At 39.4% G+C, this 57,671-nt stretch carries 50 protein-coding genes, 1 tRNA gene and 3 pseudogenes (1 of these 54 running past the window's edge); 24 read left to right on the plus strand and 30 right to left on the minus strand.

Annotated elements, in window-relative coordinates:
• The 5 genes from L656_RS0121125 to L656_RS0121145 form a co-directional block, all read right to left on the minus strand.
• Positions 1–1,290 (minus strand): efflux RND transporter permease subunit (locus L656_RS0121125; protein WP_024600691.1); only part of this gene is annotated, 1,290 nt, incomplete at its 3' end.
• An 8-nt stretch (positions 1,291–1,298) separates the two neighbouring features.
• Positions 1,299–2,546: an efflux RND transporter periplasmic adaptor subunit gene (locus tag L656_RS0121130; RefSeq protein WP_024600692.1), complete on the minus strand. Its 1,248-nt coding sequence runs from the start codon at positions 2,544–2,546 to the stop codon at positions 1,299–1,301.
• On the minus strand, positions 2,543–3,805 hold the full coding sequence (locus L656_RS0121135; RefSeq protein WP_024600693.1) for a TolC family protein: 1,263 nt from the start codon (positions 3,803–3,805) through the stop codon (positions 2,543–2,545). Before L656_RS0121135 ends, L656_RS0121130 begins: the two co-directional genes overlap by 4 nt.
• 132 nt (positions 3,806–3,937) lie before the next feature.
• Positions 3,938–4,246, minus strand: a complete 309-nt coding sequence (locus tag L656_RS0121140) for a hypothetical protein (RefSeq protein WP_024600694.1) — start codon at positions 4,244–4,246, stop codon at positions 3,938–3,940.
• Positions 4,247–4,319: 73 nt separating this feature from the next.
• Positions 4,320–5,138 (minus strand): AraC family transcriptional regulator, encoded by an 819-nt coding sequence (locus tag L656_RS0121145; protein ID WP_024600695.1) that lies wholly within the window; start codon positions 5,136–5,138, stop codon positions 4,320–4,322.
• A gap of 112 nt (positions 5,139–5,250) precedes the next feature.
• Here L656_RS0121145 and L656_RS0121150 point away from each other — a divergent pair, with 112 nt between their 5' ends.
• On the plus strand, positions 5,251–8,340 hold the full coding sequence (locus L656_RS0121150; protein ID WP_024600696.1) for a beta-galactosidase: 3,090 nt from the start codon (positions 5,251–5,253) through the stop codon (positions 8,338–8,340).
• An 85-nt stretch (positions 8,341–8,425) separates the two neighbouring features.
• Here L656_RS0121150 and L656_RS0121155 read toward each other — a convergent pair whose 3' ends face one another.
• Positions 8,426–9,571 carry an iron-containing alcohol dehydrogenase gene (locus L656_RS0121155; protein ID WP_024600697.1) on the minus strand — a complete coding sequence of 382 codons (1,146 nt, stop codon included), beginning with the start codon at positions 9,569–9,571 and terminating at the stop codon, positions 8,426–8,428.
• Positions 9,572–9,755: 184 nt separating this feature from the next.
• Between L656_RS0121155 and L656_RS0121160 the strand changes: the two genes are divergently transcribed.
• Positions 9,756–10,640 (plus strand): AraC family transcriptional regulator, encoded by an 885-nt coding sequence (locus tag L656_RS0121160; RefSeq protein ID WP_024600698.1) that lies wholly within the window; start codon positions 9,756–9,758, stop codon positions 10,638–10,640.
• Between the two features lie 24 nt (positions 10,641–10,664).
• Here L656_RS0121160 and L656_RS1000000123555 read toward each other — a convergent pair whose 3' ends face one another.
• The 3 genes from L656_RS1000000123555 to L656_RS0121170 form a co-directional block, all read right to left on the minus strand.
• On the minus strand, positions 10,665–10,826 hold the full coding sequence (locus L656_RS1000000123555; RefSeq protein ID WP_241763456.1) for a hypothetical protein: 162 nt from the start codon (positions 10,824–10,826) through the stop codon (positions 10,665–10,667).
• A 437-nt stretch (positions 10,827–11,263) separates the two neighbouring features.
• A complete protein-coding gene (locus L656_RS1000000123560; RefSeq protein ID WP_241763457.1) occupies positions 11,264–11,488 on the minus strand; it encodes a hypothetical protein in 225 nt (74 codons plus the stop codon).
• Between the two features lie 193 nt (positions 11,489–11,681).
• Complete coding sequence (locus L656_RS0121170) at positions 11,682–12,101, minus strand: VOC family protein (RefSeq protein WP_010554617.1); 420 nt, start codon at positions 12,099–12,101, stop codon at positions 11,682–11,684.
• A gap of 272 nt (positions 12,102–12,373) precedes the next feature.
• Between L656_RS0121170 and L656_RS0121175 the strand changes: the two genes are divergently transcribed.
• From L656_RS0121175 to L656_RS0121190, 4 genes are all read left to right on the plus strand, one after another.
• On the plus strand, positions 12,374–12,679 hold the full coding sequence (locus L656_RS0121175) for a hypothetical protein (RefSeq protein WP_002962854.1): 306 nt from the start codon (positions 12,374–12,376) through the stop codon (positions 12,677–12,679).
• Entirely contained in the window at positions 12,676–13,065 is a 390-nt protein-coding gene (locus tag L656_RS0121180) for a hypothetical protein (protein ID WP_024600699.1), read from the plus strand. The genes L656_RS0121175 and L656_RS0121180 overlap by 4 nt, the downstream gene beginning before the upstream one ends.
• A gap of 170 nt (positions 13,066–13,235) precedes the next feature.
• Entirely contained in the window at positions 13,236–13,718 is a 483-nt protein-coding gene (locus L656_RS0121185) for a DUF3015 domain-containing protein (RefSeq protein WP_024589733.1), read from the plus strand.
• Between the two features lie 79 nt (positions 13,719–13,797).
• Positions 13,798–15,636, plus strand: coding sequence for an Lnb N-terminal periplasmic domain-containing protein (locus L656_RS0121190; RefSeq protein ID WP_024600700.1), 1,839 nt, complete (start codon positions 13,798–13,800; stop codon positions 15,634–15,636).
• A gap of 11 nt (positions 15,637–15,647) precedes the next feature.
• Here the strand turns inward: L656_RS0121190 and L656_RS0121195 are convergent, their stop codons facing one another.
• Together L656_RS0121195 and L656_RS0121200 are read right to left on the minus strand one after the other, a co-directional pair.
• A complete protein-coding gene (locus L656_RS0121195) occupies positions 15,648–16,469 on the minus strand; it encodes a sterol desaturase family protein (protein ID WP_024600701.1) in 822 nt (273 codons plus the stop codon).
• The gene (locus L656_RS0121200) at positions 16,466–16,912 is read right to left on the minus strand and encodes an SRPBCC family protein (protein ID WP_024600702.1); all 447 of its coding nucleotides are present in this window, start codon (positions 16,910–16,912) and stop codon (positions 16,466–16,468) included. Before L656_RS0121200 ends, L656_RS0121195 begins: the two co-directional genes overlap by 4 nt.
• A 97-nt stretch (positions 16,913–17,009) precedes the next feature.
• Here L656_RS0121200 and L656_RS0121205 point away from each other — a divergent pair, with 97 nt between their 5' ends.
• The 3 genes from L656_RS0121205 (at position 17,010) to L656_RS0121215 (ending at position 20,333) form a co-directional block, all read left to right on the plus strand.
• Positions 17,010–18,014: an AraC family transcriptional regulator gene (locus L656_RS0121205; RefSeq protein WP_024600703.1), complete on the plus strand. Its 1,005-nt coding sequence runs from the start codon at positions 17,010–17,012 to the stop codon at positions 18,012–18,014.
• A 100-nt stretch (positions 18,015–18,114) separates the two neighbouring features.
• Complete coding sequence (locus L656_RS0121210) at positions 18,115–18,888, plus strand: substrate-binding periplasmic protein (RefSeq protein ID WP_024600704.1); 774 nt, start codon at positions 18,115–18,117, stop codon at positions 18,886–18,888.
• A gap of 347 nt (positions 18,889–19,235) precedes the next feature.
• On the plus strand, positions 19,236–20,333 hold the full coding sequence (locus tag L656_RS0121215) for a polysaccharide lyase family 7 protein (protein ID WP_024600705.1): 1,098 nt from the start codon (positions 19,236–19,238) through the stop codon (positions 20,331–20,333).
• Here the strand turns inward: L656_RS0121215 and L656_RS0121220 are convergent, their stop codons facing one another.
• Entirely contained in the window at positions 20,334–20,735 is a 402-nt protein-coding gene (locus tag L656_RS0121220; RefSeq protein WP_024600706.1) for a nucleotide triphosphate diphosphatase NUDT15, read from the minus strand.
• Between the two features lie 180 nt (positions 20,736–20,915).
• Here L656_RS0121220 and L656_RS01000000122525 point away from each other — a divergent pair.
• From L656_RS01000000122525 to L656_RS0121240, 4 genes and pseudogenes are all read left to right on the plus strand, one after another.
• A pseudogene (locus L656_RS01000000122525) lies at positions 20,916–22,785 on the plus strand (propionyl-CoA synthetase).
• Positions 22,786–22,919: 134 nt separating this feature from the next.
• Positions 22,920–24,002: a methyl-accepting chemotaxis protein gene (locus L656_RS0121230; RefSeq protein ID WP_029750970.1), complete on the plus strand. Its 1,083-nt coding sequence runs from the start codon at positions 22,920–22,922 to the stop codon at positions 24,000–24,002.
• 120 nt (positions 24,003–24,122) lie between these two features.
• Positions 24,123–24,980 (plus strand): MBL fold metallo-hydrolase, encoded by an 858-nt coding sequence (locus tag L656_RS0121235; RefSeq protein ID WP_024600707.1) that lies wholly within the window; start codon positions 24,123–24,125, stop codon positions 24,978–24,980.
• A gap of 215 nt (positions 24,981–25,195) precedes the next feature.
• Positions 25,196–25,429 (plus strand): hypothetical protein, encoded by a 234-nt coding sequence (locus L656_RS0121240; protein ID WP_024600708.1) that lies wholly within the window; start codon positions 25,196–25,198, stop codon positions 25,427–25,429.
• A 193-nt stretch (positions 25,430–25,622) separates the two neighbouring features.
• Here the strand turns inward: L656_RS0121240 and L656_RS01000000122530 are convergent, their stop codons facing one another.
• From L656_RS01000000122530 to L656_RS01000000122535, 7 genes and pseudogenes are all read right to left on the minus strand, one after another.
• A complete protein-coding gene (locus tag L656_RS01000000122530) occupies positions 25,623–26,516 on the minus strand; it encodes a PIN domain-containing protein (protein ID WP_241763458.1) in 894 nt (297 codons plus the stop codon).
• Between the two features lie 385 nt (positions 26,517–26,901).
• The gene (locus L656_RS0121250; protein ID WP_024600709.1) at positions 26,902–28,194 is read right to left on the minus strand and encodes a sensor histidine kinase; all 1,293 of its coding nucleotides are present in this window, start codon (positions 28,192–28,194) and stop codon (positions 26,902–26,904) included.
• Positions 28,191–28,874, minus strand: a complete 684-nt coding sequence (locus L656_RS0121255; RefSeq protein WP_024600710.1) for a response regulator transcription factor — start codon at positions 28,872–28,874, stop codon at positions 28,191–28,193. The genes L656_RS0121250 and L656_RS0121255 overlap by 4 nt, the downstream gene beginning before the upstream one ends.
• Positions 28,874–32,062, minus strand: coding sequence for an efflux RND transporter permease subunit (locus L656_RS0121260; protein ID WP_029750971.1), 3,189 nt, complete (start codon positions 32,060–32,062; stop codon positions 28,874–28,876). Before L656_RS0121260 ends, L656_RS0121255 begins: the two co-directional genes overlap by 1 nt.
• Entirely contained in the window at positions 32,062–33,207 is a 1,146-nt protein-coding gene (locus L656_RS0121265; RefSeq protein ID WP_024600712.1) for an efflux RND transporter periplasmic adaptor subunit, read from the minus strand. Before L656_RS0121265 ends, L656_RS0121260 begins: the two co-directional genes overlap by 1 nt.
• A complete protein-coding gene (locus L656_RS0121270; protein WP_024600713.1) occupies positions 33,204–34,565 on the minus strand; it encodes a TolC family protein in 1,362 nt (453 codons plus the stop codon). Before L656_RS0121270 ends, L656_RS0121265 begins: the two co-directional genes overlap by 4 nt.
• Before the next feature lie 133 nt (positions 34,566–34,698).
• Positions 34,699–35,548, minus strand: a pseudogene (locus L656_RS01000000122535) (LysR family transcriptional regulator).
• 80 nt (positions 35,549–35,628) lie between these two features.
• Here L656_RS01000000122535 and L656_RS0121280 point away from each other — a divergent pair.
• The 4 genes from L656_RS0121280 to L656_RS0121295 all read left to right on the plus strand — a co-directional run bounded on the left by L656_RS0121280 (position 35,629) and on the right by L656_RS0121295 (position 39,221).
• Entirely contained in the window at positions 35,629–36,768 is a 1,140-nt protein-coding gene (locus L656_RS0121280) for an alkene reductase (protein ID WP_024600714.1), read from the plus strand.
• A 382-nt stretch (positions 36,769–37,150) separates the two neighbouring features.
• Positions 37,151–37,408: a hypothetical protein gene (locus L656_RS0121285; protein ID WP_024600715.1), complete on the plus strand. Its 258-nt coding sequence runs from the start codon at positions 37,151–37,153 to the stop codon at positions 37,406–37,408.
• 376 nt (positions 37,409–37,784) lie between these two features.
• Positions 37,785–38,549 (plus strand): DUF6515 family protein, encoded by a 765-nt coding sequence (locus L656_RS0121290; protein ID WP_024600716.1) that lies wholly within the window; start codon positions 37,785–37,787, stop codon positions 38,547–38,549.
• A gap of 171 nt (positions 38,550–38,720) precedes the next feature.
• Entirely contained in the window at positions 38,721–39,221 is a 501-nt protein-coding gene (locus L656_RS0121295) for an RDD family protein (protein ID WP_024600717.1), read from the plus strand.
• A gap of 80 nt (positions 39,222–39,301) precedes the next feature.
• Here L656_RS0121295 and lptG read toward each other — a convergent pair whose 3' ends face one another.
• Together lptG and lptF are read right to left on the minus strand one after the other, a co-directional pair.
• Positions 39,302–40,372, minus strand: coding sequence for an LPS export ABC transporter permease LptG (gene lptG, locus L656_RS0121300; RefSeq protein WP_024600718.1), 1,071 nt, complete (start codon positions 40,370–40,372; stop codon positions 39,302–39,304).
• Positions 40,369–41,481 (minus strand): LPS export ABC transporter permease LptF, encoded by a 1,113-nt coding sequence (gene lptF / locus L656_RS0121305; RefSeq protein WP_007587281.1) that lies wholly within the window; start codon positions 41,479–41,481, stop codon positions 40,369–40,371. Before lptF ends, lptG begins: the two co-directional genes overlap by 4 nt.
• A gap of 575 nt (positions 41,482–42,056) precedes the next feature.
• Between lptF and pepA the strand changes: the two are divergent.
• The 3 genes and pseudogenes from pepA (at position 42,057) to L656_RS0121320 (ending at position 47,083) form a co-directional block, all read left to right on the plus strand.
• A pseudogene (gene pepA, locus L656_RS01000000122540) lies at positions 42,057–43,569 on the plus strand (leucyl aminopeptidase).
• A 158-nt stretch (positions 43,570–43,727) separates the two neighbouring features.
• The gene (locus L656_RS0121315) at positions 43,728–44,174 is read left to right on the plus strand and encodes a DNA polymerase III subunit chi (protein WP_024600719.1); all 447 of its coding nucleotides are present in this window, start codon (positions 43,728–43,730) and stop codon (positions 44,172–44,174) included.
• Positions 44,175–44,227: 53 nt separating this feature from the next.
• Positions 44,228–47,083, plus strand: coding sequence for a valine--tRNA ligase (locus L656_RS0121320; protein WP_024600720.1), 2,856 nt, complete (start codon positions 44,228–44,230; stop codon positions 47,081–47,083).
• Positions 47,084–47,194: 111 nt separating this feature from the next.
• Here L656_RS0121320 and L656_RS0121325 read toward each other — a convergent pair whose 3' ends face one another.
• Positions 47,195–48,445: an outer membrane protein transport protein gene (locus tag L656_RS0121325; protein ID WP_024600721.1), complete on the minus strand. Its 1,251-nt coding sequence runs from the start codon at positions 48,443–48,445 to the stop codon at positions 47,195–47,197.
• Positions 48,446–48,739: 294 nt separating this feature from the next.
• Here L656_RS0121325 and L656_RS1000000123565 point away from each other — a divergent pair, with 294 nt between their 5' ends.
• Entirely contained in the window at positions 48,740–49,063 is a 324-nt protein-coding gene (locus L656_RS1000000123565; RefSeq protein WP_024600722.1) for a hypothetical protein, read from the plus strand.
• On the opposite strand, the gene L656_RS0121335 is transcribed toward L656_RS1000000123565, so the two are convergent.
• Complete coding sequence (locus L656_RS0121335; RefSeq protein WP_024600723.1) at positions 49,023–50,237, minus strand: HD-GYP domain-containing protein; 1,215 nt, start codon at positions 50,235–50,237, stop codon at positions 49,023–49,025. The genes L656_RS1000000123565 and L656_RS0121335 overlap by 41 nt on opposite strands.
• Before the next feature lie 351 nt (positions 50,238–50,588).
• Here L656_RS0121335 and L656_RS0121340 point away from each other — a divergent pair, with 351 nt between their 5' ends.
• Positions 50,589–52,352 carry a lysophospholipid acyltransferase family protein gene (locus L656_RS0121340; protein WP_024600724.1) on the plus strand — a complete coding sequence of 588 codons (1,764 nt, stop codon included), beginning with the start codon at positions 50,589–50,591 and terminating at the stop codon, positions 52,350–52,352.
• A 107-nt stretch (positions 52,353–52,459) separates the two neighbouring features.
• Here the strand turns inward: L656_RS0121340 and L656_RS0121345 are convergent, their stop codons facing one another.
• From L656_RS0121345 to L656_RS0121355, 3 genes are all read right to left on the minus strand, one after another.
• Complete coding sequence (locus tag L656_RS0121345; RefSeq protein ID WP_024600725.1) at positions 52,460–53,164, minus strand: NRDE family protein; 705 nt, start codon at positions 53,162–53,164, stop codon at positions 52,460–52,462.
• A 1-nt stretch (position 53,165) separates the two neighbouring features.
• Positions 53,166–53,690: a hypothetical protein gene (locus L656_RS0121350; protein WP_024600726.1), complete on the minus strand. Its 525-nt coding sequence runs from the start codon at positions 53,688–53,690 to the stop codon at positions 53,166–53,168.
• Positions 53,691–53,904: 214 nt separating this feature from the next.
• A tRNA-Arg gene (locus tag L656_RS0121355) sits at positions 53,905–53,979 on the minus strand.
• Positions 53,980–54,225: 246 nt separating this feature from the next.
• Here L656_RS0121355 and L656_RS0121360 point away from each other — a divergent pair.
• The gene (locus L656_RS0121360; RefSeq protein WP_007587299.1) at positions 54,226–54,408 is read left to right on the plus strand and encodes a hypothetical protein; all 183 of its coding nucleotides are present in this window, start codon (positions 54,226–54,228) and stop codon (positions 54,406–54,408) included.
• Here L656_RS0121360 and L656_RS0121365 read toward each other — a convergent pair.
• From L656_RS0121365 to L656_RS0121375, 3 genes are all read right to left on the minus strand, one after another.
• Positions 54,405–55,217 (minus strand): phosphotransferase, encoded by an 813-nt coding sequence (locus L656_RS0121365; RefSeq protein ID WP_024600727.1) that lies wholly within the window; start codon positions 55,215–55,217, stop codon positions 54,405–54,407. The two genes, L656_RS0121360 and L656_RS0121365, sit on opposite strands and share 4 nt — an antisense overlap.
• Before the next feature lie 3 nt (positions 55,218–55,220).
• Positions 55,221–55,838, minus strand: a complete 618-nt coding sequence (gene pnuC, locus L656_RS0121370; RefSeq protein ID WP_024600728.1) for a nicotinamide riboside transporter PnuC — start codon at positions 55,836–55,838, stop codon at positions 55,221–55,223.
• Between the two features lie 200 nt (positions 55,839–56,038).
• A complete protein-coding gene (locus L656_RS0121375) occupies positions 56,039–56,290 on the minus strand; it encodes a hypothetical protein (RefSeq protein WP_024600729.1) in 252 nt (83 codons plus the stop codon).
• Positions 56,291–56,397: 107 nt separating this feature from the next.
• On the opposite strand from L656_RS0121375, the gene L656_RS0121380 reads away from it, so the two are divergent.
• Positions 56,398–56,637 (plus strand): DUF2960 domain-containing protein, encoded by a 240-nt coding sequence (locus L656_RS0121380; RefSeq protein ID WP_024600730.1) that lies wholly within the window; start codon positions 56,398–56,400, stop codon positions 56,635–56,637.
• A 19-nt stretch (positions 56,638–56,656) separates the two neighbouring features.
• Here L656_RS0121380 and alr read toward each other — a convergent pair whose 3' ends face one another.
• Positions 56,657–57,671, minus strand: the 3' portion of a protein-coding gene (gene alr / locus L656_RS0121385; RefSeq protein WP_024600731.1) for an alanine racemase. 65 nt of this gene lie beyond the right edge of the window; 1,015 of the gene's 1,080 nt are visible here — the last part of the coding sequence; the start codon falls outside the window, past its right edge — the gene reads right to left on this strand; the stop codon is at positions 56,657–56,659.

Below are 57,671 nucleotides of genomic sequence, written 5' to 3' on the forward strand. Positions count from 1 at the left end.
CCTGCCATGTTTATGCTGAGCCATACCAAGTTGACGCAGGCAGTTTTCAACCACAATAACAGCGCCATCAACAATTAAACCAAAGTCGATTGCGCCTAGACTCATTAAATTACCCGATACCCGATTACCCACCATGCCTGTAATGGCAAATAACATACTGAGTGGAATAACCATTGCCGTAATCAATGCGCCAGTTACGTTACCCAGTAGTAGCAGTAAAATAACAACCACCAGCACCGCGCCTTCAAACAGATTAGTTTTTACAGTTTCTATGGTTTTATCAACAAGAGTTGTACGGTCATAAACAGCCTCAACCACAACACCTTCAGGCAAGCTTAGCTGTACGTCTTTGAGTTTATCTGCCATGGCTTTTGCAACTATGCGGCTGTTTTCGCCAATTAACATCATGGCAGTACCGAGTACGGTTTCTTCACCGTTATAAGTGGCTGCGCCTGTTCTGAGCTCTTTTCCTAAACGCACGTTGGCCACATCTTTTATGCGAACGGGTGCATCATCTCGCTTAGCAACAACCGTGTTGGCTATATCATCAATGCTTTTTAATTGCCCTGGTGAGCGCACTAAATATTGCCCATCAAAGCGCTCTATAAATCCGGCGCCTTGATTGCTGTTATTTAATTTAAGAGCAGTAATAACATCGCTTAGCGTGAGCTTGTAAGCGAGTAGTTTTTCGGGCATTGGCGCTACTTGGTACTGGCGCTCAAAGCCACCTTGGCTGTTTATTTCGGTAACGCCTTTCACTTTTAAAAGCTGCGGGCGAATAATCCAATCTTGCAAAGTACGTAAGTCTTCTGCACTAAATGGGGTTCCATCGTCTTTTAATGCGTCTTTATCTGCATGCACCGAGTAAGTAAAAATCTCCCCTAGGCCACTGGCAATTGGCCCTAAGTTTGGCTCAATATTGGCAGGTAAGTCTGAGCGAATACTTTGAATGCGCTCACTAATTTGCTGGCGCGCCCAATAAATATCGGTGCCTTCGTTAAAAATAACGGTTACTTGCGAGAGCCCATAACGCGAAATCGAACGAGTATAATCAAGCTTTGGTATGCCCGCCATCGCAGTTTCGATTAAATAGGTAATGCGCTGCTCGCTCTCAAGCGGAGTAAAACCAGGCGCTTTGGTATTTATTTGCACTTGCACGTTAGTAATATCGGGTACGGCATCAACCGCTAAGTTTTGCGTGTTGTATACGCCAAATCCTGCAAATAAAAGCGTTAGTGCAAGCACCATCATGCGGCGTTTAACCGCAAAAGAAACTATCCAGTTAATCATGCTGTCTCCTAGTGTGAGTGGCTAGCGCCGCTTTTTAAAATATCTGCTTTTATTACATAACTGTTCTCAGTTACGTACTCACTATTAACAGAAAGTCCTTCTAACACTTCAACCCATTCACTATTTTTAGCACCGAGCTTTACAGGGCGTACTTCAAAAACATTACCGCTTTTAATAAACACGCTAGATTTACCGTTAAATTCCTGAATAGCAGTCGCTTTAACGCGTACAGCCGCATTTATATTTGCAGTGCTAATATCGCTATTAACGTGCATGCCTGGTCGCCAATGCCCGTCTGGATTTTTAAGCTCAACCCGAGCGCGCGCAATATGCCCGCCGCTCATCATTGGCGCGATAAAAAACACCTCGCCTTGCGCGTTTAAATGATGGTGTAAGTCGTACACTTTAGCGTTTTGCCCTATGGCTAACTTTTCAATATTTTCAGGAAATGCCGATAGCTCTACCCATACGGTTTCTAAATTTACTATTTGCATTAGCGCACTATTTGCAAGCTCACCGCGCTTTAAATATTGCTCAGTAATAACACCCGTTATAGGACTTTTTATGATGTAATTTTGCAGTGTTTCGCGGTTAGTTACGCTTGCAAGCTTGTCACCTTTTTTAACGTTTTGACCAATGCTGACAAATATATCGTTAACTAAACCGGTGTAAGGCGCCATTACTTCAACAGTGCCGTGCGCGGTTGGTGCTATTACACCAAATAAAGTATCCATCAGCTCAACACTGCCTGACTGAGCAAGTTGGGTTTTAATACCTGCGCGCTCAATTGCTTGGGTGCTTAGTGTGGTGCGCCCTTCTTCTTGCTCATAATGATAATTTATTTTAGCCCCTTTATAGCGTGCCATAACGTCAAGTTTAAATGAGTGCGGCTCGTTTACACTTACGGTACTTACTAAATAGTCATCTTCTGCTTTAAAGCGAATAAGCTGTGGTTTTTCACTTAAACGCTGCACATTAATAGTTACGCTTAACTGGTTTATATCAACGGCTTTATTATTATCAAAACCATATATTCGCAGTTCCGTATTACCTGCAAATTGCGTTAATTTAAGCTCTAAATCAAGTTTGTTATTGGTTAGTAAAAATCCGCCGTGAGGACCTTTTTCTGCGTGTTCATCTTTATGACCTTCTTCGTGACTTTCTTCATGATTGTCGTCAGATGCCATAACCGTGCTACTAAATAGCGGGAATGCAAACAGCTGGGTAATTAATAATGCGATAAGAGTTTTATTCATGATTGATGAGTCTCAATTAAAGGTTGGCCAGTTAAACGCTCAAGGGTAAGTAGCACTTGGTACAGCTCGCTATGAGTGGTGATAAGTGCGCGTTTAGAATCAAATAAAGCTTGTTGAGCGTCGAGTAATTGCAGTACCGAAATTTGCCCTTGCTGATAACTTTTTAAGCTTTGCTTTATAAGCGTTTGCGCCTGTGGAATTACCTGCTGTGTTAACAGCTGTGCTTGCGCAATTTTGCCTTTGTAATAAGCATAGAGCGTACGTACTTGTTGGCGAAGTTGAATACGTAACTGCCCTTGTTGTTCACTAAGCAATGTAAGCTGATGCTGCGCCGCCTCAATATTCCCGCTGTTAGAATTACTCAGTTGTAGCGGCATAGAAAACGAAAATACAAACGAGCTAGCATCTGTTTGTTGGTTATAACGTACGCCGCCGCTAAGTGTTAAATCACTTTCCCCGTTTGATTTTTGTAGCGATAAGTTAGCCGTTTGCTGCATATATTGCTGCTGTAACAAAGCAAAGTCTGGTGCTGTATTTACCGCATCAAGTAATGCTTGCTCACTTTTAAGCTCTGTAACTGTAGATAAATCCCCAGCATAATAATCACTGAGTAATTGCTCTTGCCAAAGCTCATTTAGTGCTAAGCGCGAGCGCTCAAATTCACTTTGTAGCATTACGGTATTTAGAACTACTTGGCTTACTGCGTAACGCATACGTGTTACATCCGCTTGTGAAACTGCGCCCGCTTCAGCGCGTTTTTCTATTGCTTTAAGCGCCTGCTTAACTGTACTTTTACGTTCCTTATTTAAAGCTATTAACGCCTGAAACTTAAGTACTTGGTAATAACGCTCAGTAGTTGTTGCTAAAAGTGCTAGGCGTGTATTTTTGTATTGAATCGTTTGCGCTTTTATATTTGCAGTCGCGTAATTAATCCGGTTCTGGCGTTTATCGCCAAGCTCTATTAATTGACTCAGTGCAAGTGTGTACTGCGCACCCGAAAATGCATGGGAGCCGTGGGTCCCTAAAAAATTTTCAGCTTCAAAACTCATCTCTGGATTAGGTGCAAGCGCAGCCTGGGTTTTAAGCGCACTCAATATTTTTTGATGATAAGGGTAGCGTTTAAGCTGTAAGTTTTGCTGCTCAGTATTTGTAAGCGCTTGCTTAAGGGTTAATACTTTTTGATTTTCGCTGTTAGCAAATGCGCTAAATACTGGCAATACGCACAGTAGCGCCACCAGCGTTATTGGTTTTTTATTCATATAGCGTGTCCGTTTTTAACAAACAGTGGGTGTGTTACAAATCGTAAGCACCCTAAATAGGCAAAATAGTACCTTTAACGCATATAAGCGCAGGCAATAAAATGCACTGAAATTATCTAAAAAATAATTAAACTAGCTAAGTGAATTAGGTGGCGGAACATCTGGCGGATAATTTAAGCCTTTGTAACAAGCTGGCTGCGTTGCTTGGCTTTGCTCAGGACTTATTGGATGATTTAGCGTACTGTAGTAACCACAGTGGCAATGTTGATGGGCATGAATTTCAGTAGGTGATTGAGCGTCTTCATCTTCTAAACTTGTTTGAGAATGAATATGGGTAACGTGATCAACTTCTTCTTGTAAATGATACACGGCCGCGTCACAGCTAATAAAGCTGTGTACAAGCACTAGGAGTATCACGACTAAAAAGTAATTTGAGCGCATTGCGACCTATAAAATCCAAAAATACAATTAACAACGCACGCACAATACATTAAACACTTCAAAAAGTAACGAGCTACTTTCTATACATTGATGGCGACATACCTACCGACTTCTTGAAACGTTTGGAAAAAATAAAAATATTAGAATACCCCACATAACTTGCCACATGAGAAATTGGCCAAGCCGTGTTTAACAATAAGTTTTTAGCTCGCTCAATACGTAAATGAATAAGTTGCTGTATAGGGCTTTTACCAAATTGGGCTTGGCATAACCGGTGTAAGTGCGGCGGTGAGTAATGCACATGCTCGCACATTACCTCTATTGTCCAATTGAACTGCAAGCGCTTGTCTACCTCTTCAAACAAACTAATTAAACGGTTATGCGCCGCACCCTGTGAGTTATTTTGCAGCGTAGCATTTAAGTAATGACTCAAAATAGGCGTTACACCTTCACGTAAATTAGCATTAGGTTCGCTGTATAAAAGCTCCATAGCAAGATGTAATGGCTCAAGCTTTTGATCGGTTAACACCAATGCTTGCGCTAAGTTTAAATGTTGCCAACGTTTAGTGTTTGCAAGGTTTAACCAAATAACATCCCAGTGTTCAGCATCAATTTTCACTTCAAAGCTTTGCTTAGCGGGTAGCACAATAAGTGTATTGGCATTGAGCGTGTACTGCTCATTTTGTGTGGTTAATTTACCCTGCCCCGCGATCGTATAAAAAAGTGTATGTTCTAATGGCGCTGTACGTGCTACGCAATAACGACCCGATAGGTTTGAGCAACCTGCTAGCGCTATTTCAAGATTTGGAATTTGCGTGAGCGTTTGCGAATCAATAAAGCGTTCTATACAACGCGGGCCAATATCGAGTATATCTTTAATGTTATAGCGCATAATCACAATGATAGTTTTAGATAAACAAAGGAGAGCTTTAAGCATAACCCCTGCGATTATTTTTAGCTATATTTAGCGCATTATAATTGCCCGCTTATGCAATAGGATAAACATGACCTCTTTACAGCACATAATTAATCGCCGCGATTGGGAAAACCCAATTTCAGTACAAGTTAATCAAGTAAAAGCGCACAGTCCACTCAATGGTTTTAAAAGCGTTGAACATGCCCGTACTAACACACACTCGCAAAAGCAAAGTTTAAACGGTCAATGGGATTTTAAATTATTTGATAAACCCGAAGCGGTTGATGAGTCGTTGCTAAGTAAAACGCTAAACAGCGACTGGCAAAGCATGACAGTGCCTTCTAACTGGCAATTACACGGTTTTGATAAACCTATTTACTGCAATGTTAAATACCCGTTTGCAGTTAACCCGCCTTTTGTACCAAGCGATAACCCTACAGGCTGTTACCGCACTGAATTTACGATTACGGCGGATCAATTAGCTCAGCGTAATCATATTATTTTTGAAGGCGTTAACTCGGCGTTTCACCTTTGGTGTAACGGGCAATGGGTGGGTTATTCACAAGATAGCCGCTTACCGAGCGAGTTTGATTTAAGCGAACTGTTAATTGCAGGCACCAACCGCATTGCGGTTATGGTTATTCGCTGGAGCGATGGCAGTTACTTAGAAGATCAGGACATGTGGTGGCTAAGCGGTATTTTTCGTGAAGTTAACTTACTTACAAAACCGCAAAACCAAATACGTGATGTGTTTATAACCCCCGATTTAGACGCTTGCTACCGTGATGCAACGCTACATATAAAAAACGCGATTAATGCGCCAAATAACTATCAAGTAGCAGTGCAAGTTTTTGATGGGGAACAGGCGCTATGTGAGCCACAGATGCAAAGCACTAACAATAAACGTGTTGATGAAAAAGGTGGCTGGAGCGATGTTGTATTTCAAACAATTGATATACAAAGCCCTAAAAAATGGACCGCCGAAACGCCGTACTTGTACCGCTGCGTTATAAGCCTGCTTGATGAGCAAGGCAATACAGTAGACGTAGAAGCCTATAACATTGGCTTTAGAAAAGTAGAAATGCTTAACGGGCAGCTTTGCCTAAACGGCAAGCCGCTACTTATTCGCGGCGTTAACCGCCACGAGCACCACCCTGAAAACGGTCATGCAGTTACTACCGCCGATATGATTGAAGATATTAAGCTGATGAAGCAAAATAACTTTAACGCCGTGCGTACTGCTCACTATCCTAATCATCCACGTTTTTACGAGCTATGTGACGAGCTAGGTTTATACGTAGTGGACGAAGCCAATATAGAAACCCACGGCATGTTTCCTATGGGGCGTTTGGCAAGCGATCCGCAGTGGGCTGGTGCATTTATGTCGCGTTATACGCAAATGGTTGAGCGCGATAAAAACCACGCCTCAATTATTATTTGGTCATTGGGTAACGAATGCGGGCACGGCGCAAATCATGATGCTATGTATGGCTGGTCAAAAAGCTTTGACCCTTCTCGCCCAGTGCAATACGAAGGTGGCGGCGCAAATACAACGGCTACCGATATTATTTGCCCTATGTACGCCCGTGTAGATACAGATATTAAAGACGATGCGGTACCTAAGTTTTCAATTAAAAAATGGTTAAGCCTACCAGGTGAAACTCGCCCGCTTATTTTATGTGAATACGCTCACGCAATGGGTAACAGCCTAGGTAGCTTTGACGATTACTGGCAAGCATTTAGAGAATACCCGCGCCTGCAAGGTGGTTTTATTTGGGATTGGGTAGACCAGGGTTTATCTAAAACAGACGAAAACGGGGAGCATTACTGGGCTTACGGTGGCGACTTTGGTGATGAACTAAATGACCGCCAATTTTGTATAAACGGGTTATTGTTCCCAGACCGAACACCACACCCTAGCCTGTTTGAAGCTAAATACAGCCAGCAGCATTTACAATTTACATTGCGTGAGCAAAATCAAAACCAATACAGCATTGATGTATTTAGCGATTACGTATTTAGGCACACCGATAACGAAAAGCTCGTTTGGCAATTAATGCAAAATGGCGTGTGTGTTGAGCAAGGCGAGCAAGTACTTAATATAGCGCCGCAAAGTACGCACACGTTAACGATTAAAACTAAAACAGCGTTTGAGCAAGGTGCGCAATATTACCTTAATTTAGATGTAGCACTAATTAACGACTCACACTTTGCAAGCGCTCAACATATTATGGATACGGCGCAGTTTAAGCTTATAAACAGCAAAAATTTAAGCAGTAAGTCATTTGCATCATCACCTGAGCAAAGCGCTATAAGTGTTAATGAAACCGACTCTCAACTAAATATTGAAAACGATAAGTTTAAACTTATTTTTAACAAGCAATCAGGGCTTATAGAGCAGTGGTTACAAAACGATACTCTGGTTATTAGTAGCCCACTGGTTGATAGCTTTTATCGTGCGCCACTTGATAACGACATTGGTGTAAGCGAAGTAGATAACCTAGATCCTAATGCGTGGGAGGCTCGTTGGTTGCGTGCAGGTATAGGGCAATGGCAGCGCACATGTAGCTCAATTCACGCAGTGCAATCAAGTGTTGATGTACGTATTACTTGTGTATTTAATTACGAGTTTAACGGCGTGCTACAGGCTCAAACACAGTGGCTATATACACTAAATAATACCGGTAATATTAGCCTAAATATTAACGTGAACTTAAACGATACCCTGCCGCCAATGCCGCGTATAGGGCTAAGTACAACGCTTAACAGGCAAAGCGATACAAAAGTAAACTGGCTAGGTTTAGGGCCTTTCGAAAACTACCCAGATCGCAAAGCCGCAGCACGTTTAGGTTATTACAGCTTGAGCTTAAATGAGCTACATACCCCGTATATATTCCCAACTGATAATGGACTGCGTAGCGATTGCCAATTACTGAGTATTAATAATTTAACCGTGACTGGCGCGTTTTTGTTTGCAGCTAGCGAGTATTCTCAAAGTATGTTAACTCAGGCGAAACACACTAACGAACTAATTGCTGATGATTGCGTACATGTGCATATTGATCATCAACATATGGGCGTGGGTGGTGATGACTCGTGGAGCCCAAGCACCCATAAAGAATATTTACTTGAGCAAAAGCAGTATAGCTATTCACTTACCTTTTCGTTTAAAAGCTAAATAATATTTTAAGCTCACAAAAAAGCCGCTAACTTAAAAGTTAGCGGCTTTTGTTTTACTAAAATAAGCGTTTAGTTAAGCAAAATTAAGCAACAGCTTGCTCTAAAATTTCGCGGCTTTCTTTAAGCGTAATAGCTTGGTTTTCACCAAGTGCTAGCATGCCATGCGCTTCAAGTTTGCCAATAATGTTGTCAATCGCAGCGGCTTTATCATCGCCATGCTCAGTAAGCACAGTTGCTACGTCAAGGCTGTGGTAAAACGCTTCAATTGCTTCAATTGTTTTCTCAGCTAAGTCGTCAGATTGCTCAAGACCAAATACGTTTTTACCCATTTGCTCAAGCTTTGCTTTTTTAACTGCAAATTGGTTGCGTAGTAAAGAAGGCTGAACAATAGCAAGTGAACGAGCATGATCAACACCGTAAGCAGCTGTAAGTTCGTGGCCAATCATGTGTGTTGCCCAATCTTGCGATACACCAGAACCAATTAAACCATTAAGTGCTTGGTTAGCTGCCCACATAAGGTTTGCACGCCATGCATAGTCTTGGTTTTCAAAGTTATCGCCCAGTGTTTTAAGCGTTCTTAAAAGCGCCTCTGCGTAACCTTCTTGAACCAATGCTGTTTCAGGGAATGTTAGGTACTGCTCACAGGTATGAACCCATGCATCTACTAATCCATTCACAAGTTGGCGCTGTGGTAATGTTTTCATTACATCAGGGTCCATAATCGCAAATTTAGGAAGTACTTCTGGTGATGCAAACGGTAGTTTTTGCTTCGTTGCTTCTTTGCTCACAACTGAGTTTTGGTTAGACTCTGAACCCGTTGCAGGCAATGTTAATATTGCACCAATTGGTAATGCACTAGTAATAGTGTGCTTACCAGTAGGAATATCCCAACCTTCTCCATCATAAACTGCAGATGCTGCAATGTATTTAACGCCGTCGATTACTGAACCGCCGCCTACACCTAGTACAAAGTCGATGCCTTGTTCTTTACAAATTTTTACTGCTTGGTCTAGTACTTCTATAGTTGGGTTAGCGCCTACACCCGAAAATTCAACCCAGTCAAAGCCTTCAAGTGCTGCTGCAACTTGGTCGTACACGCCGTTCTTTTTAATTGAACCGCCGCCGTACACTACAAGTACTTTTTGATCCTTTGCGATCAAATCAGTTAGTGAGGCAATTTGTTCTTGGCCGAACTGGATAAGTGTTGGGTTTACGTAGCTAAATTTCATTATTTTGCTCCTAGGTGACGGTTAAATACTAAATATAATGCTTAGTTACTCACTAAGCTAAACTTCAATGAGTGCATATTAGTGGCAAAACAAACATAAAAAAAGCCCAATAACTCGCAAAAGCTTGCCTAAAACTGTCAACATTGATATTTTAAGCAAAATTCGTACGATAGTAGATGCTTTAATGTCCTCAATAGCCAACATGATGCAAAAATTTGCAGAGCACAATAATTTACTTAACTTTGAAGGCAACATGGAAACCATTATTCCAGGTGTGTATTTTCATCGTGCAAGTAAAAGCTCGCCGCGCCAGCCACTTATATATAACTCAGGTATTATTATTGTTGGGCAAGGACATAAGATAATTCATTTTCCTGATCATCAAATAAAATATGGTGAAGGCGACTACCTTGTTTTAGGTGTGCCTGTGCCACTTGAATGCGAAGCTTTTACCGATAACAACCTACCTGTTATGGGTATTGTTATAGATATAAACCCGGTAATGTTACATAAATTAGTAAACCAAATTGGTACACATAAGCCATTCACTACTGGGCAAATGAGTGGCGTTCAATCGGCTAAAATAGATGGCGCAATGGAGCAAGTAACACACCGTTTACTTAGCGTGCTTAATAACCCCATTGAGGCTGCCGTTTTTGGCGAAGATATAGTAAAAGAATTGGTATATCGTGTACTTTGTGGGCCACAAGGACATACTTTAATAGGGCTTGCTATGCATGATGGGCATTATGCGCGTATCGCCCGTACGCTCTCAACTATGCACAGTAGTTATGCCAATCAAATTACAGTTGAAGGATTAGCTGAAGATGTAAACATGAGCGTATCGTCGTTCCATCGTGCTTTTAGGCAAGTAACGTTTGAGTCACCTTTGCAGTATTTAAAAAAAGTACGCTTAGCTAAGGCTAAAGAGCTTATAACTAGTAGTGGAAGCAAAGCCAACGAAGCTGCATTAAAGGTTGGCTATACGAGCCCATCGCAATTTAGCCGCGAATTTAAACGCCACTTTAATAAAACACCTAGTGAAATGTTAACTCAACTACATAGCTAAAGATAATGCTCTTAGAGATGTAAATTAACCGAGCGAGTTAATCTTAAGCACTGCTTTTTTGGTGTTTAGCAAAGCTTGCTTAGTAAATTGGCGATTAATAAGTTGGCTAAAAATAATAGTAAATAACGTTGAGCAAATGGCAGCTGTTGCGTACACCTGCCAAATCATAAAGTTATGTTTTAACATAAACGCAATCACCGCAAAAAATACACACCCACCTAATGAACCAATAATACCCCCATTAAGAATTTTAAACGTTGAGGCTTGTTTGTCACTAAAANAAAATGGGCAACACTGCCCATTACCGCCAAAATAACCGGAAAGGTAGAGATTAATCCACTCCACGCAGACCCTATATGCTGTGATATAAACGTAACAAGCACGATAAAGCTTGTCACTAATATCATTTTTACCGGAAGCTCCCAGCGGGCATTTAATGGTTTTGCATCAGCTGGTATATTTAGCTTTGTAGAGATAATAGTTAAACCGAGTAAAATACAAAGCGAAACCACACTCGCCACAATAATATTCACGGGTAAAAATAAAGTAATAACGCTAAATACACACCAAATACTTAACGCTGTAAAAAGCGATTTAAGCATTCCAAACCTTCGTGATACAACCTAGTAACTAAAACAAAATAAGCCTATACCGCTCATACCATAAAGAGAAGCCACCGCTGAGTTAGCTGCAAATAATTTACCTTGCTCTAATGCTATAAAATAAGAAATAGGCCCAGAGGTAATAGGCAAGCCAGGAATTATGCCGCTAACAAAACTACCAAAGCGTTTTTGGGCGAATGTTATTAGTAAAATAAGCAAAGGTGCAATTATGAGTTTAAGCAGCATAAATAACAATAAAGTATGAGAGTTGAAATTAAGTTTACGTGTCTATACCTACATTGTAGAGTGAATAAAAATCATGCATGTAATGTAATTTTTTTCACCTGTAAATATTAACTAATTTATCAAAACACTGATTAATAGTTATAAAAAAAACCACTTATTAAAGTGGTTTTTAGCTTAACTTAAACAATAGCATTTATACTTTTTTAAATAAAACCTCTGGGTTTACCATGGTTTTCATTTCAAGCACATTGCCATTTGGATCTTCAATAAAAAACGTTTCTTGCTCAAACTCATCACCAATAAAACGACGGTATGGTTTATCTAGGTATTCAATACCCGCATCTTCAATACGTGTTTTTAATCCATTAAATTCATCTTCAGATAAGTGAATCCCAAAGTGGGGTACTGCTACAGCTCCCATATCAACATCATGGCGAACTGTTGGTAAGCGCTCAACACTCTGGTGCAAGGTAAGTTCATTACCCCAAAAATCTATATCTACCCAGCGACCTTCTTCACTGTTACCGGTTTTACAGCCTAGTACGTCACAATAAAACGCTTTAGCTACTTTTAAATCGCCAGCCGGAATAGCCAGATGCAAACAGTTAGACATAAATAACCCTTGGTTAACACTTTAATACATTAAATTATCGCCATTATACATAACTTGTGATTTATAGGACATTAACAACGATACTATTAAGCATATTTAATACCTAAAAATCGTTTAAAAAAACGTTTTTAAAGTTTGTAATTACTTATAACATTTATTTGTTAGAGAGTATTAGAAAGCGCAAAAGGATTAGTTTAAAATGCGCCGCTATGATTAAATTCTTACTTTTAAAATTCATTACTTTCTTTTTAGGCTTTGTAGCTTGCTTTGCTATGCACACTACTTTTGCACTGCCTTTAGTAATTTCTGCTGCGCTAACGGGGCTTATAGGCTCTTTTATTCCTTTTCCTGCGCGTTATAAAAATCATCCTTATGCTGCAATTTATGCTGGTAGCTTTGCCGGTATGTGTTCAACCCATTTAATTACCAGTTACTGGGAAATTGCTATTATTTCGCTTATTGGCTCAAGTTTGTATGTGCTTACTATGAATATGTTTACAGGCTTTGGCGGTAAGCTTGGCAGTGTTGCCTTTGCTAGTGTGGCACTTTTTGTATTAGCTAAAGGAATTGTATTATGAGTATTGAATACCCGTTACTTGTACTGCTTGGTGCCTTTTTAACATTTTACTTGGCTAAACATAGCCGCTTTGATGGGGTTAGAGCGTCGTCTTCACTTTCTATTATTGCTTATTTAATTTTTAGCGCTTTAAATTTGAACTCCGATTTATACGCAATTGTATTTTTTGGCGGCACATTCATAGGTATGAGCGCCCCACATCGATTTGGTATTTATACTGTAGCAAGCTCATCTATTTTGTTTTCAATATTATTTGAGTTCCTTGTACCAAAACTTGACGGTTACGGTGGTGCATTGGGCATTAGTGCATTTTTATCTGTATGTATTTGCCATACTTGTATTTTGTTAGGTGCCCCAAGAAGTAAAAAGCCGCCACCAGTTCAATAAAAAATTATTGAGCTGGTCAAGTTTCTCCCAGCATTCGCTTTAATATAGTAGAGAATTTAGAGTGTAAAATATTCATGTTTTAAGCTGTTCTTTTTCTCTGCAAGTCTGTTAGAATCTCCCGCGAACTTTATTTACCCTAAATAAAGACAATCATATATGGATTTATGAAAATGAAAAAACTAATCGCAGTAGCTGCACTATCTTTACTTCCTTTCTCAAACGCAATGGCTGACCAAGATATTGGTTGTGGTCTTGGTTCTATGTTATTTGCTGGTCAGCAAGGTAAAGGCGTTAAAATTTTAGGCGCTACAACAAACGGTACATCTGGTAACCAAACTTTTGGTATCACTTTTGGTACTCTTGGTTGTGATGGTACTGGTACAGTAACTTCTTCAGAAAAAATCGCTTTATTCATTGACGGTAACATGGAGCAACTTGCTCGTGATATGTCAAAAGGTGAAGGCGAAACTTTAGCTACTCTAGCTGAAGCTTGGGGTGTTGCAGATCAAGATAAAGCAGCGTTCAATAAGCTTGCTCAAGCACAGTTTTCTTCAGTATTTACTTCTGAAAACGTGACTTCACAAACAGTTTTAGAAAACCTAAACACTGTTCTTGCAAGTAACGCACAACTTGCTTCTTATACTCTTTCTTAATCAGCTAAATTAGCCGGTTTTATACGTATAAATAAAGCCGCTGGAGTATTTCTCTAGCGGCTTTTGTAATTTAGTGATTATGAAAAAAATATTATTTGGTTTACTGCTCGCACTTTTTAGTTCTTACTCAAACGCTCAAAGTATTGAAACAAATACATTAGCAACACACCCTTACTGGCTTAAATTAGGTCACTACCGCGGGGCCACATTAGGTGATTGGAAAAGTGAAGTAGACAGTGCTGAGTTTTTTTTATCTCCTACAGGTAAAACAAGTCCATATGACGAACTTAAAGCCACTATAGCCGCATTTAGTGGTAAAAATACTGACCCAAAAACAACACAATATCGTTGTCAGTTTCCTGCACGTTATAAATGGCTAAAAACAAAAATTAAAAATAACTGGCCCGAACTTAATTGCCCAGAGCTACAGGCGTGGCAAAAAATAATAAACCCTAAAGGGGTTACGTTAGTTTTTCCAACTGCATTTATGAATAGCCCATCATCAATGTTTGGCCACACTTTACTTCGTATTGACGCAAAAGATCAGACTCGCCATAAAGAGTTGCTCGCATTCGCAGTTAATTTTGCAGCAGAACCAGACGGCTCAGATAACGCAGCTATGTATGCACTAAAAGGCTTGATTGGCAGCTACCCAGGTAAGTTTTCACTTATGCCGTACTATAAAAAAGTACGCGAATATAATGACTTAGAATCTCGTGATATTTGGGAATATAAACTTAATTTATCAGAGCCACAGGTAGAGCTCATTTTATTGCACTTGTGGGAACTACAATTAGCTACATTCGATTACTTTTTTATTGATGAAAACTGCTCTTACCAATTACTTGCATTATTACAACTTGCGCAAGAGGACCTTGATTTAACATCGTCATTTAATATGCAAGCTATTCCATCAGATACCGTTGCAGTACTAAGAAATAACAACTTATTACAAACACCTAATTACCGCCCTGCTTTTGGTACTAAGCTATACCATTACTCTACTCAGATGACTGACGAACAACTTGATGATGCAAGAGAGTTAATGCAAGGTGGCTCTCTCAATACTCGTAATTACTCACAGTCGCAATTAGTCGCTATATTAGAAATGGCGTATGAATGGTTAAATTTTGAATTTTACGATAAAGCATTAAATCGTGAAGAAATTGCCCCGCGACTAACTAAGCTACTCCTAATGCGCAGCAAATATAAAGTAGCCTCGCCATTTACTAAGCCAAGCCGCCCTATTGCTTCTCCAGAGCAAGGTCATGGTTCTTCTAAAGTATCGCTAGGTAGGGTACAAAATAATAACCAAGCAAACCTTACAAATTTTGGTTATAGGCTTGCGTATCATGACTTACTAGATAGGCCTGAAGGTTTTATAGCGGGTGCACAAATTAGTTTTTTTGATTTGGAAACCTCTATTACTGACGAAGGAAATGCAGATATTGAACATTTTTACTTATTAGATGCTATGTCGCTTGCACCCGATAACCGCGTATTTGATAGCTGGTCGTGGAACTTTAAAATGGGCTTTGACCGACAACCAAGTGACAGTAAACGTTTAGGCCGCTTTTTTACAAAAGGAGGTTATGGTAAATCTTATGGCGATCCTAATAATGTACACGGCTATATTCTTGGTCAATTTGAGCTAAATACAGGCGATATAACCGACCGACTTAGTACAGGAATAGGCAGCGAAGCCGGTGTAATTTGGCAAATAAACAATAACCATAAACTCGCTTTAACTGGCAATATATTATGGCTAACTGATAACGCAGCAAGTAAGCACAGCGAAATAGCTATAACATGGAATTACGCTGTTTCTCGCAATGTATCGCTGCGCAGCAAATTACAGCATGCTCAATGGCATAGCCATAATTCATCAATGAGTTTAGCTATGCAGTTTTACTTTTAACTTATTCAACATTATTTATGTTTAATGCTACTTGTAGGGTAGCCAAATAGCACTCTACATTTAGCTTTTATTCCTGATGCCTTATAAACACTTTTAAATAAGTGCTCCCACTGATGAAACGTAATAAAGACTGGGTTATTGCTATTAAGCTGCCCTATAATGCCGTATTTACAAGGCTTTGATTTATCTTCTTCTACAAAGGTGCCAAATAACTTGTCCCAAATAATAAGTACACCTGCAAAATTTTTATCAAGGTAACCTGCATTTATTGCGTGATGAACTCGATGATGCGAAGGCGTATTAAATACTTTTTCAAACCAACCTAACTTACCCACTATTTGAGTATGTACAAAAAATTGATACGCCAAATTTAATGCAACCACGCTAAATACTGTTAGCGGTTCAAATCCAATTAAAATCATAGGTAGCCAAAACATCCACATACCGGCTACGGGGTACATTAAGCTTTGCCTAAATGCGGTGGTGAAATTCATTTTAGTTGAACTATGGTGCACCACATGTGCAGCCCACAACCAATGAATATGATGCGATGCTTTATGAAACCAATAATACAAAAAATCTTGCAGTAAAAATGCAAATGCAATACTTAATATACTCACTTCAATATCAAACAATCTATAGTCATACAACCAATTAAATAAAGGCATTAATAGCAGTAACGCAATAGCATCGGCGCCTTGGTGCAATAGCGCTAACACTGTATTTGCTAAGCTATCTTTTATGTCGTAATAGCGCTTAAACTTAATAAACTCAGAGCAAACAAATATCAAAAATAATGGGCTCAGAGCGAGTAAAATAATTTCTGAGTTCATGCTTTACCCACCAAAAAATAATTATTTAAATTGTTTAACGCTTGGGTTATATCTTTTGTAATAACATATTTAAGTAATGCATTTGGCATCCACCACGGAGCTGAGCAGCTTATGCAATAGTTAAGTTCGGTAACTAAAGTATTGATGTCTTTATTTGCAGTGAGGTATATATCGCCTCGATGATTAGCTACTGGTTTATCGCCTACTATTTGATAACGGATATGATTTTGATCGGCACTGATTATTTGCTCTAAAAACGTTATTTTACCTATTTTAACTTGCCTAACAGCTCCTTTCCCGCCTTCTATTTGCCCTTCGTTTTGTGCTTGTAGCAGCTTAAATTTGGCATTAAAAAATCGATGCAACTGTTGATGATCCAATAGTGTGCTTATTATTTGCTTTGGCTGTGCATTAAGCGTTTGTTTAATTGTTATAAGTATCATTTTTACAGCAAGAGGTTATTAGGCATTCAACTATCATATAAAAATGTAACGTGGCAAACTTGCTAATACACGACTATTTTTTAGCTTTAGATGACAAATGCACACATTAGCTGATCATTACTTTTCAAGTATTCTTGATTACTTACAAGCGCAAGGCATTAATACTATAACGACTTTGCACGCTATTAGCTTTGACGAATTTAGTAATCAGCATACCCATCAATTAGCGCCGCGTATTAGTTTAAATAGTTACAATGCTTTATTAGTTTATGGCAAGAAAACACTTAACGATCCTCTTTTTGGTTTTACCCTAGGTCAGCAAATTCGCACTGCTGACTACGGCGTTTTAGGTTACTTAATTGAATCAAGCGATAACTTAAGCAGCGCCATTAAAGCATTGTTAAGCTACGACAGCTTGGTGGCTGATATTGGTAAGGCCAAGTTTGAACTAAATACTGATACAGCAACTATTCGTTGGATTGCTCATCAAAGTTGTAATGAGCACGTTGTTTTACGAAATATGACCGCGTGGGTAAGTGTAATTCGCCAGTTAATAAACTTAACGCTTTCGCCAAGTAGTATTAGTTTCACTTATAATTGGTTGCCATTGCAAAGACGCGCCCTTGAATCATGGTTTAAATGCCCTGTAAAAAGCAGTGCTGAATATAATCAAATTAGCTTTCCGAGCCATTATTTAACGCTGCCCTTTAAAACCGATAACGCCATTATTAATTCTACTTTTAAGCAATTGTCAGAGCAGCAACTCTCTAACTTTAAAAGCCAGCAGCGTATTGACGATAAAGTTAATCAGTTACTTACAGCTAAAACCACCTTGCAAAACTGTAACTTAATAGGCATAGCTGATGCGCTTAATTTAACACCCCGAACGCTACAACGACGCTTAAAAGAACAAAACTTAACCTTTGCTCAGTTACTTGAAAAAGAACGTAAAAAACGTGCAGATACATTAATAGCCAGCATGCCACTTGCTGATTTATCTAATATTTTAGGATTTAAAGATCAAAGCTCTTTTAATCGCGCATTTTTACGCTGGCATAAGTGTTCGCCATTAAAATTTACAAAAAAAGCTAAATCAAAGTAAGGTGCTAATGCTGTTTATTTACATTAAATAAACATAAAATGTATACCTTTTAAGCAGCACTCTTTACACTAGCGATAATATTATTTAAAAAGATTTGTTTATGTTAGTGCGTGTTGTATTTAGTGCCTGTGTATTTATGTTTTATAGCGCCATATGTAACGCAGGCCCCGTCACATTTATAGCTGAAGACCTTCCTCCTTATCACTTTAAAAATCAGCAAGGTGAAGTAAGCGGCGCTTTAGTCGACATTGCCAAAGCAGTTGTGAAGCAAACAAACTTAACCGCTAATTTTGAAATAATGCCTATGGCCCGCGTTTTTAAAGAGCATCAAACAAGTACCAACGCGATAATGTTGTCTTTGTTAAAAACCCCAGAGCGGATTAATAAATATACGTGGTTAGGCGAAGTGTACTTCGCAGATGCCTATTTAATTAGTTTAAAAAACCATGTAGATGAAGTCGTTCACTTAAATTTTGCTAAAGAGTATAAAGTAGCAACCATTCGAGGCTACCTGAGTGAGGCCTACTTAAAGCAAAAAGGCTTTACCGAAAACAAAAACTTGATACTGGTCAGCTACTATAACCAACTTTGGCAAATGCTTTATAAAAACCGAATCGACTTTGTAGTAACTAATACACTTACACTTGATAACGAGTTAAAAAGCCTAGAACTCGATCCTAGCCTAATAACAAAACGAATTCATTTAAGCGGTCTGCCCTCTTCACTTAATTTTGCAGCAAGTAAGCAACTTAATCCTAAAACAGCTAAAGCACTCTCTGACGCATTAAATAATATTAAAGAAAATGGTGAATACCGTGCCATTTTAAACAAGTGGCAACTTTTATTACCAAACACGACTAACTTGCAGCACTAACCATGGTTAAAGCCCGACATTAGTTATTGGCAGTGGTTATTTAGTTATTTGCTAAACGCTGCAAAGCAAACTACAAAATTAATACCCCCCAAAAAAACTACACTTTAGCGCCAAAGGCCACGTTAAACATCATTAAGAGGATAGCCAAGCACATAAAAAATACATACCGCAAACACCTCCATAAAAGCCGTTAAAAAACACCCCAACCAAATTGGTATAACAAAAAATCATTTAAAAAATATTTAATTTTACTAATTGGTAAGTTTTAATTGTTAAATTGGTATGCTAGATTGAGATTAAACGATGCCTGTACCGCACAATTTTTACTTCATCACACAGAGACAATAATGATAAAAAATACATCCACATTTAAACTTACGGCTTTAGCCGTTATCACCCCTTTACTTTTTACCGCTTGTTCAAGTACCCAAAGCACTAATCAGCAAAGCGATGCGCCTGTACCTGCAACAAAGTTTGATTTATCTCACTGGAAAATAAATGTACCAGTTGATTTAAACAACGACGGTAAAATTGATGAAATAGATGTAGAAGAAATTCAGACTTACGCACACCCTGATTTTTTCTATCTTGATGATAAAGGCTACATGGTATTTACCTCCCCTAATAAAGCGCTTACAAGTGCCAATTCTACTAATACCCGTAGTGAACTTAGACAAATGATCCGTGGATCAAATACTAAAATTAAAACTAAACACTCTAAAAACAACTTTGCTTTAGCTGTTCACCCGCTATCTGACCGATTTGGTTCTGTTGGTGGAAAAATGGAAGCAACGTTAAAAGTAGATCACGTTGCGCTTCGTGCGACTGATCCTGATAAAAAAGCAGCTTACTCGGTTGTTGTAGGGCAAATTCACGCAGGTAAAGATCAGGCACTTATTGATACCAAGCTTGGTTATGGCTGGGGCAATGAACCACTTAAAATATATTACAAAAAATGGCCAGGACATAAAACAGGCTCTGTTTTTTGGAACTACGAACGTAACTTAGCTAAAACAAATCCTGACCGCACAGACATTACTTACCCTGTTTGGGGTAATACATGGGAAAACCCTAACGAGCCAGGCAGCGCCGGTATTACACTAGGTGAAGAATTTAGCTACACGGTAAATGTGTATAAAAATGTTATGCACCTTACATTTAGCGCACAAGGCAAAGAAGACGTTAACTACTCTATTAACTTAGGTAATAACGTAGATGCTTATGGCAAAGTAGATGAAAAAGACCATCCACATGGTTACGCTGCAGATTGGCATTACTTTAAAGCCGGCGCTTATAACCAATGTAGTACTAAAAGCGCGAAAGGTATTTGGTACCCTGGTTGTTTAGGTACTGGCGATTGGACTAAAGATAAACAAAATGGCGATTACGCTCAAGTAAGCTTTAGTAAACTAGAGTTGAGCCCTGCGACACCGCCAACAAAATAACTAGGCTAGTATAACCTCAGATAAGTAATTTTTTAGTGATGTAAAAAGTGGCGTTGGTAGATTATTAATATCGCACCAGCGCCACTTTAAACATTTATTAGGCTCTTTAAGTTCAGGCTCTCCGCCTTCAAAATCAGCTTTTACATACAACGTAATATAGTGTTTGTTCTCTGCCGTAAAAATATCATTGGTAAAATCAAGCTTAGTAATTTTACTTACCTTTAAACCTGTTTCTTCAAACACTTCACGTATTGCACATTGCTCAACACTTTCACCAAACTCTAAATGTCCACCAGGTGTTGCCCATGTATTAGCACCGTGCGCGCCAATGCGCTCACCTAGTAAAATTGTGTTTTGATGCTTTATAATAACCGCAACCCCTACTCTTACTGCATTACTCATATCGTCTTTTCTCTTATTTTTACTGCCCGCCATGCTGAACCACACGCTTTGTATTGTCAATTTGGTATTTTTAAAACCAGTATATTGATTAACTTTTAGCCGACCAAGGTCGAATAGCTTGCTTACTAAAAAAAGCCTACATTTTGTAAGGTCTCACACACACTAGCCTAGGAGCCTTATATGTCAGGCGAATATCAACAGCAATATAATGCATTTAAACAAAACCCAGCCCAATTTTGGCTCGAACAAAGTAAAAATATTCCATGGTATAAAACTCCCACAAAAGCATACACACAAGACGACGATGGGCTTTATCATTGGTTTAGCGACGGGCAATTAAACACCAGTTTTTTAGCGCTAGACCAGCACGTTATTGCCGGATTTGGCGAGCAAACTGCACTGATTTACGACTCCCCAGTCACTAATACAAAGCAAACTTATAGCTACTCACAACTACAACAAGAAGTTGCTAAATTTGCAGGCGTAATACAATCGTTAGGCGTTACAAAAGGCGACTGCGTTGTTATTTATATGCCAATGATCCCACAAGCTGTTATTGGTATGTTGGCGTGCGCTCGTCTTGGTGCTATTCATTCGGTGGTATTTGGTGGATTTGCTGCACACGAATTGGCTGTACGCATTGATGATGCCAAGCCTAAACTTATACTTAGCGCCTCATGCGGTGTTGAAGTAAACAGCGTTATTGAATACAAACCACTTATTGATAACGCAATAGACTTAGCTATGCACAAAGTAGAGCACTGCGTTATTTATCAGCGTCCACAAGTCAGGGCCACTCTTGAGCCTAAACGAGACATAGATTGGACTCAGGCAATGCAAACGGCTGCAAGCGCAGATCCGGTGCCTGTAAATGGTGACGATCCGCTTTATATTTTATATACCTCAGGCACCACAGGCACACCCAAAGGCGTAGTGCGCGAAAATGGCGGTCACGCAGTGGCAATGCAATACAGCATGGAAACCGTTTATGGTATGAAGCCCGGCGACGTATTTTGGGCAGCGTCTGACATTGGCTGGGTAGTTGGGCACTCTTATATAGTTTACGCGCCGCTAATGTATCGCTGCGCGACCGTATTATATGAAGGTAAACCCGTTAAAACGCCCGATGCTAGTGCATTTTGGCGCGTGGTTGAAGAATATAAAGTAAATGCATTATTTAGTGCCCCCACCGCATTTAGAGCAATAAAAAAAGAAGACCCAAATGCTGATGGTTTTATCCAATACGATACCTCCAGTTTAAAACGTTTATTTTTAGCAGGCGAGCGGCTAGACCCTCCCACTTATGAGTGGCTTAAAGAAAAAACNCGATCACTGGTGGCAAACCGAAACCGGCTGGGCCATCGCCTGCAACCCCGTAGGCATTGAAGAATTAGTAACAAAACCAGGCAGCTCAACAGTCCCAACACCTGGCTTTGATGTGCAAATACTAAATATGCATGGCGAGCAATGTGCACCAAACGAGCAAGGTGCTGTAGTAATAAAACTCCCACTGCCGCCAGGGTGCATGCCAACCGTTTGGCAAAATACCCCGCGATTTAAAGCAGGCTATTTAACGCAGTACCCTGGCTATTATCTTTCAGGTGACGGCGGCTACATAGATGAAGATGGGTACTTATTTATTATGGGACGCACCGATGATGTAATTAACGTAGCAGGCCATAGACTTTCTACCGGTGAAATGGAAGAAATAGTAGCCGCGCACCCTGCTGTTGCTGAGTGCGCCGTGTTTGGGGTAACCGACACACTAAAAGGCCAACTACCAATGGCAATGATCGTGCTTAAAAATGACTTTATGGGCTCAAGTACCGATGTAGAGCAAGAACTTATACAAACCGTAAGAAACCAAATAGGCGCTATAGCGTGCCTTAAAACCATTATTAGCGTAGAGCGATTACCCAAAACACGCTCAGGTAAAATACTGCGTAAAAATTTACGCCAACTAATTGATGGCGACAAACTGCAAATTCCTTCAACCATAGACGATGCAGGTATTTTTGAAGAAATAAACCAACAAATTTCACTGCGTTGATCCAACAAGCTCTCATAAAGCCATTTTTAAAAATGGCTTTTTTTGTATAAAAATAAGATAATTACAAATATTTAAAGTAAAGTATTAATAGCAACTATAATAAAAATATACCCATAACATTTTAGGAACTATGAATGTTTGTTTTAAGTAAAAAGTATCTATCGTCTAAAAATGATAACGAAGAACTTGCAAAAAAAATTGCAGAATTAACTGCGCATAACGAATTCCTAGCACAAGAAAACAAACACTTAGAACAACAATTAAGCTTTACTCAAACCGAAAAGGATGAACAGTTTACCGAAAACTTACTTTCAAGTTCTATAGATTGCATAAGCCAAATTGAAGGTGTTCGCCAAACTGTGCTTGAGTCTTACTCAACCATTGAGCAAGAAAGCCAAGTTAGCTATAAAATAAATGACCTTTTAAATAACTCAAACGAATCATTAATGCATATAGCCAGCGAGATGGAACTTATGACCCATAAAATGGGTAGCATGAGTGAAAATATATCTGGCCTTTCAAGTCTTGCAGGTAGTATAAACACCTTTGTATCGACCATTTCAAAAATATCTGATCAAACAAATTTATTAGCATTAAATGCAGCCATTGAGGCCGCTCGAGCAGGCGAAGCTGGTAGAGGCTTTAGCGTGGTAGCTGATGAAGTACGAGTACTGGCAACTAACACCAATAAATCAGCTCAAGAGGTTGCAGATCTTGTTAAAGAAATAATAGAAAAAACAGATGTAACCGTTAATTCAGCCGACGATATACAAAAAAACAATGCACAGCTTTCAAGTAATTTTGAATCACTAAATAGCGATTACGCATCCATTATTAGTTTTTGCACAAACATGAAGAACACTATATCGCAGGCTTCTATTCGCTCATTTATTCAAACCGTTAAGTTAGATCATATTGTATGGAAAGGTGAGGTTTATGCGGTTGCTAATGGCAAAAGCAATAAATCGGTAGACGATTTCACCAATCACACTATGTGCCGCTTAGGTAAGTGGTATAAGTCTGATGACTCTAATGAATACAAATCGTTAAATGCATTCAAACAAATAGATAAACCGCATAGCGAAGTACATAAAAACGGCGTACAAGCGCTACAACTAATCAAGCAAGGCAAAAAAGTAGAAGCAGTTAAACATATACACTTAATGGAATCAGCCAGTGAGCAAGTAATACATTTACTCGATCAGCTAGTTCGTTAAAACCATTAACGGGTTAAGTTAGTCTTAACCCGCAATCTTTCCTATAAAAAATTGAAATTTTTTACTTATTGGCACTTTCTTACTTAACTAACCTATAAAAAACGTTAAACAGGAATGTGCATGTCTCGCTTATTACAAACACTAATCGCTACCAGCCTATTACTTATTGGTTTTATGGCTCAAAGTTACGAAATTGAAGACTTAGGCGATGACCTCCACCGCTTTATAGATGACAGACATCGCTCAGTATTTTTAATCACTCCTGAGGGCGCAGTTGTTACCGACCCGCTTAATAAAAAAGCCGCCACCTGGTTAAACGAGCAAATCAAAACTCGCTTTAACGTACCGGTAAAATACGTAATTTATAGCCATAATCACAGCGATCATATTTACGGCGCCGAGGTATTTAAAAGCCCGCACACCACGTTTGTATCACATAAACTTACCGCGCAAGATATTAAAAACACACAAATGAAAACGGTCATGCCCACTCTTACCTTTGATGATGAGCTGACTCTTAATTTAGGTGGTTCAACGGTAAAGCTAAATTACCATGGTCCAAACGATGGGCGTGGTTCGGTTAGTATATTATTCGAAAAGCAAAAAACGTTGTTTGTAGTTGATTGGATTGTTATTGGCAGAATGCCGTGGCAAAAACTCTGGAGTTACGATATTCAGGGCATGATTAACTCAACCCAAGCGGTACTCAAATATGACTTTGATACTTTTGTTGGCGGACATGCCGACATTGGCAATAAAGCTGACGTAACACGTTACTTAAGTTATATAGAGCAACTTTACAGCCAAGTAACCGCAGGCGCACTTGCAGGGCAAAGCCTTGATGAAATAAAGAAAAATGTAAAGTTAGATCAATTTAGTGACTTTAAACAGTTTGATGCATGGTTACCACTTAACATAGAAGGCGTGTACGAGCGTTTAATGGAAGAATCTGGTATGGGTTGGCGCAGCGATTTATAAGCTTGAACTCAGCGGACTAAGCTCTGAGCTCTAAACTCAACATTATAAGCATTGGTATTGGCGTATTTAACGCAGTACCAATGTACTTATTAATTAGTTAAATGACGTCAAAAGCCATATAAACCACCTTTACAATATCCTTACGTTTGCTTACAGCACTATACAAAAAAAAGTTTATCCTAGGCTTTGTATTAAGCTACATAGGACTAATAAACATGAACTTATCTTTAAAAATAGTTTTAGTAATGGCGACCGCGCTTATTATGAGCGGCTGCACTGTATATCAACATGGTCCCAGTGCGCATAAACCACATAGAAAAGCAGTTAAAGTGGTTACGCCCGTTTTAGTAACTGAGCACAACTCTCCAAACATTATTATCGTAAAAGCCAAGCCTACAAAACAGGTCTGCACTAAACACGATGATCATTGGCATTGTAAGGCTCGCTAACAGATACTTTGCTAAGTAAATTCGCTTAGGTAAAAGAAGTAAATTGCGCTTTTTATTAATACAGAGTTGAGTGATATTGGCAGCGCTAACGCTGAATATACTTAGACATTTTAGCCTCCACAATGTGGTGAGGAGGTATCCACTAAACTGAGGGAAAACATTATTTTTTGAAAAGTCTTGTTAACTTTGCATTCTAGGTATCCAACATGTCCCATTCATCACCTAAAACCCACCGTAGTGCTGACAGTTTTCCGTTAATCATTCCCCACTCAAAGTCGCTCCATGGTCCTACATCCTTGTATTTACTTTCTATTCGCTGGGCTGACTCTAAAGCACCATTAAGAATGTCCTCGTGAATAATATTTCCACCGTATTGCCTTGTACCTTCGGGAACAACCTTAACCTTTCCCTGCCCAATCCTCCACATCCTATTTTGATGACGGTTGTACCAAACTTTATCAACAAGCTCATCCATTTCATTTAAGATATCTCTTAATCCTCTAGTTTCTTCTGTGAAATCATGGTGAAACTCAATTTCAGACAGAATATCTTCATCAATAAGATTGATGACTGAAACTAAGTTATTAAAATACTGGATATTAGGAGAGTCAAATATACTTTCAAAGTCTACATGTGGCTTTCGGTGATCTTTCGAAGAAAAATCCTTGTGATTATGAGTAACAAAAAAGCATGAATCGGTGTTAATTGGCAAGCTATCTGAAAATTCTGAAAACTGTTCAATGATAACTGCATCAGCAACTGAATTTTTATTAATATGGAACGGAGCTTTATTATCTAGAGCTCTTTGAACTGCAGCTATTTTTGAACGTTCACTTATTGATATCTTATTTGCAGAATCTATCAATTTTTCGACTCGATTAATTGTTACATAGTTTGCATCAGTTAATAATGGTAAGCGTGCATTTATATCATCTAGTACTTCTAATGTACTAGCTTGGTTTTCACTTGCAAACTCACTTACAACAGCTTTAATTTGTTTAAACTCTTGAGACAACCTTTTAGTTGTTTTATTCGCAACATCTTCCTTATTTCTTTCATACTCAGCTATTACTAGATCTGGAACCACTAAAGTAACAACGTCAGAACTAACTCCTCTAATGCAGAAACTAAGGGAATATCACTCTTCTTCGTGGATATATCCAAAAAAACGCAAGTATCAAGAAAGATATAGAACATAAAACCTCATAATTTATTTGGAAAAATTGCTAGATGCGGAGCTAACAATTTAATAGTCCGCGATTCACACATACTTCTACTCGCGTCACGCTCGCCCCTTCTTACTACAGTTTTAGCAAATTACTTAACACATTACTATCACTAAGTTTTTTATATTCTCAGCGTTAAATTAAATATTTTTGAATGTAAAAAAACCGCGCTAAAGCTTTTCTAAAAGTACCTTAGCGCGGTTTTTATATTTCAAATCCAAGTATTCTAAGTATTAAAAAAGCGTATTAACTAAAATCGACCACCACTTCATAACGCCCAGGCATATCTTTTACTTCGTATACCCAACCGTGTCGTTTTATTATTTTTTCGCTTAACTCTAATCCTAAACCGTAGCCAATGTTAGCAGGCTTGTTTGTGTTATTAGCAGTGTGTGGCGTATCAGTTTGTTCGCTGCTATTTACTATAATTACACGGCTACCCTGCTGAGTAATTCGCACTTGCCCTTGTTGCGTATGCTGATATGCATTACGTATTAAGTTAGTAAGCACAATGTGGCATGCGGTGGCTTCGGTATTAATCGTCTTACTTTGGTTATCGGTATTTATAAGTACATCAACTTGTTTTGAATTGAGTAAATAATCAAGTTCGTTACCCAAAGTCATTATTTTGTCGGCTAGGTTTACAGGCTCTGGTGCACTTTGCTGGTCGTCATTTCTGCTAAGCCACAATAACGTCTCGGTTAAATCGCTCATGGTTAAACCGGCGCGCTCTATTCGCTGCAATGTAAGGTGTTGTTTATCGCTTAAAGGCGCTTTTTCGCTTAAACGGTTAAGTAACTCAACGTTGCTGCGAATAACCGAAATTGGCGTACGTAACTCGTGGCTCGCATAACTTAAAAAGCGCTGTTCTCGCTCAAGGCTGTCGTGAGCAGAAAGCAAGCTACTGCGAATTAGCGTTGCCAAGGTATTTAGTTCGTTATAGGTAAAATCGGGTGGCGTGTTTTGTAAGTTCTTTTGATTTAACGACTTAGCCCAACCACGTAGCGATTCAACTGGCTTGGCTATTTTTTTCATTACCATAAACAAAAAGAAGGTAAATAAAGCAATTGCTGTAACCCCCGTTAATGCTATCCATACCAACTTTTTTATAGGTTTATCGGGGGAGGCTTGTTTTTTAAGGCGCTCTTTTTCAAGCATAATGCGTGATACGTAGCGGGGCTCCCCTGCAGGGTTTTGAAAATACGCTACAAAATACAGGTCTTCGGGCATTGAAAAAAACGATGATTTTACTTTGCTTTTTTGCAGCACGCCTATATCAGTAGGCTTTGTAAAGCGTTGCTGTATTTCGTTTGGCATGTCTTCCCAGCGACTCGCTATTTTAAAGCCAATCATTTCTGTAGGTTGTCCGTTTTTAACCTCAGTAGATTGCGAAAGCGCATGCATTACGCCATTTAACCCTCGGTCTAAGCCATCAATAAAATAATTAACACTTAAAAACGAAAAGCCAGTTGCCATTAATGAACTTAAAAGCACCATGGTCGCAAAAAAATACAACCTCAGGCTGGGTCTAATTTTCATGCTTGTGTCTCATTTTTTAATTTTAGCCCAAACCCTACACTCGGTATTGTTTCCAGTACGGCTTGGCAATGCGCTTGCTCTAGCTGTTTACGCAAATGATGAATATGCACTTTTAAGCTATTGCTGTCTGGCTGATCGTCTCCCCATATTGCTTGCATAATTACTTGCCGGGTTACCGGCTTTTGTTGTTCCCTAACAAGCACTTCTAATAACTTAAAAGTAATGGGTGATAACTTTAAACTGTACGCTGCCACTGTTGCTGTATGCGCGGTTAAATTAAGTGTTAAGTTAGCAAACGTAAGTCGCTTTACCTCACCACTTGTACGCTTTGCTAATACTTGAACCCGCGCTACTAGCTCTTTCATGGCAAATGGTTTTACTAAATAGTCGTCACTACCGGCTGCAAACCCCTCAAGTTTATTGTCGAGGCTATCGCGCGCTGTCAGCATTAATACGGGTATATCAATGCCTCGCTCACGCAATGTTTTACACATGGTTAAACCGTCCATTTTAGGCATATTTACATCTAATATAATCATTTGATATGGATTACGTTCTATTAAATTTAAACCCATTACGCCATTGCTTGCATGGTCACACTCTATTGACTCAATCTCGAGATAATCAACAATGGTGGTTGCCAAGTCTATGTCGTCTTCAACCAGTAGTACGTTTATCATTAAGAGGCTGTTTCCTGCGTTTTATTTTTAGCACCTAGCGATTTTAGCACAGCATCAATACCGCGTTTAGCATCGGTTTGAATCATCAGTAATGCCGGTATAAGCATTAAGGTAATAACCGTGGCAAACAAAATACCGTAGCCAAGTGATGCTGCGGCAGGAATTAAAAACTGTGCCTGCATTGAGGTTTCGCTAAGTAGCGGCACTAAGCCTGCGTACGTCGTAATTGAGGTAAGTAATACCGCACGCAAACGACTCGTACATGATTCAACTATGGCATCGTGCGTGCTCATGTCCTCTTCTTTCACTAGTTCGTTAAAGCGCGAAACAAGTAATAGGCTGTCGTTTACCACTACCCCACTGAGCGCCAAAATACCATTTAACGACAATATACTAATGGTTAAGTCGTTCCACCAATGCCCTAAAATAGCGCCCACAATACCAAATGGAATTGCCACCATAATCAACATAGGTTGAATGTACGATTTAAGCGGAATAGCCAGCAACACGTAAATCACTAATAAAGCCGCTATAAACATTGTGCTCATTGAGCCTGTGGTTTCGCTTTGTTGCTCTGCCTCACCCGCAAAATACACGCTTAAATTAGGAAATTGCTGAGTTAATTCCGGAATTAAGTCGCGCTTTAGGTTAGCAACTAACTCATTTGAAGCAATCACGTTTTTATCTACTTGTGCACTTAAGTAAATTGCGCGAAGTCCATCAATACGAGTTATTTCATCTTGCTGATATTCACTGCTAATTGTGGCTACGTTTACTAGCGGTACAACAGTGCCATCGGGCAGGCGAATACGCGACTGCATTATATCGGCTGGCGTTTTACGAGCATTTTCTGGGTAGCGTACACGTACTTTTACTTCGTCTTTATCGCGTTGATAGCGCTGTACAACTGCACCACCAAAGGCTTGCAGCACTTGCTTTGATAAACTGGCTGTATCCATGCCAAGCGCGCGCCCTTGTGCATTTAGGGTAAATTTAAGCTGTGGTTGCCCTGGGTTTAAGTTGTCGTCTATTCCGTTAACGCCTGCGGTATTTTGTAAGCGCTCTTTAAATAATGCGCCCGCTGCCATTACGGTTTCGTCGTCCCACGCTTTAAGCTCAACTTTAAAGTTATCAACCATTTTACGCGTGGCTAATATTTGTAGCTTTTTACTGCCCTCTGGACTGCCTGCTAAACGCTGCCATTCTTGAGCAAATTCGCTTGCTGTAAAAGCGCCTTCGTTTAATAGCTCCACGCTTACTTCACCGCTTGTGTCGCTACTACTAACAACTTGTAGGCTGGTTATTTCACTTTTATCTGAATTAAACTTAGCCATTAAGTTTTGCTCAGCTTGTAATGCACTTTGCTCAAGCGTTAGTAAGTTTGTGTTTGTTTGCCCATAAGCGGCGTCGTTTTGCATAACTAAATCGGCGGTTACGGTGTCGCCTGCAATACTTGGGAAAAAACCAACTTTTACTGTGCCTGTCATTGGCATGCCAATAACCAGTATAAAAAAGGCGATAAACGCAGCCACTACGGCGTATCTAAAGCGCAGTGAAAATTCAATAACCTTGCAGTAAATGTTTTTACTAAACCAGTTTAAGCCGCTATCGGCGCCATGTTGTATTTTTGACCACAGACCTCCTAAGCCTTTTTTAACTTGGCGCTTAGTACTTACGTGGGCTAAATGCGATGGTAAAATAAGTTTTGATTCAACAACCGAAAGCAGTAAACAAATAGTTACTACGGTAGCGAATTGAGAGTAAATTTTACCTAAGTTACCTGATACATTCGAAAGCGCCACAAACGCGGCAACGGTGGTTAACACCCCAAATATTGTTGGCACGGCAACCTTCATAGTACCTAAAACCGTGTTATTTAATGTATCGCCATGCTTTTTACGTGTGGTGTAAATACTCTCGCCTACAACAACGGCATCGTCTACCACTATGCCCAGCGCCATAATAAAGCCAAAGGTAGTCATTTCGTTTATGGTCAGTGCGGTGTAACCATCGGTCATAAAATAAAGGGTGCCAAAAAATACAAATGGCAAGCCACCAGCAACCCACAGCGCTACGCGTACGTTTAAAAATATGGCAAGTATTACAAACACCATAATAATACCGGTCACGGCATTTTTAGTAAGTAGCGATAAACGCTCAGTGATCATGGTGCTTTTGTCGTGCCAGCTTTCAAGCTCTACGTTTTGAGGTAATAAACCACTTTCGTGCCAGTTATCTATTACACTATTAGCTTGCTCAACAATGGTGGTTATATCGCTGTTATCGCCCATTAAAATTTCAACGCCTACGGCATTTTGTTGGTTATAACGGCTTAATGAGTTGCTATCTTCAGCAAATGTGTCGGTAACATTTGCTACGTCACCTAATTTAATTTGTGTGCCTGACGCAGTAGTTAGCAATACAATATTGGCGAAGTCGCGTTGCCAGTAGGCTTGATCGGCGGCTTTTAGGCGCATAATTTTACTGCTGTCGCGCAAACTAGTTGAAAGTGGGCTTGATGACTCGTTGTTAATGACCTCGCTTATATCGCTAATAGTTAAACCATAGGCTTGGAGTTTACCTTCGTCGATTTCTATGGACATCATTGGGTCGAGCACACCCGATTGCGCTACGTCGCTAATGCCTGATTGCGCTAATAAATCGGCTTTAAGTTTTTCGCCCAGGTTTTGTAATGTATGGCGATCGGCATCTCCAAAAAGTTGCAGCGTTAATGCATGATCTTGCCTACGGGCTTTATCAATAACAGGTTGCTCGGCATCTGCCGGAAAGTTATTAATAGCGTCAACTTGGTTTTTAACGTCAACAAGTAACTCATCAAGTGAGTAATCAGTACTTTTTTCAATGCTTACATGACTGCCGCTAGCATCGGACGTAGAGGTAATACGTTTAATACCTGATACGGTTTCGAGTGCTTCTTCAATTTTTAACGCTATTCCTTCTTCGGCTTGCAATGCATCGCCACTATCGTAAACCACCGATACCGAAATAATATCTGGCTCTAAACTCGGAAATGCCTCTTTACGTAAAGTAGAAAGCGACATAACCCCCATTACAATCACACTTATTAACAATAAGTTCGCGGCAACAGAGTTATTTGCAAACCAGTTAATAATACCGTGCAGCGGATTATTATTACTGGGTAATTGAGGTGCTTGATGAGGGCTCATTATTGTACCTCCTCAATAATTGGATTTACTTTCATATCACTTAGGTAACTTACTAATGGGCGGGTTACTACTTTTAAAGTACTTTGCCCTGCAACTGGCGAGATATATACGTAATCACCACGCTCAAATACTTTATTGGCTTGTATGCTTACTAAGTTGTTTTGATCATTTACGTACCAAATTGAACCATCTTGAGATACGGCAGAAGCAGGTAATTTAATTACATTACTTAATTGCTTGCCGGCAATTTCTACTGCTAAAAAGGTGCCAGGCAATAACGGTATTGCTTGCTCAAACGGTTTGTCTAGGGCAACAATTACACTGCGTTGACGCGAACTGTCATCAAGGTGTTGCTCAAAACGTGCAATATAACCATTCCATTTAGTATTGGTGGTTACATCACTTAAAATAACCTCGCCTGATTTATTATTTGCTAGATTTTGCCACTGGCTTAATGAAAGCGGCACGGTTATTTCTATTTTATCGGTACTGTTTAGCGTGGCAAGCGTATCGCCAATACTTACATAAGTGCCTAAATCTATATCGCGCGATAAAATAACAGCGTCAAATGGTGCACTTAACTGGGTATTATTTACATCACGCTGTGCGGTTTGCAAAGTATACTTTGCGTTATCGAGCGTAGCTTGCGCGGCTTCTAGTTGTAGCGTTCTAAATACAAGCGGCGAGCTTGGTGCTTGCGTAACGCCTGAGCGATCCCATTCACGCTTTGCTTGATTACCTAAATCTTGCTCTTCTTGAAGGGCTAGTTTTGCATCCGCCAATGTTGCTTTTGCGCTAGCTAGGGCTTGTAAATATTCGGTGTCATCAATTTGGGCAAGCACTTGCCCTTTAGTTATTAAATTACCGGTAGCAAATTGCTTGCTCATACTGGTTACTTCGCCCTTAACTTGCGCTTTTAAACTAAGTGCCCAGTGCGCTTTAGCTTCACCATGGCCGCTAACATAAGCCTGATAAGTACTAGGAATGGCGTTAATTATTGATACATTAGGTGTGCTAATTTTTGAGACTTGAGGCTTTGGTGCGTTAGCATTTTGCGCCATTTTTTGGCCGTTATACGCAATAGCAAGCCCTATACATACAATAGCAACAAGGGTTACAACAACGGGTGTTGGCGAAATTTTCATGACGATACTCCAAGGCCCAAAGCAAGGCCTAAATCTATGCGGTTAGTTAAAAGGGTGTAGTTTATTTGGCTAAGCTGGGCTTGCAGGTCGTATACTTTTTGTTGCACTGTTAGCAAATCTAAAATATCAACCAAACCTTGTTGATACTTACTTTGATAGTTACTAAAGCTGCGTTTAGCGCTGTCGAGTGCGTTGCTAATTTGCAGTTGCTGCTCGGTTAATGATTGCTCCTGCCCGAGTGCATTTTCAACTTCGTTTACCGCACTTAGCAGCGTATCTTGGTACTCCCAAAACGCTTGCTCGGCATTTAATTTTGCAATATCAACTTGCGCACGCAGTGCTCCACCTTCAAACAAAGGGGCACTTAAACTGCCTAATAAACTCCACACTGGACTGGTTAATAATGCTTGGCTTGGCGTGCTTGCTAAATCACTCAGTGATGCCGAAAGCGAAATACTCGGTAGTAGCTCTTTGTACGATACATCAACCAAGTAATGCTTTGCCTGAATGTTGTAATAGGCACTTTGTAAGTCAGGTCGACGCGCTAAATCTTGCTCTGGTAATGTACTTAATGGCTCAATAACGCTTGGTAGGGTTAATGTACTTGGCAAGTTTTGAAGCTTATCAGTGCCTACAATTAGCATTAAAGCACGCTTTGCTTTTGCTATTTGCTCTTGATAATCGGCAATGGTTGCGCGAGTAGATGCAGTGCTAGTACGGGCGGTATCAAGCGCTTCTAAATCACCTAGTCCATATTGGTAGCGCTCTACAATACTTTGCTCATTATTTTGTAAAACAACTAAACGTTGCTGCTCTGTATCGAGCAAGTTTTGCTGCAAAATAATATTCAAATAAGTACGAATAACACTCGCTACTAATGTATCTTTAGCGCCTTGATAAGTAGCTTGGTTACTAGCAATAGTCATATCTTGCGCGGCTACGTTGTCAGCAATTTTTTGCCATATATCGGCTTCCCAACTTATACCTACTGATGAGCTATATTGCGTACCTTCGGTTTCACTGCGCTGCGCGTCAAATCCTGCATCTACACTAAACCACTGACTTGCAGCGGTTACATCACGCTGCGCATAAGCTAGTTTTAATGCAACATGCACTTGATTAAACGATGGGTTATTAGTAACAGCTTGCTCAATAAGCGAATCAAGCCCTTCTATATTCACCAAATCGGTAATGTAATTTACTTGCTGTGCGTTACTTTGCGTGTACTGCCAGTTTGCATGTTGCTTTAGCGACTGCTCAGTACTATTACCTTGATAGCTTGACTGACTGCTACATGCAGCAAGTGTGCAACTAAGTGCAAGTAAAAAACCGGTTGAGTGCTTTTTAAAATAAACCATTTAACTATGCCTAATCCGTACTATTACACATAGCTTATTAGGTCGAGGGTTAAGGAGGGGTTAAATGATTAAATCTAAATATTGGGTTGCTAATTTAACAGTAAAAAGTAATCACTTTAGATGTTTTACATCGTTATAAATTTTGTAGCTGCTCTATCAACCATTTATGAATTGGGCTGTTATTGGTACGCGGATGCCATGCGGCTATTACTTTAAATGTAGGAGGCAGAGCTTCTATTTTTAGCTGTTTAACTTTGCTATTTGGTAATAATCTTGATGGGTAAAACGCCAACATATCGGTTGTATGCAAAATGTCGGGCACCGCTGAAAAGCTAGGTACCGACATTACAATATTACGTTTTAGCCCTTGGCTTTCAAACCACTGATCGTGCGATCCGCGCAAATTTGCACGAGATGGCGATACCACTAGCTGTGGATGCTTTGCAAATTGCGCCAAACTCAAAGGTTCAGTGTAAGTCGTGTTACCTATACCGGTAATACACAAATGTTGTTCTTCAAACAAAGTGATATAAGAAAGGTTGTCGGGTATAAATTCTGGAAAGCTTATCAGCAAATCAAGCTCGCCTGCCGNGGGTAATATTAAATAATTGTGGCAATAAGGCCTGCGTGGCGTAGTCGGTTGCGCTTATGGTAAACACACCTTTATAAGTTTGCGGACTAAACAGTTCGGGCTCTAGTAACGATTCTAATTGCTTTAAAATATGATTAACAGGCGCCTTGAGTCCTTGCGCTTTAGGAGTAGCAACCATGTTATTACCTTGGCGAATAAACAAGCGATCGTCAAATAAGTCTCGTAGCTTTCGTAGTTGCTCACTAATGGCTTGTTGCGTTAACCCCATTTTTTTGGCTACTTGCGAAAGATTTTGCAGTTCTAATAAGCTACTGAGTACTCTTAACTGCTTTATATCGAGCCGACCAATACCATTCATAATTGTATGCTGTACAAAAAAGTGTTGTTTCAAATTGTATCCTTAAATCTCTATGCTGCCAATGTTACTTAACCACTATTTAAGCCTTTGTTTGCTTTATAAGAGAATTTAAAATGAAATCAGAATTAGTTAATACCGCTCCTTTATTCTCATCAATTGAGCTTGGCCCTTTTACACTTAAAAACCGTATTGTGATGCCTCCTCTTACTCGCTCTCGCAGCACTCAGCCTGGCAATATTCCTAATGAATTAATGGCTGAGTATTACTCGCAGCGTGCATCGGCTGGTTTTATGGTTACCGAAGGCACACAAATAGAGCCTCGTGGGCAAGGTTACGCTTGGACCCCTGGTATTCACTCGCAAGCACAAATTGAAGGCTGGAAAAAAGTAACACAAGCAGTACACGCTAAAGGCGGTGTTATTTTTGCTCAGCTTTGGCATGTAGGGCGCGTATCGCACACCACGCTACAACCAAATTCAGGTAAACCGGTTGGCCCTTCAGATATTATTGCTGAAAACGTAAAAGTATTTATTGAAACCGCACCTGGTGAAGGCGTATTGGCTGACCCAAGTGAGCCCCGAGCATTAAGTACTACTGAGGTTGGCGAGCTAGTAAACATGTATGCGCAAGCTGCACGCAATGCTCTAGAAGCTGGCTTTGATGGTGTGGAGCTTCATTGTGCTAACGGGTATTTAGTTAATCAGTTTATTTCTGAGCATACTAATAACCGTGACGATCAATACGGTGGAACGCTTAGTAATCGCCTGCGATTTTTAAAAGAAATAGTTGAAGCGGTAAGTGACGTTGTAGGCGCAAACCGTTTAGGTGTTCGCTTTGCTCCTTTATTTGAAAGCACAGATGAAACACGAGTGTATTTAGGGCTTGTTGAATCAAACCCTCATCATACTTATGTACAAGCCGTTAAATTACTTGAGCAAGCGGGTATTGCTTACTTATCGATTGCTGAAGCTGATTGGGATAACGCTCCCGATTTACCACAAGAATTTTATAAAGCAGTACGAGCTGAATTTTCAGGTCGCATTATTTATGCAGGTAAATACACAGTAGAAAAAGCGGTACGTATTTTAGGTGAAGGTTACGGTGATTTATTTGCATTTGGTCGCCCATTTATAGCTAACCCAGATTTACCAGAGCGTATAGCAAATAATTGGACGTTTAACGAGGCCGATGCAGCCACTATGTATGGCGGCACCGAAGTAGGTTATAGCGATTATCCTTTTTATCAAAAGTAACTAGGGTCTAAACTATATATGGAATTGGTATAGAACCGATACAGCTTTATAACAGGTAGCTTAATTAAGCTACCTGTTTTGAGATAAGACAACTATGTTGATAACACAGCTAAAATCTTGTTATTAGTTGCTCTCTACAATTGCTATTTTATTGCTCTACCTTCTACATCTATACAGCCATATATCAGTCATTTTTTAATAAAGTGAGCGTTAGATTTAATCTCTCAAATTGATTAAGTATTACTGTGAATTGGTATTAGCGTCAAGAACAGTAAAGATAAGTAAAAGGGTGTAAAGCCTCTCTACAGTTGCCCTTACATGCAGTTGGCATTCAGTTTCAACCATCAATACTGGCCATGTTAACCACAAACGAGGCAATATTATGAAACTTACATTTATACTACCTGCACTATTAGTTATTGGCACTTTATCTAGTTCTGCATTTGCAGCACCACATGATAGATATACAAAGCAAGAATATAAAAAGGTTCAGCTAAAACGAGAACTGAAAAAAATTAACCAAACTAAGGTAATCAAGTACGTGCCAGCTAAAGTTGTTAAAAGAAACGTTAATAACGCAGCATTTGTTAAAGTTAATGTCGTAACCTATCACCCAAGCCTTAAGTTTATTAAAAGATAAATGCACCCTTTAAAATATAAAGTCATGTTTGCGGCAATAAACAACGCGCCGCAAACTCAGCTTTTTACACCACTTAAATTCTATTATTGGTATTACCCCATCTAAAACACGCAGAAATAACGTTTTTAAGACCCAGCAAAAGAACCCAAGTGTATAATTTAATAGCAATATTATTAAAATATTTCTCATAATATATAAACTTACAAAGAACAAATACCCCTCTAAAATCGTCAAAAACAACTAAGTATGTCAATAACTGTCAGTAAAATGTAAAAAGCTGTAAGGACCGTCTCTGAAACTACCACATATCAGTTGCCATTCAGTTTAAGGCGTTAGTATTGAACCCAGTTATGTAACAACATAAACGAGGCATACTATGAAACTTACTTTTTTACTACCTGCACTGCTCGCTATTGGCGCAGTATCAGGCTCTGCGCTTGGAGCACCAAACGAGCGAGAGAATGATAAAAGCTTTAAACGTGATCATGACAAACGTGTTGAATATAAACGCGATGAACGCCGCCATGAAAAAAAGCAGCGCATTGAGCATAAAAAAGAAAAACGAGAAGACCGTAAGCAAGAAAAACGTAGACTCGCTAAGTACAAGCAGGAAAAGCGTGAACAACACCGCTACAGCCAGCGAAAATATAACTACTTAACAAACCATCATAATTCAGTCGCTTACAGACAAAATCGATTTATAAACCATTTACCACGCAATAGCGCATCGATCAGATTTAATGGTATTTCGTTTACGTTTAACGACGGCCTTTACTACCGTAAAGCTAAAAGAGGCTACCACGTAGTTACGCCACCTAGAGGCCTGCGTATAAATACGCTACCAAGAAATTACAGGCATTTTAAACACCATAATACGACTTACTACACTTATCAAAATGTGTACTACATTGCTGATAATAATGGTTATACGGTCGTTGATGAGCCACCAACCCGTCTTAACCAGGCAATAAAAGTGGGTAATGTGAATGACTATAGCTTGGGCCAAACATACGACTCATTACCTCAGGCAGCACAGGCCGTAATAATTAACTCGCAGCAGTATTTTAAATACGGCGATATTTATTTTTTACCGCAAATAAGTGGTGACGACATAAAATACCTTGCTATTAAGCTAGGTTAAATCCGCTATAAATTAAAAGGCCTTGCTACCAATAGCAGGGTCTTTTTCATTTCTCCTGTAGGTAATAACCCAAAGCAATAAAATCAATTCTCCCTCTAAGCATTAACATGTCTTAGTATTTGTAAGCTTTTTTGCTAAACTAGCTCGCATATTAATAGTGAGAGTGTATTTATGTCGGGTGAGTTTCCACGTGCTGGTTTTTGGCGCCGTTTTGCGTCGTTAGTTTACGATACGTTAGCCATTATTGCGTTTGCGATGTTAACTGTGGTGCTGTATTTATTTGCAGTACAAGGGCTTATTTCTCTCGATGTAATTAGTTTAAATGGCGCAGAGGATGTATCTGCCTTTATTCAAAATTCAAATCTTCTTTCGGGTATTCGTACCGCTCTTTTAATTATTGTTACCTTAGTATTTTTTGGCTACTTTTGGACTAAAAGCGGGCAAACCATTGGCATGCGTGCATGGCGTTTAAAAGTACAAACTCTTGAGGGTAATTTAATTAGCTGGCCGCAATCAATTATCCGCAGCGTTAGCGCTTTACTCGGTTTAGGTAATTTGGTGGTGTTAGTCGATTTTAAAAACAAAAAGGCACTACAAGATTACATCTCTAAAACAGAAGTTATTACACTTACTAAAGAAGAGAACAGGCGTATTTATAGTGAGCTTGATTAATACCTGCTTTCCAAAACTGGTAATTAAAAAGCAAAAAGGGTGACCACTGGTCACCCTTTTTAATGCTTTGAATAGGTACTCTATACCCGTTTATTCATCAAATATGTCGCAAAGCCTATAAATATAATACTAGGTAATACCGCGCCTATAATGGCAGGTATTTGGTAAACCATAACCACAGGGCCAAATATTTCATTAGTTAAGTGAAACACAATCCCCGTTACAACACCCATAATAATACGCGCGCCCATAGTAACCGTACGCAGTGGGCCAAATATAAACGAGAGCGCCACCAGCAGCATTACCGCAACAGATACTGGCTGCATCAACTTACGCCACAGAGCAAGCTCGTAGGTACTTGTGTCTTGTTCGTTTTGCTCTAAGTAACTTAAATACGACCAAAGCCCAGTAAATGAAAGTGACTCCGGTTTTACCGACACAACTCCTAACTTTTCAGCGGTCAATTGCGAAGAATAAAACTCTTCAGGTAATTGCTCTGTTGTGGTTTTTTCGCTAGTAATAATAACCTTATTTACATCACGAAGTAGCCAGCCATCTTTTCGGCTCAGTGCATCTCTTGCTTTAGTAATTTGGGTAAGCTCTAACGATTTGTCAAAGTGGTACATGTGTACCCCGTTGAGTCTGCCATTTTCGTCTACATCTTCAATATTAATAAAATTACTGCCGTCTTTAGCCCATACACCTTTTTGTGTGTTAAACACATCGCCGCCATGTATTGCTTGGTTACGCATTTCTTTAGCGTGTAATTGCGCTTCAGGTGCACCCCATTCGCCAAGTGCCATCATGCATACAGCCATAAATATGGCGGNGGTTTTCATCACAGAGCCAATTATTTGTAAGCGCGACATACCAGCCGCTTGCATCACTACAAGCTCGCTGTTTGAGGCAAGTGCCCCTAAACCCGTTAAGCCACCAATTAGCGCAGCCATCGGAAAAAACACCACTAAATCGCCAGGTATTGTGTAAAGCGTGTAAAGCATGGCGGTCATTAAATCGTAACTACCGCGCCCTACCGACTTTAACTGGTCGATAAATTTAATTAAAGTGCTAATACCAACAAGTACCAACAATGCAAAGCCGGTAGTTTGTAAAATACTGCGCCCTAAATACCAATCAAGCGTTTTCATCATGAGCCTAACTCCCGCTTAGTTACTACGGCTTTAAGCCAAGCGCCCAGTGGTCGCCCTTTTATAATTAATAACCCACCTATAAACAAGGCACTTAGATGAATCCACCACAAGCCGATTGAAGGCGGAATTTTTCCATCTTCAACTGCAAATTTAGCGGCATTTAGTAAAATAAAGTAGCCTAAGTACAAGCTAATAGCAGGCACTAGTTTTGCAAATTTACCTTGGCGAGGATTAACCACACTTAGCGGTACTGCCAGTAAGGTAAGTAGCGGGATTGATAGCGGAATAGCGAGTCGCCATTGCCATTGAGCAATAGATTCAGGTGTATTTATAGCCAATAATTGGTTAGTTGGCACAGCCTCTAATTTACGGCGTTGATGCTCTATTTCTTGTTCTCGTATTTGTACGCTGTAACCATCAAATTCTGTTAAATTAAGTGCAGGCGTTGTGCCATCTGTTTCGTAACGTTTACCGTCTGTTAGTACTAGCTGTTGCTCACCATTTACGGCTTCAACCACAACACCTTGCTGTGCATATACTAAGCGCGCTAGATTACCTTTTTCGCTATCAGGTAATTGTGCAACAAATACCTTATTGAGCTCTTTGCCGCCCTTTTCAATATTATGAATAAACACCACGGCTTTTTCGTTACCGGTTTCTTGGAACCGCCCAGCCCTGAGTGCAGACAACCCCGCATCGGCTTTAGCTTGTTCTTTTAATTGGTACTCTTGCTCGCTTGCCCACGGCGCTATATACATAGTCAATGCAGCAGCTAGTATGGCAAGTCCAACGCTTGATATAAGCGTTACGCGCACAACATACCATTCACTTACGCCACAGGCTTTAAGTACGGTCATTTCGCTATCGGCGTATATACGGCTGTAAGCCAAAATAATGCCTAAAAATATACTCAGCGGAAGTATTAGCGAGGCTAGTTGTGGAAGCTTTAGTGCAATCATCGATAGCACTAATTTAGCAGGAATGCTGCCCTCAGAGGCATCACCTAAAATACCAACTAACTTTTGTGACAAAAATATTGTCATTAAAGTTAAAAATACGGCGACCTGCGATTTTAAAACCTCAGCGGTCAAATAACGGAAAATTAGCAATGCTCGCCCCTGTTAAACATGGAATTTCACTACGATAGTGAGAATTGAATAGTTAAATAGCTATTTTACCCAATTAATACCGGCAAATAGGCTATTATTATAAGCCATCAAATTTAATTATCCTACCTAAGTGCACGATATAATGTTGCATTAGTAGCCCTTAAGCATATAAAGTTCAATTACACAGTAAGAGTCTAGGGCCTGTTTATCTTTCGAGGTTAAATTTGCAGCAGTACGTTTGGTATTTAGGTAAGGCAGAGCCTATGTAGTGTGGTTATTCCCCATAAATAGGCGATAACGCAGCATAAATGCCAAACATGCGCTGCCCGAAGGGTTCTGCCTAGGGGCAATTTACTCTTTGTTGCTCGGTTTTTACTTAGCCCACTAAGTTACACACCTCGCGCCGCGATTAAATAGCCCCTAGATTGAACAAATTTTAATCCTGAAAGGTCAACAGGCCCTAACAAAATCAGCTAAAATAAGAATTATCCTTACATAAGTTACGTAGATAAGACTAGAAAATACTTTTTTAGCCCCAACTTACTAACTTAAATGACTCAAAATCAGGAGTGACAATGGAATTTAACGTAAAAAGTGGTAGCCCAGAAAAACAGCGCAGCGCATGTATTGTGGTTGGCGTTTACGAGCCACGTAGGTTATCCCCCATTGGTGAACAACTCGATAAAATTAGCGATGGTTATATCTCTAATTTACTTCGCCGTGGCGATTTAGAAGGTAAGCCAGGCCAAGTTTTATTATTGCATCATGTACCAAACGTATTAAGCGAGCGCATATTGCTTGTTGGTTGTGGCAAAGAGCGTGAGCTTGATGATAAGCAATATAAACAAATTATTTCTAAAACTATTAATACCTTAAACGAAACGGGCTCTATGGAAGCAGTTTGCTTTTTAACAGAGCAACACGTTAAAGGTCGCGACACTTACTGGAAAGTACGTCAAGCAGTAGAAACAACACAAGATTGCTTATACACGTTTAACCAATTAAAAAGTAAAAAAGTAGACCCTCGTCGTCCACTTCGTAAAATGGTGTTTAACGTACCAACTCGACGCGAACTAACGATTGGCGAAAGTGCTATTGAGCATGGTTTAGCCATTGCCGCAGGTAGTAAGCTGTGTAAAGACGTGGCTAATATGCCACCAAATATTTGTAACCCAGTGTACTTAGGGGAACAAGCACAAGAGCTGGCAACTAATTTTGACAATATCACCGTTGATATTATTGGCGAAAAGCAAATGGCAGAACTAGGTATGAACTCATACCTAGCTGTTGGCCGCGGTAGTGATAACGAATCGATTATGTCGATTATTAACTACAAAGGCGCCGCTGACGGCCNAAGCCCCTATTGTACTTGTTGGTAAAGGCTTGACGTTTGACTCAGGCGGTATTTCATTAAAACCAGGCGAAGGCATGGATGAGATGAAATACGACATGGGCGGCGCTGCTGGTGTTATTGGTGCAATGCGTGCACTTGCACAAATGCAATTGCCGATTAACGTTATTGGTGTTTTAGCTGGCTGTGAAAACATGCCTGGCTCAAACGCATATCGCCCGGGTGATATTTTAACAACAATGTCGGGCCAAACAGTTGAAGTGTTAAACACCGACGCTGAAGGTCGTTTAGTATTGTGCGACGCACTAACGTACGTTGAGCGCTTTAACCCAGATACTGTTATTGACGTGGCAACACTGACAGGCGCTTGTATTGTAGCCCTTGGCGCGCATGCAACTGGTTTGCTATCAAACCATAACCCACTTGCACACGATTTGTTAAAAGCGTCAGAGCAAAGTGGCGACCGTGCATGGCAGTTACCGTTATGGGATGACTATCAAGATCAACTAGATAGCCCATTTGCTGACTTTACAAACTTAGGTGGACGCTCTGCAGGAACAATTACTGCGGCATGTTTCTTGTCTAAATTTACTAAAAAGTATAATTGGGCGCATTTAGATGTTGCTGGTACAGCGTGGCGCAGTGGCGCTAAAAAAGGCGCAACGGGTCGCCCTGTTCCAATGCTTACTCAGTATTTACTAAATAGAGCTGGTGTAAGTGAAGCAGCTCAAGATTAAACGTTTAGTTTAAATTAATATCTGTTTATAAGGCGCCGTTTGGCGCCTTATTTATTTGTGTATTAATTGAAGCAAACCCCGTTATATGGCAAAATCTGCCTCTTAATTTATGTATATCAATTTGGTATACATTCAATGTCATGGGAAACCCCGATACAATGAACATGAACGCTAAATTTTTCGTTCTAAAGCAACAAGATGAGTTAACAGCTAAGGCTGACGATCATTTTGCTTTGGCTGCTCAAATTGCGGCCGATCAGTATCGAAATGGGCAGCGTGTGTTTATTTGTGTTAACGATAATGAAGCAGCCTGTGCCATTGATGAAATAATTTGGGCATTCGATCCAGATAGTTTTGTGCCACATAATTTACAAGGTGAAGGCCCTAAAGGCGGCGCACCTGTAGAAATTGGTATTACGCCACCTGTTGGCAATCGTAAAGTTTTAATTAACTTGGCTACTCAGTTACCGGATTACATTCGTCGGTTTAACCAAGTTTTTGATTTTGTACCCGTAGAAGCAGCTGCTAAACAGGCAGCCCGCGAGCGTTTTAAAAAGCTACGCCAACTCGGTGCCAATCTCACCACGCAAGATATTAATAGCTAGCCAATCAGGCAAACTAACCAACTAATTTAAGTACTTATTTAAGGTTCTGTGTAATGGATAAAACCTACAATCCGCAAGATATTGAACAGTCTCTATATCAAGACTGGGAACAAAAAGGCTACTTTAAGCCATCTGGCAAAGGCGTACCATATTCAATTATGATTCCGCCGCCAAATGTTACTGGTAGCTTACACATGGGCCACGCCTTCCAAGACACAATAATGGATACCCTAACGCGTTTTAAACGTATGCAAGGTAACAACACATTATGGCAAGTAGGTACTGACCACGCAGGTATTGCAACGCAAATGTTGGTTGAGCGTAAACTGCATGCCGAAGAAGGTAAAACACGCCACGATTTAGGCCGCGAAGATTTTATTAATAAAATCTGGGAATGGAAAAAAGAATCTGGCGGCACTATCACCAAACAACTTCGTCGCCTTGGCGCATCGGTTGATTGGGATCGTGAACGCTTTACAATGGACGATGGCCTATCTGAAGCCGTTAAAGAAGTGTTTGTACGCCTTCATAAAGAAAACCTAATTTACCGTGGTAAGCGCCTAGTAAACTGGGATCCTAAATTACACACTGCTATTTCTGATCTTGAAGTTGAAAACAAAGACAAGCAAGGCCACATGTGGAACTTACGTTACCCACTGGCTGATGGCGTTACAACACAAGACGGAAAAGACTACATAGTAGTAGCAACAACTCGCCCTGAAACCATGCTGGGCGACTCGGGTGTTGCAGTAAACCCAGATGACGAACGCTACACAGATTTAATCGGTAAAGAGATTTTATTACCAATCGTTAATCGTCGTATTAAAATTGTTGCTGACGAACATGCCGATAAAGATAAAGGCACGGGCTGTGTAAAAATAACCCCAGCGCACGACTTTAACGATAACGAAGTGGGCAAGCGTCATCAAATGCCGATGATCAACATTTTCGATAAAGACGCCGCTATTCTTACCCAAGGTGAAACATACACCTTTGACGGTAAAGAGCTTGAGTTTGATGCGCCAATTCCTGAGCGCCTACATGGACTAGATCGTTTTGCTGCGCGTAAAGCGATTGTGGCAGAATTTGAAGAACTAGGCCTACTTGAAAAAATTGAAGATCATGGTTTAACGGTTCCTTACGGCGATCGCTCTGGCGTTGTAATTGAGCCACTACTTACCGACCAATGGTATGTACGTGTTGCACCACTTGCAGAGCCTGCAAAAGACGCTGTTAAAAACGGCGATATTCAATTTGTACCTAAGCAATACGAAAACATGTACTTCTCGTGGATGAACGACGTACAAGATTGGTGTATTTCACGCCAGCTTTGGTGGGGTCACCGCATCCCAGCTTGGTACGACAATGAAGGCAACGTATTTGTTGGTCGCGACGAAGCTGAAGTACGCCGTGAAAACAACATTGCAGACAGCGTAACGTTAAGCCAAGACGAAGACGTACTTGATACGTGGTTCTCATCAGCACTTTGGACGTTCTCTACACAAGGTTGGCCAGAAAATACCGATGATTTAAAGACCTTCCACCCGTCTGATGTATTGGTAACTGGTTTTGATATTATTTTCTTCTGGGTTGCGCGCATGATTATGATGACGCTGCACTTTGTGAAAGACGAAAATGGCAAACCACAAGTTCCGTTTAAAACCGTGTATGTAACTGGCTTAATACGTGACGACAATGGCGATAAAATGTCTAAGTCAAAAGGTAACGTACTTGACCCACTAGATATGATTGACGGCATTGAACTTGAAGACCTAGTACAAAAACGTACCGGTAACATGATGCAGCCAAAACTTGCCGCCAAAATCGAAAAAGATACGCGTAAAGTATTTGCCGGCGGTATTGAAGCACACGGCACCGACGCACTTCGTTTTACCCTTGCTGCAATGGCGTCTACCGGTCGTGATATTAACTGGGATATGAACCGCCTTGAAGGTTACCGTAACTTCTGCAACAAATTGTGGAACGCAAGCCGTTACGTGCTAATGAACACAGAAGAGCTCGATTGTGGTTTTGCAAACGATGCTGATAAAGAGTTCTCATTAGCTGACCGTTGGATTTTAGGTCAATACGAAGCTACCGTTAAAACCTACACTGAGCACTTAGATAACTACCGTTTTGACCTAGCTGCTAACACGCTTTACGAATTCACTTGGAATCAATTTTGTGATTGGTATTTAGAGCTAACTAAACCAGTATTGTTTAAAGGCAATGAAGCACAGCAACGTGGTACACGCCATACGTTAATAACGGTACTTGAAAGCTTACTGCGTTTAATGCACCCAATGATGCCATACATTACTGAAACTATTTGGCAACGTGTTGCACCACTTGCAGGCCTTGAAACAGAGAACACCAGCATTATGGTTCAGCCGTTCCCTGTGTATAACGAGGCAAGCGTTGATGCTAAGGCAATGGAAGATTTAGAGTGGGTTAAACAATTCATTTTAGCTATTCGTAATATTCGTGGTGAAATGGATATTAGCCCAAGTAAACCGCTTAGCGTTTTACTTGCTAATGCATCGAGCGACGACGTGCGCCGCATTGAAGAAAACAAATCATTTTTAGCGTCCCTTGCAAAAATTGAAGAGTTTACAATGCTTGAAAACAAAGATGACGCACCAGCATGTGCAACGTCTTATGTTGGCAACCTTGAGATCATGATCCCAATGGCGGGCTTAATTGATGTGGAAGCCGAGCTTTCGCGTATTAATAAGCAACTCGAAAAAGCAGAAAAAGGCCTAGCACAAGTGCAAAACAAACTCGCTAACGAAAAGTTTGTTAATAATGCGCCTGAAGCCGTACTTGCTAAAGAAAATGCAAAACTAGCTGAGTTTAGCGATGCTAAAACTAAGCTACTTGAGCAAAAAACTAAAATAGAAAGTTTATAAGCTTTCGTAAAATGCCTATTAACACTATTTAATAGGCATTAAAAAAGCCGCTCACTTATTGAAGTGAGCGGCTTTTTTGTGCCCTGTGATTAACCACAAGACACTTCTACATTAAAACTTGTAGTTGTACTGAGCGCCAATAAGTACTGCATTACCTTCTGATTCAAACTCAAATCCATCTTCTTCAAAATTCTGAGTTTTACCACGGATAATACTTACACCAAGATCAACGTTAGAGCTTTGATCAATTGTGTAGTTACCACCGAATGAGAACCAAAAACGATCTGTGTCTGGGATAGAGATCGACAGGTGATCTTGTGATACTGGAGACTGATCAAATGCTACACCAGCACGAAGTAATAAATCTTCGTTATATTGGTAATCTGAACCAACAGCGAAACGGTACGAATCAGAGAAGCTCTCATCTTTATTAAATGCGCTAAACTTATCGCCAGTCGGTGCTGTAACTCGTGCTTCTAATGAATCAAAGCTACTCCAACCTGTCCATAAAATACTGTAATGAAGACCAAGTTTTTCATCTAACTGATGAGAACCTGAAAATTCAGCTATTGCAGGAAGTGTGATTTCGACAGAGCCAGGTAGTTCAGCTCCATTCAATCCACCAAAAGCTGTTGGTATTTGATTCGAGTATTCACCTTCGAATGTAATATCTGTTTCTGTACGATAATTAAAACCAAAACGGCTGTTATCATCTAGCTGATACATTAAACCAACATTTAAAGCGTAACCTGTATCATCACCTTCCAAGTTCACAACTTCATTATTTGCAGCAAATGGTAAACCAGAGCCAGCATGACGCACAATTGTTGCATCAGCGTAAATTACGTTTAAGCCAATACCATAGCTAAACTTTTCAGTAACTTTATAAGCAACGCTTGCATTTAAGTTAACAGTAAATATTTCTGTTTTACCTGCAATCTGTCCTGCTGAGTAGTCATCGTCAAAGTCTGTTGATAAACCAAAGTTAGAAAATGCACCAAAACCAAGTGATACTTTATCGTTGTAAGGCATAGTAAAGTAAGCTGCTGGTACCACTGCACTTGGTGCAATGCTGTCATCATCTAATGAAGATTGATCAATACCAGTTGGCGCGCCTTCACCTTCTAAGCTTACATCTGGAATTACGCCAATAGCAGCAACACTTAGTTGCTTGTCTTTAAATAAAGTCATTAGTGCTGGGTTACGTGCAACTACAGACGCATCGTCTGCGATAGAAGCTTCACCAGCGTATGCACGGCCTAAACCCGATGCATTTTGCTCTGATAATTGAAACGCAGCTGCAAAGCTATCAGCTGAAACAAATGCAAGCGAAGCTGCAATAATAGTTTTAGAAAATTTCATTGTTGAGTCCTTAACCAAACTGACCGTCTGGGTACTATGTGTGTTGTTATTAGGATTTAAAACTTGGCTACACTACCTTAATTTTTTGTAAAAAACTCTATGAAAGTGTCAAAAAACAGCAAAAAACCCGATTTTTAACCACGTTTTAACGACAAATTAACGGTAATTTAAAACTCATCGGACTAGAACTGTGCTATTAGAGCAAACACTCTAACTGTAATTAATTATCATTTAGATTGACTTGGGTTTAGCGGCCACTTACACTCATTATAAAATCGCAAAGGAAGTGAAACTGTGATCATTTTATTTATTATTACAGGGCTAATATTTTGTGGGGCGAGTGTGTTTTGCTTTTACAAAGCAAACTACTGCGCCTGTACTCAAGCAGGACAATGCGATAATCCCGTAAACCATTATTGGCTAGGGGCAATGTTAAATGCGTTGATCTCTTTAGCCCTGTGTTGTTTTGCATTGCACGTAGAGCTAGGCACTTTGCTATGGTTAACACTTATGGGAAGTTGCTTTTTGGGTGCATTTATTTCAGCAAAACAAACTAAAAAAAGGCAATGCAGTAAGGCTAATTCAACAAATGCTCTTTTAGCAGGCGAGACAAATTAATCTGATAATCTAAGGGCTTAACGCTTGATAGTATTTTAAGCTCTTGGGTGTGCTCACTTAAATCAATATCTTTTGGTGTAACATGATGATTGTGCTTAGCGTTATAAAATAGCTTAATTTTAGGCTTAATAGGATTAAGTACATTTCCCTCAAGCACTAGCGCTAAACGCTCATTCGTTAATTTTACAATAGTCCCTACCGGATGAACCCCTAAACACTTTATAAACCGCTGCACTAACTCACCATCAAACAAGTGTTTATTGGCTAATAAATAACGTAATGCATTAATAGGCTCATCACCATCTTGATGCATTCTATCGGCAGTCATTGCATCGTAAACATCTACAATTGCCATTATACGCGCCGGGCGACTTAACTTTTCAGCCTGCAGGCCTCGCGGATAACCAGAGCCATCTAAGCGTTCATGATGATTTACTATCATATCAAGCATAAGGGGGGTTATACCCTTCTCGCCTTTAACTAAACCCAAACCTTGCGCTACATGCTTTTTAATGACTAAGAGCTCATTATTAGTAACCTTAGTTGGCTTTGAAAATATACCTTGGGGTAATTTAGCTTGGCCTAAATCATGAAGTAACGCCCCCATTGCAAGCTCTTGTACAACAGCCTGCTCATACCCTAAATATTTAGCAAATACAGCGGTAAAAATGGCGCAGTTGATCATATGCCGCCAGTTATAGCTGTGTTTATCTTTTATACGAGTAAGAATAGTCATGGCGTTAGCGTTACGAAAAACTGAGCTGACTATTTCGCTGGCTATTTCATCAAGCACTTTTATATTAACACTCAGGCCAGATGTTAAGTCACCGTATAACGACTGCAGCTTTCGACCGTGCTGATCGTAATTTACACTCGCTTTAGCAAATTCTTGTTCGATTGAGATTGCTATAGGTGTTTTTTCTGCTTTTTGTTGGCTATTAGATGTTTTAGGTTTGCTTTGAGGTTTATATTTGGCAGGAACTGGCGCATCACCTTTAGTAAAATCAATCAGTAGCTCAAGCACACCTTCAGAGACTAAACGCTTAATAATAGATCTATCGCGTACCAAGCCACTGGTCTTAATTTTTATGCTATTGATCCCTTCATGTTGCTTAGTAACGCTATCAACGTACATACCAGGAGTAAGCTCGGACACGGGCAAAGTAATTAGCATAAAGGCGGGATTTTTCTATTAAGGAATATGTACCTTAAATAGCATTAATTAAGCCTAAAAGTCTAGTTTTTGAGTTGTAAGTAGTTATATATAACTAAAACTATAATTTACAGCCTTATTAGAGCTGTAATGTAATTCTGATTATCTTAATTTTTAATAATTAAATGCTTTCTCTCAACTACACTGAAGTGTTTATCACTAAAAAACATGTGATTTAGCTATATAATTTATCTAATCATTATAAAAAAGCGAACTTTATTAACCTTTCTTGAACATAATATTGTTTTGCCTCGGTCTCAATATACACAGCACTTAATAACAACTGCTTTAAATTCTTAAGAGTACTAATATATGACAAAACTAAACCAACCCGTATCAAACCTAAGTGTGGCTGCAATAAACACAGCCTCGCCTTTGGGTCATATATTAAAAATAGCCGCTCCACTGCTTGATAGCCTATTGGGTATAAATAAACTGCGAGATATTTACCTCTCTAATAATTTATCGGGTTTGGATAAACAAGAGTTTAGTGAAAAGCTTTTAAATGTATTGGGTATTAATGTACTTGGCGCACAAGATGTTATTAACAAAATACCAAAGCAAGGCCCTTGCATAGTGGTATGTAACCACCCTTACGGCATGGTTGAGGGCGTAATAATTGCAAAATTGCTCACCCATTATCGTAGCGATACAAAAGTAATGGCTAACGTTGGTTTAAAAATATTTACAGAAATTAAAGACTATTTTATTTTTGCTAATCCGCTAAAGCCAAAAGCAGCCATTAATACCAGTGCAATTAAACAGTGTTTTAAACATGTAAATAACGATGGTTTACTTGTGGTTTTTCCTGCTGGCAGGGTTTCGTTTTTTCAATCAAAAAAACAACGTGTAACCGACGGACAATGGAATCGCTTAGCGGCTCAACTAGCCTTAAAAACACAAGCCCCTTTATTACCTGTGTTTATTAGTGGTCAAAATAGCCCTATGTTTTACAATTTGGGACGCATTTACTACCGATTTAGATTATTAATGCTAATACGTGAATTACTTAAAATTCAAAAAAGGTCCATTAATTTAGGTGCTAGTAATTTACTTTCACCCAAGTTATTAAATAAATTTGAGAAAACTGACGACATTAACGATATTGCGCGCCTGCTTTGTTATTTAAACGATGAACGCTTTGTAACACCTTGGCAAGACGATGCCCAATCAATGCAACTAAAAGCGATTATGCAGGATGTTGATAAAACAAAAATGACGAGTGAACTTGCTAGCTTACCAAACGAGCAGCACTTATTAGACTTTAAAAGTTACTCCGTTTATTACGGCTATCAAGATCAAATACCTAATTGTGTTACTGAAATAACACGCCTTAGAGAAATAACCTTTCGTACATTAAACGAAGGAAGCGGCGAGCCATGTGATACCGATAAGTTTGACGCAACTTACATGCATTTATTTATTTTTGATCATAAAAATGAAGAGATCATTGGTGCTTATCGAATTGGACAAACTGATTTATTACAAAAAAATAGCGACGTGAGCGCCCTTTACTTATCGCAAATGTTTAATTTTAAACCCTCTTTTATTAATCAACAACAGCCGTGCTTGGAAATGGGTCGCTCGTTTATAGTTCAAAAACATCAAGGCAGTTACCATGGTTTATTGCTGTTATTTAAAGGGATCGGTGCGTTTATGGCGCAAAACCCACGTTATAGGACTTTATACGGCACAGTTTCACTAAGTAAACTTTATGACCCTCGTTCTGTCGCAATTATTGATCATGCAATGGTTAATAATAAAAAAGGTGTTAACGCCAATACGCCTTTTAATAATAAAATTCACCCTGAGTTTGAAGACTTCATTAGCGATCACACGTTAAACATAGATCATGTATCAACATTGGTTATGGGAATAGAAGAAGATAAAAAAGACATACCGATTTTATTAAAGCAATATCATAAGCTAGGCGCTCAATTTCATTGTATGGGAATTGACAGTAACTTTAATCACACCCCAGGATTACTTTTAAGTGTGCACCTACCAAGTGCGCCTGAAAAGCTACTTAAGCTCTACCTTGGTGATAAAAAAGATGATTATATAAATCACTCATAATTTTATCTGCTGCATTAATACAGCAGGTAAAAATAAAGCAACAAAAAAGTCGACGCAATTAATTGCGTCGACTTTTTTAGTTATGTAATAGCTATACGAATACCTAGTTAAGCTGCAGCCACTTTTAAACAACTAATGCTACTGATGAGCTGAGATTGCTTATCAAAATAATTAAAACGTATAGTCTTACCAACTTTAATATGACTAATACTGACTGTCATTGCGTCTTCTCTTTGCATATTTACACCATATTGGCCTTGCTCGGCTTTGCTGTAATGAAATGCTAAAAACTGCTCACTTGCGGGATGTCTTACGTCAATAAGTTGCTTAAATTGTTGTTTACGCTTTTGTGTAACTGTTTCTAGCTCAACGCCAGATGACGTTGCAAGCGATTCAACTTGGCAATCGATTAATTGTTTTGTGTCCCACCGAACAAAAACGATGTGACTATTATTTAGGGATAATTTATCCGGAAAAATACATAATTTAAAAGGCGCATAACCTGATAAATCCATATTTTGTAATTGAGACAATGCAGGGGTTTTGTTGCTCAGTAAATGTGGGATTAAAAGACCTCTACTGTGCTTTACGGCAGTTATATCAAATACACTTTGATAATCGTTTAATAAAGCTAATGTTTGCCCCCAATCCGATACACCAAGCCAAGTACCTCCCCCTTGCGGATCGATCGGGTAAATTGCGTTACCTGTGTGCTTACTCGGGGCGATTGCCATTTCTCGCGTTTTTTGCTCATCACGATTAAAAAACAACTCGTAGCCATCATCAGTTAAGAAGTAACTTAAAGTGCACATATTAACTTTGCAGTGATTTTGATTGGCTTTTTTCTCTCAAAAAAGTGGCTGTACTTGGTGCTAACCCAAAGCTCTGGTCGAATGATGCTTTTTGTGCAAAGGTAATTTGTGAAATCATCGCATAGTGATGTACTGCATGGCTTCCTACAAATATAAGCTCTCGTGCTAATGAGGTTGTTACAGTTTGTACATTTTTACTTTTAATTGATACTTCGCTTGAAAGTAACAGCGGTTTATTAAAATCATCTGTACTTAGCTGTTCAATCCACGATGCTATCTCGGCAATTTTTTTTATCGCTTCGCAGGGGTTACTTTCAATATTACTGCCGCGTAGGCGACTATCGTAATCAATATTATTTATATCAAAACCCGTCATTAAAGATTGGTAATGATCGATAATGTGGCGCATATGTGACCCAGCTGAACTAATGAAATTAGGAGCAACGATTTGCGAATAATCCTCTTTAGTTACACTTTCAAGATAAGTATGACCTTGAGCGAGTATTTCTAACTGACTATTTAACATTGAATCGGTTTTCCTCATTTATAATTTCGTCGTATATGCATACATAACGTTAGATAACATTTTGAATAATGCAATTTTGCATTGTATAAATAACTAGAAAGCTGTTCTTACAATAAAATTTCAAAATTTATGCAGTAATACATTTTTATATACAAAAGTAATTAATGAAAAGCTAGATAATATAGAGAGGGATATTAGTAGATGTAAAAGCAAATGGCGCTCTCGGTAGGGATCGAACCTACAACTCAGCCTCCGGAGGGCCACGTGATATCCATTTCACCACGAGAGCACATTTGTTGCCTCCACACCAACTCGCGATATCAGTGCTTTAGCATCAGCAATGATAAAGAGATCTTTAAATAAATACCAGTAACATCAGCTTATATGCTTATTAATTAAACTCTTTTAAATAAAACACTTCACAATGGCTTAAAAACACGCTATTTATTCTTATTGAATAAGAAACAGTAACGGTTTAGCAACATTGAAACTACGATTGTCGCTGTGCGGATTAATTTAATACGAGGAAATAATGATGAGTTTAATGTCTACTGAGCAAGTTGCTGAGTTTTTAGGTGTAAAAGTAGAGCGTGTAAAACGTCTTTCTAGAGAGAGTTTATTAATTGCTAAATCAGAAGATGAAAATGGCGAACCACAATTTGATACAGCCGAAGTAACTAAATACAAAGAGCTAGCCGAGCGCTTTGGTGGCCTTTAACATCTATAAAAAGTATTATTAACGAGTTTATTTAGCTGCGCGCGTAACATTACAGATTTATTAGTTATGCCGCGCTCTTCGTACCAGCCAATACATAACACTAAAAAAAACAGCTTATAGTAATTCAGCTTATCTATTGAAAGATCAAACGTTTTTGTTTTATCGATGCTATTTTTATAGTTATTTAACAATGCACTTTCACTGCTCTCATTAAAATTAAAGCTCACTGCAAGGGCTGCCAAATCAAAATACACATCGTTAGTTTGTGCGTATTCAAAATCAATTAAATACATACCTGAAGCATTTACAATAATGTTGTCTTTTACTAAGTCGTTATGACAAAAACCTGCATTAAATGACATAGCTGTAACTGCTTTGAGTGCCTGCTCTATTTGAAGTTTATATTGCGTATATACGCCGGTGTTTTGATAAAAATGAAGCTCTTTAGCTATATCCATTGGCGCGGTAGACACTTTGTAATTGTGCACTTGAGCAAGTTTATTAATAAAGCTAAGCGTTATATCCGATTGCGCGCTCTTGCCTTCAATATAATTAAATACCGCACGACCGTTTTCTTTATCAAGCCAAATAGGCGCTGGACATATATTAAAGTCACTTAAAAAGCGCTGCGCTTCAAGGCCAATATTTGGCCAATGACTTTTATAACATTTTAATAAATACCCTTGTTGCTCGGTACGTATTAAAAAATTATCGTTACTAAAGCCATTAAGTAATCGCTCGCTTGAAACAATGCTTGTAGGCTCTATAAACGCACTACACATTTTTACTAACTGAGTATGGGCAATCATTGATTAAAGCTGTGCTAGAGGCTTAGCTTGGCTTTGTTCGTACTCTTCGTACCAGGTTTTAAAGCCCCACGCTGCCATAACGGTATAAAATATAAAGAGTGCTAGCGTTGGGTAATAGCCTTTTTCGTAATATAAATACATAGAAGCTGCATCTATAACAATCCAGTACAGCCAGTTTTCGAGGACTTTTTTAGCAACTAAGTAAGTAGTTACTACTGCAAAACACGTTGTAAAGCTATCAAGATAAGCAAAATCAGCATGAGTATAGTTTTGCATAACGTAACCTATAGCTATTGCAGCTATAGTTGTTAAACTAATTAAAACAGCATGGCGGTTTATCGACCACGATGTAATATTTAAATTTGCAGCTTTGCCTTTACGCCATACAACCCATCCAAATACAGCCATATACATATAATAAAAATTAAGTAATGACTCCATAAGTAATGCACCATTCCAGTACATTATTGTATAAATGAGCGTACTAAAAAACGCCGCAGGCCAACACCATAAGCTTTCTTTTATTGCTAATAATAAATAAGCCATCGACAACCCTACCGCAATATACTCCCAATGCGACATTGCTGTAAAACCACTTAAGGTTTGTGTTAAAAAGTCCATATTATGCAGTTACCGTTTAGTTGTGCCGATTGTTATACCAACCTGCTTATATACGGGGTCTATTTAACGTTAAGAAAATTACGCTAGAACTAGGCAAAAATTTTTGTATCTAGTTGTTCTAAATAAAAATTTTTAACGACGTTATAGTGCAATTTAATTCGTTAAATTGATCAACGATTTATGCAGGTTGGTATTATAGGCTATTCAGGCGATAAGTCGCCAGAGAGAAACTTACATACAAAAATAGCTTTACCAAATTCTTCATATGAGCGCTTAATTTCGGTATTTAATACCTGCATTACTAAATCGTAATCACCAAAAATTTGCGTTGATAACGTGTTAGTAATCACTTTTAAATCATCGTATTCGTTTAATCTGTCAATAAACCCTTTTATAAACGGGATATAGTCTTGGTGAAGTGGGTATTTACTGATCTCTACTGATAATTTCATTTTCGACTCTTTATTTTAATTACCGATTACAACAAGTCATTCAATGCTAGAGCCGTTATTAAATACAGTGTAAAATCGCTGCAACACTCAATTGAAATGAGCTTAATATGGCACGTAGAATAACCTACAAATATAAAAACGAACCGCGCGAGATTAATTTCGCTAAAGATAAATACCACGACATGTATCAAGCAATTGCTGCCGCTGAAGGTATTGATCTGACTAATTACTTAAGCATGGTACAGCAAATAGAAATGACCTCAAAAGGGTCTGCCTCTGTTCGTAACTTTCGCGACCAAGAATTTGCCCGTATGGGCTTTAGCGATATTTACTTTATAAAAGAGTAAATACAGCTTTATAGCTGTGTCAACGCTGATACTCATAACTTACGCGCGGTGTAATATTACATAATAGCTCGTAGGGGATAGTATCAGCGCATAGTGCTATTTCTTCAACTGGTAGCTCAGGGCCCCACATAGTAACCCTGTCGCCAACTTTAATATTATGCTCATTAGTGCCTATATCTACACTAATCATATCCATTGCTACACTACCGACAATACCATAACGCTGCTTGCCAATTATAACGGGGGTCCCCTCTTTAGCGTGCCGAGGATAACCATCGCCATAACCCATAGCCACAACAGCTAACTTGGTTGGTTTATCGCTTTTCCAACGACCACCATACCCGACCGCCTCATTAGCAGGCACATTTCGCACTGCAATTACGCGCGTAGTTAAGCGCATAACTGGTTTTAATTTATGTTGTTGCCCAATACTATTTGCCATAGGCGATACACCATAGAGCATTAGACCAGGGCGTACCCAATCACCATGTCCATTTGGCCACGCGATAATACCCGCTGAATTTGATAAACAATGCGCTTGGTCAATACCATTCACTAAGTTATCAAATAACGTAATTTGTTGAACCGTTTTAGCATTATCAACATCATCAGCACACGAAAAATGGGTCATCAGATTAACAGTGTTTTTAGCGTTAGGTGTTTTTTGTAAACGGCTATAAAATTCTTCAAACTGCTCTGGCGCAATACCTAGTCGATGCATACCTGTATTTACTTTTAACCAGCATGTTATTGGCGCATCAAGCTTTGCTTTTTCAAGCGCGGCTAATTGGTACTCATCGTGAATAATAGTTTGAAAATTATTAGCAAGTAAAATAGGTATGTCGGCTTTATTAAAGAAGCCTTCGAGTAAAACTATTGGCTTTGTTAGGCCCCCCGCTCGCAGAGCTAACGCTTCATCTATCCGCGCCACAGCAAATGCGTCAGCATCATTTAAATGCTGCGCAATCGTTACTAAACCATGTCCGTAAGCATTTGCTTTTAGCACCGCCATTACTTTGCTATTAGGTGCAAAA

Origin of the sequence: Pseudoalteromonas sp. TAE56 (assembly GCF_000497955.1) — a bacterium.
Classification (GTDB): Bacteria; Pseudomonadota; Gammaproteobacteria; order Enterobacterales; family Alteromonadaceae; genus Pseudoalteromonas.

What these genes read in the sequence shown, in the direction of transcription:
- L656_RS0121130 (WP_024600692.1), bottom strand. Translation starts at nt 2,546, where the DNA reads ATGAATAAAACTCTTATCGCATTATTAATTACCCAGCTGTTTGCATTC.
- L656_RS0121135 (WP_024600693.1), bottom strand. Translation starts at nt 3,805, where the DNA reads ATGAATAAAAAACCAATAACGCTGGTGGCGCTACTGTGCGTATTGCCA.
- L656_RS0121140 (WP_024600694.1), bottom strand. Translation starts at nt 4,246, where the DNA reads ATGCGCTCAAATTACTTTTTAGTCGTGATACTCCTAGTGCTTGTACAC.
- L656_RS0121145 (WP_024600695.1), bottom strand. Translation starts at nt 5,138, where the DNA reads ATGCGCTATAACATTAAAGATATACTCGATATTGGCCCGCGTTGTATA.
- L656_RS0121150 (WP_024600696.1), top strand. Translation starts at nt 5,251, where the DNA reads ATGACCTCTTTACAGCACATAATTAATCGCCGCGATTGGGAAAACCCA.
- L656_RS0121155 (WP_024600697.1), bottom strand. Translation starts at nt 9,571, where the DNA reads ATGAAATTTAGCTACGTAAACCCAACACTTATCCAGTTCGGCCAAGAA.
- L656_RS0121160 (WP_024600698.1), top strand. Translation starts at nt 9,756, where the DNA reads ATGTCCTCAATAGCCAACATGATGCAAAAATTTGCAGAGCACAATAAT.
- L656_RS1000000123555 (WP_241763456.1), bottom strand. Translation starts at nt 10,826, where the DNA reads ATGTTAAAACATAACTTTATGATTTGGCAGGTGTACGCAACAGCTGCC.
- L656_RS1000000123560 (WP_241763457.1), bottom strand. Translation starts at nt 11,488, where the DNA reads ATGCTGCTTAAACTCATAATTGCACCTTTGCTTATTTTACTAATAACA.
- L656_RS0121170 (WP_010554617.1), bottom strand. Translation starts at nt 12,101, where the DNA reads ATGTCTAACTGTTTGCATCTGGCTATTCCGGCTGGCGATTTAAAAGTA.
- L656_RS0121175 (WP_002962854.1), top strand. Translation starts at nt 12,374, where the DNA reads ATGCACACTACTTTTGCACTGCCTTTAGTAATTTCTGCTGCGCTAACG.
- L656_RS0121180 (WP_024600699.1), top strand. Translation starts at nt 12,676, where the DNA reads ATGAGTATTGAATACCCGTTACTTGTACTGCTTGGTGCCTTTTTAACA.
- L656_RS0121185 (WP_024589733.1), top strand. Translation starts at nt 13,236, where the DNA reads ATGAAAAAACTAATCGCAGTAGCTGCACTATCTTTACTTCCTTTCTCA.
- L656_RS0121190 (WP_024600700.1), top strand. Translation starts at nt 13,798, where the DNA reads ATGAAAAAAATATTATTTGGTTTACTGCTCGCACTTTTTAGTTCTTAC.
- L656_RS0121195 (WP_024600701.1), bottom strand. Translation starts at nt 16,469, where the DNA reads ATGAACTCAGAAATTATTTTACTCGCTCTGAGCCCATTATTTTTGATA.
- L656_RS0121200 (WP_024600702.1), bottom strand. Translation starts at nt 16,912, where the DNA reads ATGATACTTATAACAATTAAACAAACGCTTAATGCACAGCCAAAGCAA.
- L656_RS0121205 (WP_024600703.1), top strand. Translation starts at nt 17,010, where the DNA reads ATGCACACATTAGCTGATCATTACTTTTCAAGTATTCTTGATTACTTA.
- L656_RS0121210 (WP_024600704.1), top strand. Translation starts at nt 18,115, where the DNA reads ATGTTAGTGCGTGTTGTATTTAGTGCCTGTGTATTTATGTTTTATAGC.
- L656_RS0121215 (WP_024600705.1), top strand. Translation starts at nt 19,236, where the DNA reads ATGATAAAAAATACATCCACATTTAAACTTACGGCTTTAGCCGTTATC.
- L656_RS0121220 (WP_024600706.1), bottom strand. Translation starts at nt 20,735, where the DNA reads ATGAGTAATGCAGTAAGAGTAGGGGTTGCGGTTATTATAAAGCATCAA.
- L656_RS0121230 (WP_029750970.1), top strand. Translation starts at nt 22,920, where the DNA reads ATGTTTGTTTTAAGTAAAAAGTATCTATCGTCTAAAAATGATAACGAA.
- L656_RS0121235 (WP_024600707.1), top strand. Translation starts at nt 24,123, where the DNA reads ATGTCTCGCTTATTACAAACACTAATCGCTACCAGCCTATTACTTATT.
- L656_RS0121240 (WP_024600708.1), top strand. Translation starts at nt 25,196, where the DNA reads ATGAACTTATCTTTAAAAATAGTTTTAGTAATGGCGACCGCGCTTATT.
- L656_RS0121250 (WP_024600709.1), bottom strand. Translation starts at nt 28,194, where the DNA reads ATGAAAATTAGACCCAGCCTGAGGTTGTATTTTTTTGCGACCATGGTG.
- L656_RS0121255 (WP_024600710.1), bottom strand. Translation starts at nt 28,874, where the DNA reads ATGATAAACGTACTACTGGTTGAAGACGACATAGACTTGGCAACCACC.
- L656_RS0121260 (WP_029750971.1), bottom strand. Translation starts at nt 32,062, where the DNA reads ATGAGCCCTCATCAAGCACCTCAATTACCCAGTAATAATAATCCGCTG.
- L656_RS0121265 (WP_024600712.1), bottom strand. Translation starts at nt 33,207, where the DNA reads ATGAAAATTTCGCCAACACCCGTTGTTGTAACCCTTGTTGCTATTGTA.
- L656_RS0121270 (WP_024600713.1), bottom strand. Translation starts at nt 34,565, where the DNA reads ATGGTTTATTTTAAAAAGCACTCAACCGGTTTTTTACTTGCACTTAGT.
- L656_RS0121280 (WP_024600714.1), top strand. Translation starts at nt 35,629, where the DNA reads ATGAAATCAGAATTAGTTAATACCGCTCCTTTATTCTCATCAATTGAG.
- L656_RS0121285 (WP_024600715.1), top strand. Translation starts at nt 37,151, where the DNA reads ATGAAACTTACATTTATACTACCTGCACTATTAGTTATTGGCACTTTA.
- L656_RS0121290 (WP_024600716.1), top strand. Translation starts at nt 37,785, where the DNA reads ATGAAACTTACTTTTTTACTACCTGCACTGCTCGCTATTGGCGCAGTA.
- L656_RS0121295 (WP_024600717.1), top strand. Translation starts at nt 38,721, where the DNA reads ATGTCGGGTGAGTTTCCACGTGCTGGTTTTTGGCGCCGTTTTGCGTCG.
- L656_RS0121315 (WP_024600719.1), top strand. Translation starts at nt 43,728, where the DNA reads ATGAACATGAACGCTAAATTTTTCGTTCTAAAGCAACAAGATGAGTTA.
- L656_RS0121320 (WP_024600720.1), top strand. Translation starts at nt 44,228, where the DNA reads ATGGATAAAACCTACAATCCGCAAGATATTGAACAGTCTCTATATCAA.
- L656_RS0121325 (WP_024600721.1), bottom strand. Translation starts at nt 48,445, where the DNA reads ATGAAATTTTCTAAAACTATTATTGCAGCTTCGCTTGCATTTGTTTCA.
- L656_RS0121335 (WP_024600723.1), bottom strand. Translation starts at nt 50,237, where the DNA reads ATGCTAATTACTTTGCCCGTGTCCGAGCTTACTCCTGGTATGTACGTT.
- L656_RS0121340 (WP_024600724.1), top strand. Translation starts at nt 50,589, where the DNA reads ATGACAAAACTAAACCAACCCGTATCAAACCTAAGTGTGGCTGCAATA.
- L656_RS0121345 (WP_024600725.1), bottom strand. Translation starts at nt 53,164, where the DNA reads ATGTGCACTTTAAGTTACTTCTTAACTGATGATGGCTACGAGTTGTTT.
- L656_RS0121350 (WP_024600726.1), bottom strand. Translation starts at nt 53,690, where the DNA reads ATGTTAAATAGTCAGTTAGAAATACTCGCTCAAGGTCATACTTATCTT.
- L656_RS0121360 (WP_007587299.1), top strand. Translation starts at nt 54,226, where the DNA reads ATGAGTTTAATGTCTACTGAGCAAGTTGCTGAGTTTTTAGGTGTAAAA.
- L656_RS0121365 (WP_024600727.1), bottom strand. Translation starts at nt 55,217, where the DNA reads ATGATTGCCCATACTCAGTTAGTAAAAATGTGTAGTGCGTTTATAGAG.
- pnuC (WP_024600728.1), bottom strand. Translation starts at nt 55,838, where the DNA reads ATGGACTTTTTAACACAAACCTTAAGTGGTTTTACAGCAATGTCGCAT.
- L656_RS0121375 (WP_024600729.1), bottom strand. Translation starts at nt 56,290, where the DNA reads ATGAAATTATCAGTAGAGATCAGTAAATACCCACTTCACCAAGACTAT.
- L656_RS0121380 (WP_024600730.1), top strand. Translation starts at nt 56,398, where the DNA reads ATGGCACGTAGAATAACCTACAAATATAAAAACGAACCGCGCGAGATT.